At 29.2% G+C, this 57671-nt stretch carries 50 protein-coding genes and 1 pseudogene (1 of these 51 running past the window's edge); 44 read left to right on the forward strand and 7 right to left on the reverse strand.

The window, feature by feature from the left end; all coding sequences use genetic code 11:
• Positions 1-225 precede the first annotated feature (225 nt).
• Positions 226-654 (forward strand): N-acetyltransferase, encoded by a 429-nt coding sequence (locus KGF39_RS07240; protein WP_227821765.1) that lies wholly within the window; start codon positions 226-228, stop codon positions 652-654.
• A gap of 309 nt (positions 655-963) precedes the next feature.
• Positions 964-1881 carry a putative RNA methyltransferase gene (locus KGF39_RS07245; protein WP_227821766.1) on the forward strand — a complete coding sequence of 306 codons (918 nt, stop codon included), beginning with the start codon at positions 964-966 and terminating at the stop codon, positions 1879-1881.
• A 185-nt stretch (positions 1882-2066) separates the two neighbouring features.
• Here the strand turns inward: KGF39_RS07245 and KGF39_RS07250 are convergent, their stop codons facing one another.
• Positions 2067-2846, reverse strand: coding sequence for a hypothetical protein (locus KGF39_RS07250; protein ID WP_227821767.1), 780 nt, complete (start codon positions 2844-2846; stop codon positions 2067-2069).
• A 294-nt stretch (positions 2847-3140) separates the two neighbouring features.
• Between KGF39_RS07250 and KGF39_RS07255 the strand changes: the two genes are divergently transcribed.
• From KGF39_RS07255 to KGF39_RS07275, 5 genes are all read left to right on the forward strand, one after another.
• A complete protein-coding gene (locus KGF39_RS07255) occupies positions 3141-3686 on the forward strand; it encodes a biotin transporter BioY (protein ID WP_107595676.1) in 546 nt (181 codons plus the stop codon).
• A 19-nt stretch (positions 3687-3705) separates the two neighbouring features.
• Entirely contained in the window at positions 3706-4842 is a 1137-nt protein-coding gene (locus KGF39_RS07260; protein ID WP_227821768.1) for an acetyl-CoA C-acyltransferase, read from the forward strand.
• Between the two features lie 3 nt (positions 4843-4845).
• Complete coding sequence (locus tag KGF39_RS07265; RefSeq protein WP_227821769.1) at positions 4846-6237, forward strand: AMP-binding protein; 1392 nt, start codon at positions 4846-4848, stop codon at positions 6235-6237.
• A gap of 75 nt (positions 6238-6312) precedes the next feature.
• Positions 6313-7188, forward strand: coding sequence for a dipicolinate synthase subunit DpsA (gene dpsA / locus KGF39_RS07270; RefSeq protein WP_227821770.1), 876 nt, complete (start codon positions 6313-6315; stop codon positions 7186-7188).
• A 2-nt stretch (positions 7189-7190) separates the two neighbouring features.
• Positions 7191-7781 (forward strand): dipicolinate synthase subunit B, encoded by a 591-nt coding sequence (locus tag KGF39_RS07275; RefSeq protein ID WP_227821771.1) that lies wholly within the window; start codon positions 7191-7193, stop codon positions 7779-7781.
• A 34-nt stretch (positions 7782-7815) separates the two neighbouring features.
• Here KGF39_RS07275 and KGF39_RS07280 read toward each other — a convergent pair whose 3' ends face one another.
• Positions 7816-8019 (reverse strand): hypothetical protein, encoded by a 204-nt coding sequence (locus KGF39_RS07280; protein ID WP_227821772.1) that lies wholly within the window; start codon positions 8017-8019, stop codon positions 7816-7818.
• 553 nt (positions 8020-8572) lie between these two features.
• On the opposite strand from KGF39_RS07280, the gene adhE reads away from it, so the two are divergent.
• The 16 genes from adhE to KGF39_RS07360 all read left to right on the forward strand — a co-directional run bounded on the left by adhE (position 8573) and on the right by KGF39_RS07360 (position 29344).
• Complete coding sequence (adhE, locus tag KGF39_RS07285; protein WP_107595717.1) at positions 8573-11176, forward strand: bifunctional acetaldehyde-CoA/alcohol dehydrogenase; 2604 nt, start codon at positions 8573-8575, stop codon at positions 11174-11176.
• 199 nt (positions 11177-11375) lie between these two features.
• The gene (locus tag KGF39_RS07290) at positions 11376-13601 is read left to right on the forward strand and encodes an EAL domain-containing protein (protein ID WP_227821773.1); all 2226 of its coding nucleotides are present in this window, start codon (positions 11376-11378) and stop codon (positions 13599-13601) included.
• A 637-nt stretch (positions 13602-14238) separates the two neighbouring features.
• Positions 14239-15648, forward strand: a complete 1410-nt coding sequence (locus tag KGF39_RS07295; protein WP_227821774.1) for a L,D-transpeptidase family protein — start codon at positions 14239-14241, stop codon at positions 15646-15648.
• 85 nt (positions 15649-15733) lie between these two features.
• Entirely contained in the window at positions 15734-16000 is a 267-nt protein-coding gene (locus KGF39_RS07300; RefSeq protein WP_227821775.1) for a hypothetical protein, read from the forward strand.
• 618 nt (positions 16001-16618) lie between these two features.
• The gene (locus KGF39_RS07305; protein ID WP_227821776.1) at positions 16619-16930 is read left to right on the forward strand and encodes a hypothetical protein; all 312 of its coding nucleotides are present in this window, start codon (positions 16619-16621) and stop codon (positions 16928-16930) included.
• Position 16931: 1 nt separating this feature from the next.
• Positions 16932-18857, forward strand: a complete 1926-nt coding sequence (locus KGF39_RS07310; RefSeq protein WP_227821777.1) for a V-type ATP synthase subunit I — start codon at positions 16932-16934, stop codon at positions 18855-18857.
• Between the two features lie 2 nt (positions 18858-18859).
• Positions 18860-19351, forward strand: coding sequence for a V-type ATP synthase subunit K (locus KGF39_RS07315; protein ID WP_003422657.1), 492 nt, complete (start codon positions 18860-18862; stop codon positions 19349-19351).
• A 51-nt stretch (positions 19352-19402) separates the two neighbouring features.
• Positions 19403-19966: a V-type ATP synthase subunit E gene (locus KGF39_RS07320; protein ID WP_227821778.1), complete on the forward strand. Its 564-nt coding sequence runs from the start codon at positions 19403-19405 to the stop codon at positions 19964-19966.
• Positions 19967-19980: 14 nt separating this feature from the next.
• Entirely contained in the window at positions 19981-20958 is a 978-nt protein-coding gene (locus KGF39_RS07325) for a V-type ATP synthase subunit C (protein WP_227821779.1), read from the forward strand.
• Positions 20951-21268, forward strand: a complete 318-nt coding sequence (locus KGF39_RS07330; RefSeq protein ID WP_009893746.1) for a V-type ATP synthase subunit F — start codon at positions 20951-20953, stop codon at positions 21266-21268. Before KGF39_RS07325 ends, KGF39_RS07330 begins: the two co-directional genes overlap by 8 nt.
• 116 nt (positions 21269-21384) lie before the next feature.
• On the forward strand, positions 21385-23163 hold the full coding sequence (locus KGF39_RS07335; protein ID WP_227821780.1) for a V-type ATP synthase subunit A: 1779 nt from the start codon (positions 21385-21387) through the stop codon (positions 23161-23163).
• Entirely contained in the window at positions 23160-24533 is a 1374-nt protein-coding gene (locus KGF39_RS07340; protein ID WP_003422669.1) for a V-type ATP synthase subunit B, read from the forward strand. Before KGF39_RS07335 ends, KGF39_RS07340 begins: the two co-directional genes overlap by 4 nt.
• 5 nt (positions 24534-24538) lie before the next feature.
• Entirely contained in the window at positions 24539-25207 is a 669-nt protein-coding gene (locus KGF39_RS07345) for a V-type ATP synthase subunit D (RefSeq protein ID WP_009906174.1), read from the forward strand.
• 279 nt (positions 25208-25486) lie between these two features.
• Positions 25487-26536 carry a putative 2-aminoethylphosphonate ABC transporter substrate-binding protein gene (locus tag KGF39_RS07350; RefSeq protein WP_227821781.1) on the forward strand — a complete coding sequence of 350 codons (1050 nt, stop codon included), beginning with the start codon at positions 25487-25489 and terminating at the stop codon, positions 26534-26536.
• A gap of 95 nt (positions 26537-26631) precedes the next feature.
• Positions 26632-27621 (forward strand): ATP-binding cassette domain-containing protein, encoded by a 990-nt coding sequence (locus KGF39_RS07355; protein ID WP_227821782.1) that lies wholly within the window; start codon positions 26632-26634, stop codon positions 27619-27621.
• Positions 27622-27625: 4 nt separating this feature from the next.
• Positions 27626-29344, forward strand: coding sequence for a putative 2-aminoethylphosphonate ABC transporter permease subunit (locus KGF39_RS07360; protein WP_227821783.1), 1719 nt, complete (start codon positions 27626-27628; stop codon positions 29342-29344).
• A gap of 89 nt (positions 29345-29433) precedes the next feature.
• Here the strand turns inward: KGF39_RS07360 and KGF39_RS07365 are convergent, their stop codons facing one another.
• Positions 29434-29673 (reverse strand): GGDEF domain-containing protein, encoded by a 240-nt coding sequence (locus tag KGF39_RS07365; RefSeq protein WP_227821801.1) that lies wholly within the window; start codon positions 29671-29673, stop codon positions 29434-29436.
• Positions 29674-30221: 548 nt separating this feature from the next.
• Between KGF39_RS07365 and KGF39_RS07370 the strand changes: the two genes are divergently transcribed.
• The 7 genes from KGF39_RS07370 to KGF39_RS07400 all read left to right on the forward strand — a co-directional run bounded on the left by KGF39_RS07370 (position 30222) and on the right by KGF39_RS07400 (position 36700).
• Complete coding sequence (locus KGF39_RS07370; protein ID WP_054274865.1) at positions 30222-31583, forward strand: MATE family efflux transporter; 1362 nt, start codon at positions 30222-30224, stop codon at positions 31581-31583.
• A gap of 94 nt (positions 31584-31677) precedes the next feature.
• Positions 31678-32382 (forward strand): GntR family transcriptional regulator, encoded by a 705-nt coding sequence (locus KGF39_RS07375; protein ID WP_227821784.1) that lies wholly within the window; start codon positions 31678-31680, stop codon positions 32380-32382.
• Positions 32383-32581: 199 nt separating this feature from the next.
• Entirely contained in the window at positions 32582-32893 is a 312-nt protein-coding gene (locus KGF39_RS07380) for a PTS sugar transporter subunit IIB (protein WP_003422688.1), read from the forward strand.
• Positions 32894-32914: 21 nt separating this feature from the next.
• Positions 32915-34228, forward strand: coding sequence for a PTS sugar transporter subunit IIC (locus KGF39_RS07385; RefSeq protein ID WP_227821785.1), 1314 nt, complete (start codon positions 32915-32917; stop codon positions 34226-34228).
• A gap of 77 nt (positions 34229-34305) precedes the next feature.
• Positions 34306-35616 (forward strand): 6-phospho-beta-glucosidase, encoded by a 1311-nt coding sequence (locus KGF39_RS07390; protein ID WP_054274862.1) that lies wholly within the window; start codon positions 34306-34308, stop codon positions 35614-35616.
• Positions 35617-35638: 22 nt separating this feature from the next.
• On the forward strand, positions 35639-36370 hold the full coding sequence (gene chbG, locus KGF39_RS07395; RefSeq protein WP_054274861.1) for a chitin disaccharide deacetylase: 732 nt from the start codon (positions 35639-35641) through the stop codon (positions 36368-36370).
• A gap of 12 nt (positions 36371-36382) precedes the next feature.
• Positions 36383-36700, forward strand: a complete 318-nt coding sequence (locus KGF39_RS07400; RefSeq protein WP_003422696.1) for a PTS lactose/cellobiose transporter subunit IIA — start codon at positions 36383-36385, stop codon at positions 36698-36700.
• A 111-nt stretch (positions 36701-36811) separates the two neighbouring features.
• On the opposite strand, the gene KGF39_RS07405 is transcribed toward KGF39_RS07400, so the two are convergent.
• Positions 36812-37276 carry a hypothetical protein gene (locus tag KGF39_RS07405; RefSeq protein WP_107595660.1) on the reverse strand — a complete coding sequence of 155 codons (465 nt, stop codon included), beginning with the start codon at positions 37274-37276 and terminating at the stop codon, positions 36812-36814.
• A 271-nt stretch (positions 37277-37547) separates the two neighbouring features.
• Between KGF39_RS07405 and KGF39_RS07410 the strand changes: the two genes are divergently transcribed.
• From KGF39_RS07410 to KGF39_RS07430, 5 genes are all read left to right on the forward strand, one after another.
• On the forward strand, positions 37548-38486 hold the full coding sequence (locus tag KGF39_RS07410; RefSeq protein WP_227821786.1) for an iron-hydroxamate ABC transporter substrate-binding protein: 939 nt from the start codon (positions 37548-37550) through the stop codon (positions 38484-38486).
• A gap of 128 nt (positions 38487-38614) precedes the next feature.
• On the forward strand, positions 38615-39628 hold the full coding sequence (locus tag KGF39_RS07415) for an iron ABC transporter permease (RefSeq protein WP_227821787.1): 1014 nt from the start codon (positions 38615-38617) through the stop codon (positions 39626-39628).
• Positions 39629-39633: 5 nt separating this feature from the next.
• On the forward strand, positions 39634-40656 hold the full coding sequence (locus KGF39_RS07420) for an iron ABC transporter permease (RefSeq protein ID WP_227821788.1): 1023 nt from the start codon (positions 39634-39636) through the stop codon (positions 40654-40656).
• Positions 40657-40670: 14 nt separating this feature from the next.
• Positions 40671-41453, forward strand: coding sequence for an ABC transporter ATP-binding protein (locus KGF39_RS07425; RefSeq protein ID WP_227821789.1), 783 nt, complete (start codon positions 40671-40673; stop codon positions 41451-41453).
• Positions 41454-41464: 11 nt separating this feature from the next.
• Entirely contained in the window at positions 41465-42805 is a 1341-nt protein-coding gene (locus tag KGF39_RS07430) for an MATE family efflux transporter (protein WP_227821790.1), read from the forward strand.
• 72 nt (positions 42806-42877) lie between these two features.
• Here KGF39_RS07430 and KGF39_RS07435 read toward each other — a convergent pair whose 3' ends face one another.
• From KGF39_RS07435 to KGF39_RS07440, 3 genes and pseudogenes are all read right to left on the reverse strand, one after another.
• Positions 42878-45160: an EAL domain-containing protein gene (locus KGF39_RS07435; RefSeq protein WP_227821791.1), complete on the reverse strand. Its 2283-nt coding sequence runs from the start codon at positions 45158-45160 to the stop codon at positions 42878-42880.
• Positions 45161-45504: 344 nt separating this feature from the next.
• Entirely contained in the window at positions 45505-45879 is a 375-nt protein-coding gene (locus KGF39_RS20205) for a hypothetical protein (protein ID WP_413927073.1), read from the reverse strand.
• Positions 45871-46893 (reverse strand): annotated as a pseudogene (locus KGF39_RS07440) (PrpR N-terminal domain-containing protein); the annotation flags it as partial. The gene KGF39_RS20205 and the pseudogene KGF39_RS07440, both read right to left, overlap by 9 nt.
• Positions 46894-47206: 313 nt before the next feature.
• On the opposite strand from KGF39_RS07440, the gene KGF39_RS07445 reads away from it, so the two are divergent.
• The 9 genes from KGF39_RS07445 to KGF39_RS07485 all read left to right on the forward strand — a co-directional run.
• The gene (locus KGF39_RS07445; protein ID WP_227821793.1) at positions 47207-48589 is read left to right on the forward strand and encodes a TldD/PmbA family protein; all 1383 of its coding nucleotides are present in this window, start codon (positions 47207-47209) and stop codon (positions 48587-48589) included.
• 11 nt (positions 48590-48600) lie between these two features.
• Positions 48601-49950 carry a metallopeptidase TldD-related protein gene (locus KGF39_RS07450; protein ID WP_227821794.1) on the forward strand — a complete coding sequence of 450 codons (1350 nt, stop codon included), beginning with the start codon at positions 48601-48603 and terminating at the stop codon, positions 49948-49950.
• 58 nt (positions 49951-50008) lie between these two features.
• Positions 50009-50542: a ferritin-like domain-containing protein gene (locus tag KGF39_RS07455; RefSeq protein WP_227821795.1), complete on the forward strand. Its 534-nt coding sequence runs from the start codon at positions 50009-50011 to the stop codon at positions 50540-50542.
• Between the two features lie 83 nt (positions 50543-50625).
• Positions 50626-51435: an alpha/beta fold hydrolase gene (locus KGF39_RS07460; RefSeq protein WP_227821796.1), complete on the forward strand. Its 810-nt coding sequence runs from the start codon at positions 50626-50628 to the stop codon at positions 51433-51435.
• A gap of 410 nt (positions 51436-51845) precedes the next feature.
• Positions 51846-53891 carry a sigma 54-interacting transcriptional regulator gene (locus tag KGF39_RS07465; protein WP_227821797.1) on the forward strand — a complete coding sequence of 682 codons (2046 nt, stop codon included), beginning with the start codon at positions 51846-51848 and terminating at the stop codon, positions 53889-53891.
• A 261-nt stretch (positions 53892-54152) separates the two neighbouring features.
• Positions 54153-55352 carry a membrane dipeptidase gene (locus KGF39_RS07470; protein WP_227821798.1) on the forward strand — a complete coding sequence of 400 codons (1200 nt, stop codon included), beginning with the start codon at positions 54153-54155 and terminating at the stop codon, positions 55350-55352.
• Between the two features lie 51 nt (positions 55353-55403).
• On the forward strand, positions 55404-56099 hold the full coding sequence (locus KGF39_RS07475; protein WP_003426729.1) for a DUF5058 family protein: 696 nt from the start codon (positions 55404-55406) through the stop codon (positions 56097-56099).
• Positions 56100-56111: 12 nt separating this feature from the next.
• The gene (locus KGF39_RS07480) at positions 56112-56789 is read left to right on the forward strand and encodes a hypothetical protein (protein ID WP_227821799.1); all 678 of its coding nucleotides are present in this window, start codon (positions 56112-56114) and stop codon (positions 56787-56789) included.
• A gap of 104 nt (positions 56790-56893) precedes the next feature.
• A protein-coding gene (locus KGF39_RS07485; RefSeq protein WP_227821800.1) for an amidohydrolase family protein crosses the window boundary here: on the forward strand, positions 56894-57671 show its beginning. It continues 824 nt past the right edge of the window; 778 of the gene's 1602 nt are visible here — the first part of the coding sequence; it begins with the start codon at positions 56894-56896; its stop codon lies off the right edge, out of view.

The following is a 57671-nucleotide window of genomic DNA, read 5'->3' on the forward strand; positions in this document are numbered from 1 at the left end:
TTAAGTTTTATATTAACTAAGTGGTATGTAAAGGAAGGAACTCCAACCAAATCGTCAGCATTACCAGGAGTTTTATATTAACTAAGTGGTATGTAAATAATATAACTTCTCTTACATTATCAATATTAACCTTAGGTTTTATATTAACCAAATCATACCTAAAGAAAATACACTTACCTATAAATATGATAAAAATCAACACAAAAATGAGGTGAAACAAAATTTATGATAAGGAAATCAAACAACAAAGACATAAATAAAATCATGGAAATATGGGAAGAAAGCACAATAAAAGCACATGACTTTATAAGTAAAGAATACTGGAAAAATAACTATAATACTGTCAAAAACGAATATATACCTATATCAGATACATTTGTATATGATGATGAAGATGAAATAAAAGGATTTATAAGTATAATAGATAAAAGCTTTATAGGAGCTTTATTTATAAACCCCAAATACCAAAATCTAGGTATAGGAGGTAAACTTTTAGATTATGTAACTAAAAAATATAAAAAGCTAAGCTTAGCAGTGTACAAAGATAATAAAAAAGCAGTTATATTTTACAATAAAAAAGGTTTTAATATATTAAAAGAGCAAGTAAATGAAGACTCCGGATTTAAAGAATACATAATGGAATATAGTAAATAACATGAGTATATTCTATTAAAAAGATAATTAAGTATTTGTCATTTGAGTGTGAGTATTTTTATAAAATAATTTTTAAAATTATAAACTCAATGTGCTTAAAATATTGAAAAAGTGTAATGATAGGAGGAAAGAATTATGAATAAAAGAGCATTTATGTACTATATTAGAATAAGAAGATAGCGCACAAATTGTGGCTATTTTACAACAATTTATAACGCATTTTATATATTCTAGAAGAAGTTATCTTATACAAGTAGCCATAATTTCGTGCTATTTAAGTTAAATAGTAAATTTAAGGAGATTATGGAAATGAAACAGAATATAAGTAATGTAAATAAAAAAAATACTGAAAAGTTAAAAAAGATAGAAACAGCTAGACTTCTACTTAGCGAAAATATAGATGTATTTAAATGTCCCCTTTGTAAAGAGAATATGGTTATATTTGATAAAAATAGTGTCAAATGTGTGAATAAACATTGTTTTGATATATCTAAAAAAGGATATATTAATTTATTAAATAGTAATACAAAAACTATTTACGATAAAGGACTATTTGAGTCAAGACATGAAATATATAATTCTAAAGTGTATGATAATTTAATAGAAGAAATAAAATCTATAATTAAAAATTACACTTTAAATAAGTATAGTAACTATATCTTAGATGCAGGATGTGGTGAAGGATATTTCTTAAATAAATTATATGAAGATAAAGATATTTGTAATAAATGTAAGTTAATTGGAATTGATATAGCTAGAGAAGGAATTTCTATTGCTACAAGAGGGGAAAATAAGATTATATGGTGCATTTCAGATTTAGCAAATTTACCATTTAAAGATAATAGGTTCTATATAATATTAAATATATTTTCTCCTGCGAACTATAAGGAATTTGCAAGAGTTTTAAATAATTATGGAATGGTAATAAAGATTGTTCCAGAGTCAAATTATTTAAAAGAAATAAGGACAAGTATACAGAAAAATATAAAAAATAGTGATTATGATAATAAAAACATTGTAGATGTATTTAAGAAGCATCTTGATTTGATTTATGATAATAGAATTAATTATAAGACCAATATTAGTAAATTAAACTTGAGAAATTTAGTTAAAATGACACCTTTGACATCATCATTGGATGAAGAAGAGTTTCTAAGGTTGTTAGAATTAGATATATCCGATATAACAGTTGATTTAAGAGTGATGGTTGGTATTATAAGAAAATAAAAAATATTTATAAAAGTTTGTTAAAATTTGATAATTATTAGATTATAGAAAATTGCTATGAAATTAGTTTAGTAAGAACTAGTTTCATAGCAATTTTAATTATTATAAGAGTATTTATTTTTACATATTTTAAAAATTTATATAGTATCTGATAACATAATCTTATTATCTGGGCTTATAAATATTTAAATCTTAAAATGTTCTTTTTGAGATGAGTTTATTTCAGAGTCACAATTTCCACAACAGTAAGATGTTGAGACATCTTTAAATTCTTCAGTATTCTCATCAAAGTCCATTTTTTTCTTTGCAATAATTCCTACTTTAGTTAAATTAAAACCACAATTATTACAGTTTTGAATTTTACATAGGTTATATAATTTGTCAGGTGTAATATCTTCTAAAAATTTGTCACAATTGCAACATCTGATAGAAGAAACTTCACTAGATATTTCAATAAGTTCAGCTTTTTGAGAAGAAAATTTATATGTTATATCATTTGATACTTTATAACCTGTATCAAAAATATTAGAATTACAGCTTGGACACAAGTACTTTGGAATATATACCTCTTTTTTTTCAAAAGTATCACCACTAGTATTGCAATTCAAGTTATCTAAAGTCGAGCTTTCATCTAGAGTGTTATCTTTATTTAAGCTTAGAAGATAATTATAAATTTTTTTATCTTCATTCTGTTTTGCTGTATCTAAAAAATGACTCATTATATTAGGGTATTCTTTATTTTTGGATGGCATGTTTAAATCTATACAATTGTTTTCAATAGCAAAGGATAATATATGGAAATAGTTATATTTAACTGCAAAAAATAATAACATTTCATCAAATACTTTATCTATTATTTTGTCAGAAATGCTTATCCAAAAATCTGGTGAATCTAAATAAACTTTCCTACTAAGTTCATCCAACTCTTCATCTATATTATATAAATTATTTTCATTAACTTTCATATCATCACTTCCTTATTGTTTTTTATATGAAATAAAATCTCATATAAAAATATATCATATTATAATTTACAAGTATAGACTAAATAAACTTGTTTTTAAACAAAGTTTTATAAATAACCATTAAAATATAAAGTATTAATATAAAATTTATTTACGAATTAAATGTAAACCTATATATATAGAGTAGTTGACAAAAAAATTTCTTTATTTTATACTAAAACAAAGCTTTAATAGAAATTTTATATATGTACATATAAATTAAATTGAATAAGACATATGAAGGGAATTATAAAAATGGAAAATACTAAAGTAAATATTCAAGATTTAACTAAAATGTCAATATGTGTAGCATTATTATGTATATCATCTTACATATATATACCATTGCCATTTACTCCAGCAGGAGTAACAGCACAAACAATAATGATAAATTTGATAGCTTTGATTTTAACGCCGAGACAAGCATTTAGTACAGTTGGTGTATATATAATGATAGGTTTAATTGGAATACCCGTATTTGGTGGAGGAACATCTGGTATTGGGAAACTATTAAGCCCAACAGGAGGTTTTTATTTTGGATTTTTGTTTGCAGCACTAATTATTAGTTTATTAAAAGGACGAAATAATGATATTAAAAGATACATACTAATAACAATTTTTGTTGGTATGCCTATTATATATTTTATGGGAACAGTATTTATGTGCTATTTTAATCAAATGACAGTAGAAGCAGCACTTTTCGCAGCAGTAGTACCATTTTTAATTGGAGATACAATAAAATCAGTTATTGCATCTTTTTTAGGTACTAAACTGAATAATGTACTAAGAAGAAATCTATGATAAAGGAATGGTGTAATATATGGATGAGGTTTTTATATTAGGAGGATTGAGAAGTCATATAGGTCTAAAAAATGGGATTTTTCAATTTGTTCAACCCGAATCACTAGGAGCAAGTGTGTTAAAACATCTTATTGAAAAGTATGAAATTGGTAGAATTGATGAGATTATATGTGGAAATGCAGTTGGTACAGGAGGCAATATAGCTAGATTAATGGCTTTAACAGCAGGAGTGTCAAATGAAGTACCTGCTTTTACTGTGGATATGCAGTGTGCTTCTGCTATGATAAGTATAGACATAGCATTTTCAAAGATTAAATCTGGTCAGTGTGATTTAATTATTGCAGGAGGTTTTGAAAGTAGTTCTTTACAACCAATGTGCACATATCATAAAAATGATAAAAGATATGATATAAATAATCCAAATTATACAGTTGCTCAATTTTCACCTGATGATAATAGCAAAAATAGTATGTTAGAAGGAGCGGAAAGAGTAGCAAAGTTATATCAAATTGAGAAAACAGAATTGGATTTTTGGGTAAAAGAAAGTCATAAAAGAGCAAAAGAGGCAAGAGATGAGAAAATACTTGAAGATATTATATATCCTGTAGATAATAGTACTTATGATGAAGGTATACGTGATAAGATGAGTCAAAGGTTATTAGATAGAATACCACCGATTTTAGGAAAAGGAACTATTATAAATGCAGCAAATTCATGTCTTATTAATGATGGAGCTTCATTTATTATACTATGTTCTAAAAAATATCTAGAACGTGTAAAAAAGAACCCTAAAGCAAAAATTATTAATACATGTACAATAGGAACAGATGCCAATTTAAGTCCAACATCAGCGATAAAAGCAATGGATAAAATTTTAGAGATAGAAAAACTTAACTATTTGGATATATCTGCAGTTGAATTTAATGAGGCATTTGCAGTTATAGATGTGCTATTTCAAAGAAAGTATCCAGAATTAATCAATAGATATAATATATTTGGTGGAGCTTTAGCGTATGGTCATCCATATGGTGCTTCAGGTGCAATTATTGCATTACATCTTTTAAAAGCACTAGAAAAGATTAAGGGTAGATATGGAATTTGCTCTATAGCTGCAGCTGGTGGTCTAGGTTCAGCTTTATTGATTGAAAGGGTGTAGATTATGAACTACTATGAACTTCTAAAAATAAAAAAAAATATCCATAAAAATAAAGATTTTTTGATTATAGATGGAGAAAAGTATACTTATGAGAATGTATTAAGTGATAGTGAGGAATTAGGAAAACAAATTTCGATAGGTGAAAATATCCCTATTTTAATATATTCTAAAAATATAATGTTTCAGTTATTAAGTTTTTTTGCTATTAATTATTCAAAGAATATCCCTATTATTTGTCATTATAATCTTTCTAAAAAAGTATTGAATGATATTTTATTAAAAAACCATATTTCAATCATTATATCTGATGAGTCTATGGACACTATTGATTTATTTGGTAATAATGATGATGAAGGATTAAACGAAGTTAATTTTTCTGTGCTTAATCCTAAATTCAATATACATATGTATCAATATAAGAATCCTATGAACTATTTAGATAAAAGCATTTGTATGGGAGCTTTGTCTTCAGGCTCTACAAGTGTTCCAAAAGTATTGTATAGAACGTATGAGAGTTGGGCTGGATTTTTTCCTATACAAAATGGTATTTTTAATATTTCTGAGGAATCAATCTTGTTTATTAATGGAACACTTAGCTTTACAGGAAATCTAAATTCTATAATGTCTGTATTATATGAAGGTGGTAGTGTTGTAATAAGTTCAGGTCTGAATTGTAAGTCATGGATAAAGACAATAAAACAATATAATATAAGCAACATATATCTTATACCTACAAAGCTTCAACTTTTGGTCAAACACTTAAAAGAACCAATACACAAAATTGTAAGTATTTTCACAGGTTCTCAATTATTATTTGAAGATACTGCAAAAAATTTAAAAAAATATATGCCAGAGTCTGAAATTATTTTATACTATGGAGCGAGTGAATTAAATTATATTACATATTTATGCTATGATGAACTAATTGAAAAACCTCTAAGTGTAGGTAGAGCATTTCCAGGAATAGATGTATATATTAGAGAAGGAAAAATTTTTGTAAATACAGAATATGCAGTATATAATTCAACCAAGCCTTATTCTGTCAATGATGTTGGATATTTTGATGATGATGGATATTTAATATTTGAAGGAAGAAATGATGATATTGTAAATATTGGAGGATTTAAAGTTAGTTCTACTAAGATTGAAAATGAAGTCAAAAAAATTCCTCAAATTGAAGATGCAGTTGTACTGCCATATTCAGACTCTATAAGAGGAAAGCAAATTGTATTATTTGTGACAACTATAGATAAAATTACAAGGAAAGATTTATTGATTAAAATGAGAAATAATCTAATGAAAAATGAAATTCCAAGGAGAATTATTTTTTTAAATTCATTTCCATATACCTCTTCTGAAAAGATAGATAGATTAGCCTTATTAAAAATATTATAAGTATAATATTTAGTAATTTTAGTGAACCAATGTATTGATAAAAACATATTGTATATAGTAAAGGAGGCTTACAATATGTCAAATCAATACGATATAACTGTTATTGGGGGAGACCTGCGACAAGTATACATGGTAAAAAAACTAGTTAATAAAGGGTATTCTGTAATCACTTATGGAATATCAAATGAAATTATAAATGGAATCGTTGGAAAATCAACTTCACTAGCTGAAGCACTATCCAAAAGTTCCATTATTTTATGTCCAATTCCATTTACAAAAAATCAAGTTAACATTGAAAATACTGATGCTTGTCTTGATGCTACTATTGATAATTTGCTAATTAATTTATCTCCTAATCAAATATTATTTGGAGGTAACATACCAACTAAAGTTTGTAATTTTTGTGAGCAACACTCTATTCAGATTTATGATTTTATGAAAATGAATGATGTTGCTATTTTAAATGCAGTTGCTACAGCTGAAGGGGCTATAGCAGAAGCTATTAAAAGAAGTATAATAAATATACATCAAAGTAACTGTTTAGTATTAGGTTATGGAAGATGTGCACAAATACTTGCAAAAAAATTATATGCTTTAGATGCAAATGTATGTGTTGGTGCAAGAAATAATGATGCAAGAAGTACGGCTAATGCATTTGGGTATTCCAGTATTCCTTTGAATCAACTTGATGAAAAGCTTTTACAGTTTGATTATATTTTTAACACTATACCAGAGTGTATTTTAACAAAAGAAAGACTAGAAAAAGTATCACAAGAAGTAACTATTATTGATATAGCTTCTTCTCCTGGAGGAGTAGATTATTCTGTTACGAAAGAAGCAGGTATTAATGCGACTCTTTGCCTTGGGCTTCCTGGTAAATACTCACCAAAAACATCTGGTGAAATTCTTGTTAACGCTATAGAAAATATTATAAATGAAAGAAGGGATTAGAAATGAGACTTGAAGGACTTACAATTGGAGTAGGATTTACTGGTTCATTTTGTACTTATGATAAAATATTTATAGAGTTAGAGAATTTGGTTAAAGAAGGAGCAAATGTACACACTATATTTTCAGATGTATCACAAAATATCGATTGTAGATTTGGAAATTCTGAAGAGTTTATGAAAAAAGCATATGAAGTTACAGGAAATAAACCTATAGTTACGATTGAAGAGGCAGAGCCATTTGGACCTAAAGGAATTGCTGATATTATAATAATAGCTCCTTGTACTGGAAATACTGCTGCAAAATTAGCAAATGGGATTACAGATTCACCAGTATTAATGGCAGCAAAAGGTCATCTTCGTAATGATAAACCACTGGTAATATCAATATCAACGAATGATGCTTTAAGTTTTAATTTCAAAAATATTGGTATTCTTCTTAATTCTAAAAATATATATTTTGTACCTTTTGGTCAAGATAATTGTAAGGCAAAACCTAATTCTATGATTGCACACACTGAGCTAATAATTCCAACTATAGAGCTTGCTCTAGAGAATAAACAGTTACAGCCTGTTATAAAAAGTCCGCATCAATAGGTTAGTGCTACAATATTATGTATAACATGTAATATTAACAAAGAGGCTGTCTCAAAATAGAGATAAGCCCCTTTGTCATTGTCGTTGATACAAAAGAAGAAGACATAATTAAAATAAATACTGATAGTCCTCTAATAAACAAATTATCTACATAATAAGTTACTACTCCAATACCTCCAATAGTTAAAATTACACTTATAATTAAAGAAAAAATGCTAATTATTTTTAATTTTTTCATACTTATCCTCCTTCCTTATAAACTTCAAATTTATCTATATCGTATTAAATATATTTTATTTAGCAGTATGTAAAAATTGTGAATATATTTTTTTAATTATACTACATATTATAACTGTTTGTATATTTAACTATATTTACTTTAACTTAGCAATCAAGTTATTATTTTCATTTTAGAATCTTTTTATTTTTCAACTTGAGATAGTACTACATTAAAAAGCATTCTTATAAAATTTTATTTGTAAAAAATACAAAAATACAAATGTTAAAATAATAACGTTATCCTTAAGTTTTTAGACGATTTTATCAGTAATTTATATAAAAAATAAAGTAATGTATAGTTAAACTAAGTATTTATAAAGCTAGATATTAATACTGTAGATGGTGTTATACTAGATAAAAAATAAAATGTTAAAAAAATAACTTGAAAATAGAAAAAACAGATGCTATAATGTTAATAAATTAACATATAAATAAAAAAACTATCTCAGGAGGTTGTTAAAATGGCTCATAAAGAACAAATAATAATAGAAAATAAAAGAGGAGATGGAGTTATGACAGTTAGTTCAGAAGTGGTAAATAATGTTGAAAGTTTAGTTAAAAAATTAGCAAAAATTAGAGAAGCTCAAAAAATATTTGCCACATATACTCAAGAGCAAGTAGATAAGATTTTTTTAGCAGCATCTTTAGCAGCTAATAAGCAGAGAGTTCCTCTAGCTATAATGGCACAAAAAGAAACTGGTATGGGAATTGCTGAAGATAAGGTTATAAAGAATCATTATGCCTCAGAGTATATATATAATGCATATAAAGAAACTAAAACTTGTGGTGTTATAGAGAGAGACGAAGCATTTGGTATGACTAAAATTGCTGAGCCAATAGGTGTTATTGCAGCAGTTGTACCTACAACTAATCCAACTTCTACTGCTATATTTAAAGCACTTTTAGCTTTAAAAACTAGAAATGGAATAATTTTCTCTCCACATCCAAGAGCAAAAAACTCGACTATAGAGGCTGCAAAAGTGGTTCTTGAGGCTGCTATTTTAGCTGGAGCTCCTGAAGGTATAATAGGATGGATAGATGAGCCATCTTTAGAATTAACTACAACTGTTATGAAAGAAGTGGATTTAACTCTTGCTACAGGAGGTCCTGGGATGGTTAAATCAGCGTATTCATCTGGAAAACCAGCTATTGGAGTTGGTGCAGGTAATACGCCAGCAATAATTGATGATAGTGCAGATATAAAAACTGCTGTAAACTCAATTCTTGTATCTAAGACTTTTGATAATGGTATGATATGTGCCTCTGAACAATCAGTTATAGTATTAGAAAATATATATAATGAAGTTAAAAAAGAATTTAAAGAGCGTGGTGCTTATTTATTAGATAAAGATGAAACAGAAAAAATAAGAAATATAATTTTAGTAAATGGAGGATTGAATTCTAAAATAGTTGGACAAACAGCTTCTAAAATAGCAAAACTTGCAGGTTTTGAAGTTCCAGTTGATACTAAAGTTTTAATAGGTGAAGTAGAGTCAGTTGAAATAGAAGAGGCTTTTGCTCATGAGAAACTTTCACCAGTACTTGCAATGTACAAAGCAAGTGACTTTGATGATGCAGTTAGAAAAGCAGAAAAATTAGTAGAAGATGGAGGATTTGGTCACACATCTTCATTATATATTGATGATGTAAATCAAAGAGAAAAACTTGAAAAGTTTACTTCAGCCATGAAAACTTGTAGAATTTTAATTAATACTCCTTCTTCTCAAGGCGGTATAGGTGATTTATATAATTTTAAACTAGCTCCTTCTCTTACCTTAGGATGTGGGTCTTGGGGTGGCAATTCAGTATCTGAAAATGTAGGAGTTAAGCATTTACTTAATATTAAGACAGTAGCTGAGAGGAGAGAAAATATGCTTTGGTTTAGAGCACCAGAAAAAGTTTATTTCAAAAAGGGTTGTTTAGGAGTGGCATTAAAAGAACTTAAAGATGTAATGAATAAAAAGAGAGCTTTTATTGTGACAGATACATTCCTTTACAATAATGGATATACTAAAGCAGTTACTGACTTATTAGATGAAATGAATATTAAGCATACTACATTCTTTGAAGTAGAACCAGACCCAACCTTGGAATGTGCTAAGATAGGTGCTAAAGCTATGAGAGAATTTAATCCAGATGTAATAATATCTATAGGTGGAGGAAGTGCAATGGATGCAGGAAAAATAATGTGGACATTGTATGAGCATCCAGATGTAGATTTCCAAGACCTAGCTATGAGATTTATGGATATAAGAAAAAGAGTATATACATTCCCTAAAATGGGTGAAAAAGCTAATTTTGTAGCAATACCAACATCAGCAGGTACTGGTTCAGAAGTAACACCATTTGCTGTTATAACTGACCAAGATACAGGTGTAAAATATCCATTAGCTGACTATGAACTAATGCCAAATATGGCTATAATTGATTCTGACATGATGATGAATATGCCAAAAAGCTTAACTTCTGCTTCTGGTATAGATGCTTTAACTCATGCATTAGAAGCGTATGTATCTATGCTTGCAACTGATTATACAAATGGTCTAGCTTTACAAGCTATTAAGAGTATATTTGAATATCTTCCACGTGCATATGACAATGGAGCAAAAGACCCAGAAGCTAGAGAAAAAATGGCAAATGCTTCTACAATGGCAGGGATGGCTTTTGCAAATGCGTTTTTAGGTGTTTGTCACTCTATGGCTCATAAGTTAGGTGCCTTCCATCATGTACCACATGGTGTTGCAAATGCTCTTTTAATAACAGAAGTTATGAAATTTAATTCTTCAGATGCACCAAAGAAAATGGGAGCATTCTCTCAATATAAATATCCAGAAGCATTAAAGAGATATGCTGAAATAGCTTCATTCTTAGGGTTAAAAGGAGATTCTGATAAAGAGAAATTCCAAAGCTTGCTGGTAGCTATTGAAGATTTAAAACATAAAGTTGGTATTCCTAAAACTATAAAAGAATTTGGTGTTGAAGAATCTAAGTTTATAGATTCAATAGATGAAATGGTAATTCAAGCATTTGATGACCAGTGTACAGGAGCAAATCCAAGGTACCCTCTTATGAATGAAATAAAAGATATGTATTTAAATTCATATTATGGAAAATAAAGTTACTATAAAATAGATAAAATAAAATCTCTTATACATAAAATAAAATTTTATTGTGTAAGAGATTTTTTTATTTGGAAAAATGAACAGTTTTTATTCTTTAATTTAAAATTCAATTAAATAGTGTTATTATAATAACTAAAGAATATTTTTATGATGATTAGATTGGATTTATGTGTAATATTGGGGGAGGGGTCGAATGACAAAAAGAAATAAAGGTTTTACATTAATTATAATTATTTTTTTAACATCATTATTTTTAACAATGGGGTATATTTATATAGAAGATACAAGAAATCTTCTTATATCAGAGGCAAAAGTACATATAAAAGAAGTTGCAGTACAAGGTTCTCAATTAGCACAAAGACAAATTGAAAAAGATTTAGATGTTTTAAATATTTTTTCTAGATACTATACTTCAAATCCAAATATATCTAACGAAGAAAAAATAAAAAATCTTTTGGATGAGATTGGAAATCAAAAATTTTATACTATGGCAATAGTTGACATAAATGGTAATGCAGAAAATACTAAAGGTGATAGGTTTTCAGTGAAGGATAAAGAATTTTTCAAAAATTCAATTAAAGGTAAAAAATATGTTTCAAGCCCATATGTTGATGAGGTAAATAAATCTATAAAAAAGATTACTATTTCAGTACCAATATCAAATAACGATAAAGTAGTTGGAGTTTTATATTGTACTTATAATATCAATACTATAATGAAACTTATAAATGTATCTTTTTATGAAAATAATAGCATATCTTATGTTATAAAAAATAATGGTACAGTTATACTTCATCCTCAAGAGGATAGATTATCAAAAAATATTTATGGACTGTTAAAACAGGATAATGATATCCAAGAAGTAAATAAATTAAAAAAAGAATTACAAGAAAATAAAACAGGTGCAACCATATTAAATATGTCGGGTGAAAGAAGATATCTAGGGTATGCTACTATGGATAATGGGAAGAGTGAAAATAATTATATAAAGGATTGGAATTTGATTTTTTCAATTCCAGAAGATGTTATATTTAGTAATTCAGAACAAATTATCAAGAGAGCTATATATGCAGTGTTATTGATTATATTGATATTTATTGCAATTATTTTCTATATAATGTACATAAAAAAATCCAATGAAAAAGAAATATTAAGTTTGGCTTATGAAGATAAGGTTACCCATATAGGAAATCAAAATAAATTTTATAGAGAGTGTAGTAAATATCTTTTAAATAGAGCATCTTTAAATTACATTATAGTATATTTTGATATTGATAATTTTAAGATGATTAATGATACCTTTGGATATGAATTTGGTGACAATTTATTAATTACAATAGCAAAAGCTTTAAAAAAAGAATTAACAGAGGGTGAAGTATATGCACGACTTTCAAGTGATTATTTTGCAATCTTCTGTGATTATGAAAATGGAAGAAATAAAATTATAAGAAAACTTGATAGTATACGAGATAATATTGAAAGTAATTTGAATATAGTCTTTGAAATTTCTTTGTGTGTGGGTATTTACTTTGTTGAAGAAGGTGAAGTAGATATTCAAAAGGCTGTAAATAAAGCAAATATGGCTAGGTCTGTTGCTAAAGGTAAAAATATAAATTATGCTATTTATAATGAGGATGTTAGGAATAAGCTTAGTGAAGAGTCGATGATTTTAGATGATATAAAAACAGCACTGGTAAAAAATCAGTTTGAAGTGTACTATCAACCTAAATTTTCGCTTGTAAATGGTGAAATGGTAGGCAGTGAGGCACTAATAAGATGGAATCATCCAACACATAAATTTATAAGCCCAGCAGTATTTATCCCAATAGCGGAGAAAAGTCAGTTGATTTTAAAAATTGGAAGATTTGTATTTGAAAGAGTCTGTATTGATTTATCTGAGTGGAAAAAGCAAGGTAAAAAGATAGTTCCAGTTTCAGTAAATTTATCTAGAGTTGAGTTGTACCAACCAGATATTGTAAAGTTTATCAATAACACTATAAAAATGTATAATATAAATTCAGATTTAATTGAGCTAGAGATAACAGAAACTGTGGCTATGAATGAGCTAAATATTTTAAAGAATGTTTTAAATGAGTTAAGAAAGTATGGTTTTTCTATTTCTATGGATGATTTTGGTACAGGATATTCTTCTATTAGTTGTTTGAGAGATATGCCAATTGACATATTGAAACTAGATAAGTCATTTCTTGATGGTATTGAAAATGATGAGAGAAGCCGTAATATAGCAAAATCAATAGTATCTCTAGCAAAATCATTAGATTTAATTGTAATTATAGAAGGTGTTGAGAATAAAGAGCAAGCTGAGTTAATGAAGCAATTTGGATGTGATTTAGTTCAAGGGTTTTATTTTGCAAGACCAACGCCAGCTAAAAATTTTGTAAATTTACTTCAAAAATAAAATTTAACTTTTATATAAAACACTATTATGGAGGCTTTAGTTTAATAAATTACTGCTAGATAATTAGTGTTTTTAAATTTTGGTTATATATTGTCTATGTATAAAGTAAAAATAATTGTATTTTATAAAAATTATATTAAAAATAAATTATTTTGCCGATAAACATGTTATTAATAAAAAAATAGTACTATAATGTATAGATGATAAAAACTTTAATAAAAATTTAGTGTATGGGAGTTGTTTAAGTATGATAGATAGATGAAGAATGTATATAACAACGTTATGTTAAGCTGAAATTCAATGTTAAAAAAATAAGTTAAGATAAAGAAATTAACAAAGGATAAGTTTCTTTTTTAAAAAAAATAATTTAATATTACAAAAATATATAGATACCCCCACGAGTATTAAAAGTATGGTAATATATTAATATAGCAGAGATTGGGTTTAAGGGATTTTAAAAGGAGTGATTTATAATAATCATTTTGTCTGAAAGATAAAATGGTATCATGGAAATAACTCTATATTTAAAAATATAAATAATAATACAATAATTTGGGTATATAAAATAAGACAACTATGGTTTTGTTTAAAACCAAACAAGTACATAGGTAATTACAATGTAAGGAAGGATTTAATTATGATTGATGAAAAAGAGGTAAAACAAGAAAATGCACAAAAAAATCTAAAAGTTAAGATAGCTATAGTAGTAGGTGTTTTGGTTGTAGCTTATGTAGGAATGGCAATCTTTTTTAGAAGTCATTTTTACCTTGGAACGACTATTAATGGAGTAAAAGTCTCAGGAAAAACAGTTGAACAAGTAAATGATTTGTTAACATCTAGTACCAATTCTTATACTTTAAATTTAGAGGAAAGAAACAATAAGAAAGAACAAATAAAAGCAAAAGATATAAATTTAAAGTTTACGCCAGATGGTAAAGTTCAAAAGATAAAAGATACCCAGAGTGCTTTTGGATGGATTGGTGGGATATTTAAATCTAAAGAGTATAACAATATGGTAACTCTTTCATATGATAAAGATTTACTAGAAAAAAGATTTAATGCTCTATCTTGCTTTGACAGTAAAAATGTTGTAAAACCTAAGAGTGCTTATCCTAAGTATGATAATGCTAAAAACGCTTATGTCATAGTACCAGAGGTACTTGGAAACAAAGTGAAAAAAGATGATTTTTATAAGTTAGTACAAAAATCAATTAACTCTGGCAACACTTCTATTTATTTAGATGAAAGTAAAATATATGAAGCACCAAACAATACAAAGGACTCAGAAAAGTTAAAAAAAGCTATTAAGACACTGGATAAGTATGTCGGTGTAGTTGTTACATATGATTTTAGTGACCGTAAGGAAACTTTAGATGGTTCTGAGATTAATAAATGGTTAAAGGTAGACTCAGAAAAGAATTATGACATAACTTTCGATAATGATGCTATGGTAGAATATACGAGAGGCTTAAGTAAAAAATATAGTACTTTTGGAGATTCAAGACCATTTAAAACTGCAACTGGTAGAGAGATTACTATTTCAGGTGGTATTTATGGATGGTTGATAGATAAAAAGAAAGAAGCTGAAGCATTAGTTGATGTTGTAAAAGCTGGAAAAAATGTTACAAGAGAACCTATCTATATACAAAAAGCTGTGTCTCGTAATAAAGATGATATTGGTAATACATATGTAGAGATTAGTCTTTCTGACCAACATATGTGGTTCTTTAAAAATGGAGAAATGCTTGTATCAACAGACGTTGTAACAGGTGATTTAGCTAGAGGATTTGCTACACCATCAGGTGTATACCCTCTTAATTATAAAGCTAGAAATGTTTCATTAACTGGTCAAGGTTACAGCTCACCTGTAAGTTATTGGCTTCCGTTTAATGGAAATATAGGAATTCATGATGCTACTTGGAGAAATTCTTTTGGTGGAGGTATATATAGGTCTTCAGGTTCACATGGATGTGTAAATACACCTTTCTCTAAAGCAAAGAAGATATATGAAAATATAGAACCAGGGGCACCAGTTATTTTATATTAGTAAATGTACTGTTAAGTGAAGTCATCTTAGTTTATTTAAGATGACTTCCTTTTTATATATAGATTATTTAAAAGGAGAAATTATAATGAATGAAAAGCTGATTAAGATTTTAGAGGAAGCTAAGAAAGATGATAAATTTAGAAACGAACTTATAAAAACAAGAGAACAACGTGATGTTATGGATTCATTTTGTAAGGTTGTTACCTCTAGAAGTTATGATATAACAGTAGGGGAGCTTTTTTCTATAGGGGAAGAATATACCTCAAATCTATTGAAAAGTGTAAACGGAGGAGCAGCATATCCTATTGAAGATTGGAGTGATTGGTACGAGGATTTTTTTATAATGTTGTAGAATGTATTAGAGTAACTGATGATATTATCTATTTAAGATTAATGAATTGATATTAAAATAAAAATATTAGAGATAAGTGTAAATTTTATCAATCTTAGAAAATATTAATTTATTTCTAACTAAATATAAAAAATTAGGTTAAAAATAAGATGACAAAAATCGATATAGAGTAATGATTTATAAAAGTTGGATGAAATAGTGTGAGATATTTCTAAAAATTCAAAAAAGACAATAAGTTTCAATGATTTGAGTGTTGAAAAATAATAATTAAAATTATAACTAGAAAAAAATTTAAATAAAAATTTTAAATGTCGATAAGACGTTAATTTTAAGACAAAATAACGCTATTGACAAACCCTATCGCTTTAAATTATAATTATTGAAAATAATGGTATTTAAAAATCATACTCATGTCATAGTCTAAAAGTAAGTCAAAAAAGGATGTAAATCTAAGTAAGTACTATTCTAAAATATGTTTTATTAAAAAATAAACGTTGAAAAATATTAATTATTATATAAAAATGCTGTTTATACTTTAACAATGGGGTAGTAATCTAATTAGAATAAAAAAATCTAATTGGTTATATACATAGTAAAAAGGTAAGAGAGGTGATTTGGATGGCTTTTGAAATAATAAAAAGCATTGTTGAGGCAGAGCAGACAGCAGACAGTATCAAAGTAAAAGCTGTTACTGATGCAGAGTCTATCAGAGCTGATGCTGTAAACAAATGTGAAAGCATATTTGCTGATGTAAAAAAACAAGCAAAGCTTATGGAAGAAACTCTTATTGAGAAGGCAGTCACCGACAGTAAAGCAGAGGTTGATAAAATCTTAGCTGATGCTAAAAGTGGATGTCTGAAAATTGAAAAAACTGCTAAAGAAAGAAAGAGTAAGGCGATTGAAGCGGTTATTGGAAAGGTAGTGAGATAATATGGCAATAGTTAATATGAACAAAATATCTATTGTTGGCTTAGAAGTTCAAAAAAGCCAGATTTTAAAGCTACTTATGAACCGTGGGTTTGTTCAGATTGATGATAGTGCCTTTCTTACTGAGGAGGAAGAATTAAAAAATTATCTTGTAAAAGATAGTGAAGAATCAGAAGTTATAATGCTAGAGCAGAAGATGTCTCATGTAAATCAAGCGATTAATATCGTTTCTTCACTAGTGAAACAAAAGAAATCCATGTTTGCACCAAAAAGAGAGTTTAACAAAATTGATAATGAAAAAGAAGAACAAATTTATGCTGAAGCTTTAGAGTTAAACAATCTACATAAGGAGATAGGTACAATAAGGTCTAATATAAACTTACTTAACAACAATAAAAGTATGTTAGAGCCATGGATTAACTTTGACATTCCTCTTGAAAATATGGAAACTAAGTATACAAAAACTATACTTGGAACTGTACCTATAAGCGCAAATATTGATGCTTTAAGAGTAAAATTAGAGGATGAAGTACCAGAAAGTGTTCTTGGGATTATAAATTCCGATAAATTAATGAACTATGTTTATTTAATTACTTTGAAAGAAACTTTTGATAATGTTTTAGAGGTTTTAAAAGAATTTAATTTTTCAGTGGTTTCATTACCAAATGAAGAAGGTACACCATCACAAGCTATCAAGAAATATAATGAAATGATAATTAGACAGGAAAACGTTTCTAAAACCAAGACAGAAGAAATTAAAAGTCATGGAGATAATATACACCTGCTTGAGAATCTATATGATTTTTACACTATAGAAAGAGACCAGAAAAAGATTATAGAGAGACTTGTCAAAACAAAAACAACATTCTGTCTTAACGGTTGGTTACCAAGCAAAAGGGCAGATGAGTTAATTAAAGAAATTACAGAAAAGTTTGATTGTTGTGTTCAGACAGAGGCAGGAAGTAAAGAAGAAGGCTTCCCAATTTTACTTGAAAACAATAAGCTTGTAACACCTTTTGAAAGTGTAACGAACATGTATAGTTGTCCTAGTACAAAGGATATTGACCCAAATACAATTATGACTTTCTTTTATATTGTATTCTTTGGAATGATGCTAAGTGACGCTGCATATGGGCTAATAATTGCACTAGTATGTGGATTTGTTGTATACAAAGCCAAGATGCAAAAAGGTGAAGGAAATTTAATTAAACTTATTGGCATGTGTGGAGTTTCAACTACTATATGGGGTCTTATATTCGGGGGTATTTTGGGGGATTTAATTCCTATAAAAGCATTAATCAATCCTTTAGAGGATGTTATGATACTTATGGGAATGTCGTTACTGTTCGGTATTATCCATATATATGTAGGTTTGGGAATAAAAGCATATACATTAATAAGGGATGGAAAGGTAATAGATGCAGTTTTTGACATAGGTTTTTGGTATTTATGTATAACAGGTGTATGTTTACTTATAATACCTTTTGTTGCAGGTGATATAGGTGTATTTTCTGAAGTAGGAAAATATTTAGCAATTATAGGTGCTATAGGTCTTGTACTTACTCAAGGAAGAAGTTTTAAAGGTGTTCCTGTTAAGCTTTTTAAAGGGTTTTCAAGTCTTTATGGTATAACAAGCTATTTTGCTGATATATTATCTTATACAAGAATTATGGCACTTTGTTTAACAACAGGAGTTATAGGGCAGGTTATCAATCTTTTAGGGGCTATAGCTGGTCCAATATTTGCAGTTGTAATTGGTGTTGTGGGACACACAATAAACCTTCTTATAAATGCACTAGGTGCATATGTTCATACAAGTAGATTACAGTATGTAGAATTTTTCAACAAGTTTTATGAAGGCGGAGGAGTTCCTTTTGTTCCGTTTAAGTATAAAACAAAATATACAAGCATTAATAAAAAGGAGATGTAAATATGGAATTTTTAAACGCATTAGGAAATGGTCAATTTTTGGCAATATCAGGAGCTGCTATAGCAGCATTATTTGCAGGTATGGGTTCTGCTAAAGGTACTTCAATCGCAGGTCAAGCAGCAGCAGGTGTTGTAACAGAAGACCCTAGTAAATTCGGTCAACTTCTAGTTTTACAACTTCTTCCTGGTACACAAGGTCTGTATGGATTTATCATAGCTTTCCTTATTTTATCAAAAGCAGGAATTATTGGTGGAGATGCAATACCAACATCAGCTCAAGGTTTACAACTTCTTATGGCAGGACTTCCAATTGGTTTAGTTGGTTTAGTATCAGGTATAGCACAAGGTAAAGCAGCAGCAGCAGGGGTTGGAATAGTTGCAAAAAGACCTGAAGAACTTGGTAAAGCTATAACATTTGCAGCAATAGTTGAAACATATGCTCTTTTAGGACTACTTGTTTCTTTCTTAGCTTACAATGGAATTGCAATTGGTTAATTATAGATTATAATTCATAAGTAAAAAAAATGAAAAGGAGGAAGCACTCCTATGGGTAATGAACAAAAAATGATTGACAGAATTATAGCTGATGCCAAACAAGAAGCACAAGAAATATTGGATAAAGCTAAAAGTGAGGCAGATTCAAAAATAAATTCAGCTAATGAAAAAGCTGAAAAGGAAATGGCTTCCTATACAAAGCTTGCAGAGGCAGAAGCAGAAAAAGCAGCTTCTAAGGAAATATCAGGAGCTTATATGGAGGCTAAAAAACAAATATTATCAAAAAAGCAAGAGCTTTTAGAAGAAGTAATTTTAGAAGCTAAAAATAAACTTCTAAATCTTAAAGATAATGAATATGAAGAGATTATACTAAATATGATTGAAAAATCAAATTGCACAGATGATTCAGAGATAGTCTTATCTAAAAAAGACAAGAAAACATTAAAAGATGTATTATTAAAAAAAGGTATTAAAGTGTCTAATGAGACTAGAGATATTACTGGAGGTTTCATAGTTAAAAAAGGTGACATTGAGTACAATTATTCATTTGAAGCCATAATTGCAGTAGAACATGAATATATTGAGCAAATTGCAGCAGAAATTTTGTTTAATTAAGGAGGGGTTAAAAAATGGCAGAAGAAAAAACTTATCCCTATGCCGTGGCACGAATAAGAGTGCTTGAAAAACAGCTTCTTAACAGACAAATGTTTATTCAAATGGCAGAAGCCAAAAGCCCTGAAGACTCTTTAAGAATTATAGCTGAGGCAGGTTATGTTGATACATCAAATAATAATATACATAATTTTGAGAATATTTTGACTCAAGAATTGTCAAAGACATATGAAATTCTTAAAGGTCTAGCTCCTGAAGAAAAATTTGTTGATGTATTTCTTTATAAAAATGACTATCATAACTTAAAAGTGCTGATTAAAGAAGAAATTTCTGGTGTAGATGGTGAAAAATATTTAATTGATGGAGGTACAATTCCTCTTATTAAGCTTAGGGAATCTTTAGCAAATCGTAGCTTTAGTGATTTACCTAAGATAATGGCATCAGCTATATTAGAGGCATTTGATGTTTATAGCAAGACACAAAATGGTCAGATGGTTGATATTGTTTTAGATAGAGCAACTTTTTCTAGTATGAAAGAAACTGCTAAAGAAAGTCAAAACAAATTTGTAATGGATTATGTTATGAAAGTTTGTGATTTAACAAATCTAAAGAGTTTTATAAGAGTCAAAAATATGAAGAAAGATTTTGATATATTTATGAACGTGTTTGTTTCAGGTGGCTCACTTGATAAGGAAAAATTCTTAGAAGCTTTTTCTTCAGACACTCCAGCATCATGTTTTAAATCTACTTCTTACTCTGATGTCTGTAAAAATGGCATGGATAGTGGTTTTACTGTCTTTGAAAAACTTTGTGATGACTATCTGATGGAATATGTTAGGGAAGCAAAATTTAAACCTCTTACATTAGAGCCACTAATTGCATATTTATATGCTAAAGAATCAGAAATAAAAACAATTAGAATTATTTTGACTAGTAAGCTTAATAATATAGACGCAGATACTATAAAAGAAAGGCTAAGGGATGCTTATGTATAAGGTAGGAGTAGTTGGAGATAAAGATAGCATTATGGGATTTTTAGCTCTCGGAATAGATATCTTCCCAGCCTATGATAGTGACGAAATCAAAAAAAGTATACATAAGTTGGTTGAAGATGAATATGCGATAATTTATATTACAGAACAGGCATCATTGCTTGCAAAAGAATCAATAGCAAAATACAAAGACTACCAACTTCCTGCTATTATAGTTATTCCAGGTATTGGAGGAAGTATGGGATTGGGTATGAATGAAGTAAGAGAATCTAGTAAACGTGCCATAGGTGCAGATATATTATTTAAAGAATAGATGAAAGTTGAATAAAAGACAATCTCAAATTTTATTAGTGCTAAAGATATGTATTGATAAAATATAGGAGGGAATATTTAAATTTTGATAAAGTATATGATTGCAGGTGAGAGAATATGAAAACAGGCACAATTGTAAAGGTGTCAGGACCGCTTGTTGTAGCGGAGGGCATGAGAGATGCGAATATGTTTGACGTCGTAAGAGTTTCAGATAAACATCTTATAGGCGAGATTATAGAAATGCATGGAGATAAAGCTTCTATACAGGTTTATGAGGAAACTTCTGGTCTAGGTCCAGGGGAGGAAGTAGTTTCTCTTGGAATGCCTATGAGTGTTGAACTTGGACCAGGTCTTATTTCAACTATTTATGATGGTATTCAACGTCCACTTGAAAAAATGTATGAGATTTCAGGTACTAATATAACTAAAGGTGTTGAAGTATCTTCACTTGATAGAACAATTAAGTGGGAATTTAAACCTAAAAAATCTGTTGGTGATAAAGTTGTAGCAGGAGATATAATTGGTGGAGTTCAAGAAACAGCTGTAGTGGAATGTAAAATTATGGTTCCTTATGGAGTTAAAGGTACTATAAAAGAAATCTATTCTGGTGAATTTACTGTCGAAGATACAGTTTGTGTTATTACAGATGAAAAAGGTAATGATATACCTGTGACTATGATGCAAAAATGGCCAGTTAGAAAAGAAAGACCATATAAAGAAAAGAAAACACCAGATTCACTTCTTGTTACAGGTCAAAGAGTTATAGATACATTTTTCCCAATTACAAAAGGTGGGGTAGCAGCTATACCGGGACCTTTTGGAAGTGGAAAAACTGTTACACAGCATCAGCTTGCTAAATGGGCAGATGCAGATATAGTTGTGTATATAGGGTGTGGCGAGCGTGGAAATGAAATGACGGATGTTCTTCTTGAATTCCCAGAATTAAAAGACCCAAGAACAGGCGAGTCACTTATGCAAAGAACTGTGCTTATAGCAAATACATCAGATATGCCAGTTGCTGCACGTGAAGCTTCTATATACACTGGTATTACAATAGCTGAATATTTTAGAGATATGGGATATAGTGTTGCACTTATGGCAGATTCTACATCAAGATGGGCTGAGGCTCTTAGAGAGATGAGTGGTCGTCTAGAGGAGATGCCTGGTGAAGAAGGTTATCCTGCATACTTAGGTTCACGTCTTGCTCAATTCTATGAAAGAGCAGGAAAGGTAAATTGTCTAGGTATGGATGGAAGAGAAGGGACACTTACAGCAATTGGTGCAGTTTCTCCTCCTGGTGGTGATACATCAGAACCTGTCAGCCAAGCAACGCTTCGTATAGTAAAAGTATTCTGGGGTCTTGATGCATCTTTAGCATATAAGCGTCATTTCCCAGCAATTAACTGGTTGACTAGTTATTCGTTATATCAGGAAAAGGTCGATGTATGGGCAGATAAAAATGTAAATGATAATTTCTCAGCTCAAAGAGCTCAAGCTATGAAACTTTTGCAAGTTGAATCTGAACTTCAAGAAATAGTTCAATTGGTTGGTGTTGATTCACTTTCAGATGGAGATAGATTGATATTAGAAGTTACTCGTTCTATAAGAGAAGACTTCCTTCATCAAAACTCTTTCCATGAAGTTGATACTTATACATCACTTCATAAGCAATATAGAATGATGGGACTTATATTAAAATTCTATAAGTCAGCACAAGATGCTATAAAGCAAAATGTTACTATAAACGATATTATCAAGCTTTCAGTTCTTGAAAAAATTGGTCGTGCTAAGTATGTAGAAGAAGACAATATAAATGCTGCTTACGATTCAATTGAAGATGAAATAGACAACGAGCTTGCAGACCTTATTAAAAAGAGGGGGGCTGAAGAACTATGATAAAGGAATATAAGTCAATACAAGAGGTAGCCGGTCCTCTTATGCTAATAAACGGCGTAGAAGGTGTAAAATTTGATGAACTTGGAGAGATTGAGCTTTCAAATGGAGAGATTCGTCGCTGTAAAGTTCTAGAGGTAAATGGAGATACTGCACTTGTTCAGCTTTTCGAAAGTTCAACAGGTATAAACCTTGCTGAAAGTAAAGTTCGTTTTTTAGGAAAGAGTCTTGACTTTGGAGTTTCACCAGATATATTAGGTCGTGTTTTTAGTGGAATGGGTAGACCTATTGATGGAGGTCCAGAAATTATACCAGATAAAAGACTTGATATAAATGGAGCTCCAATAAATCCAGCAGCACGTGACTATCCAGCCGAATTTATACAGACTGGTGTCTCTGCTATAGATGGGCTTAATACACTAGTTAGAGGGCAAAAACTTCCTATATTCTCAGGGTCTGGTTTACCACATGCCAATCTTGCAGTTCAGATTGCAAGACAAGCAAAAGTACGTGGAACTGATTCTAAATTTGCCGTTGTATTTGCTGCAGTTGGTATAACTTTTGAGGATGCTGAATTCTTTATAAGTGATTTTAAAGCAACTGGTGCAATCGACCGTTCTGTAGTATTTGTAAACCTTGCAAATGACCCAGCTGTAGAGCGTGTATCTACACCTAGAATGGCACTTACAGCAGCAGAATACCTTGCCTTTGAGCAAGATATGCATGTACTTGTTATCATAACAGATATTACAAACTATGCAGAGGCATTGCGTGAAGTTTCAGCAGCTAAAAAAGAAGTTCCAGGACGTCGTGGATATCCAGGATATCTTTATACTGACCTTGCTACGATGTATGAAAGAGCAGGAAAAATGAAAGGGCATGAAGGTTCTATAACTATGATTCCAATACTTACAATGCCTGAGGATGATAAGACACATCCAATTCCTGACCTTACAGGATACATTACAGAGGGACAAATTATACTTAGCCGTGAACTTTATAAAAAAGATATACAGCCTCCTATAGATGTTTTACCATCACTTTCTCGTCTAAAAGATAAGGGGATTGGTAAAGGGAAGACTCGTGAGGACCATGCAGACACAATGAACCAGCTTTTCGCAGCCTATTCAAGAGGTAAGGATGCAAAAGAGCTTATGGCTATACTTGGTGAATCTGCACTTTCTGAGATTGACTTAATGTATGCTAAGTTTGCAGATGAGTTTGAAAAAGAATATGTTTCACAGGGATTTAGAACTGATAGAACTATTGAGCAGACATTAGAAATCGGATGGAAGCTTCTTAGTATGTTACCAAAAAGTGAACTTAAACGTATTCGTGATGAATATTTTGAAAAATATATGCCTAAGGAGTGATATCTGTGGCTAGATTAAATATAAATCCAACACGTATGGAAATGACTAGACTTAAGAAACTCCTTAAAACTGCTACAAGAGGTCATAAGCTTCTTAAAGATAAACTTGATGAACTTATGAAACAATTTCTTGAGATTGTAAGAGAAAATAAGCGATTACGTGAAGAAGCAGAAAATGCTCTTGATGCTGCTTATAAAAATTTTATAATCGCAAGAGCAGTTATGAGTCAGGAGTATCTGGGGTCAGCACTTATGATGCCAAAGCAATCTGTTTCAGTGGATGTTTCTACAAGAAATATAATGAGTGTTGATGTTCCTGTGTTTGACTTTAAAACTGAAAACAATCAAAGTGATATTTATCCTTATGGTCTTGCTTTTACATCAGGGGAATTAGATTCTGCTATGGAAGCTTTCTCAGCTGCTATGCAACCACTTTTAAGACTTGCAGAAAGTGAAAAAAGTGCACAGCTTCTTGCTCAAGAGATAGAAAAAACACGTAGACGTGTTAATGCTCTTGAAAATGTAATGATACCAAATTACATTGAGACTATTAAGTATATAGCTATGAAGCTTGAAGAAAATGAGAGAGCAAGTACTACTAGACTTATGAAGGTTAAGGATATGGTGCTTAAAAAAGCACTTGAAGAAAAGAAAAAAAATGATTTGGTTGTATAATTAAATACTATAAAAAATAAGTCTAACATTCTAATTTATAGAGGTTAGACTTATTTTTTATGTTCAAATTAGAAATATAGATACTATAAAAATTAATATATTGTTTAAAAACATACTGTATTTAATTAAAAATAATATATTTAACAAAAACTTCTAAAAATTAACGAACTGTTAATTTACACTTAACTTTATATTAACAAATTAGGTGTATTATATAAACATAAGCAAAAACAACAAAAAACAAATGAAAAAAGATAAAAACACAATAAGGGGGAAGATATGAAAGAATTTATATTTACTTGTCTGTGTATTGTAGTGATTACATTTATGACAAGTTGCATATCAACAACACCACAAACTACTCAAGGAAAAGGAAATAATAAACTTACAATATATGCAGCATTAGAGGAAGAACAAATAGCTTACTATATGGAAGGGTTTAGAGAAGAGCATCCAAATATAGATGTAGAAATAGTTATGGATTCTCATGGTGTAATAGCTTCAAAGTTATTAGCAGAAAAAGATAATCCACAAGCAGATGTTATATGGGGATTATCAGCAATGAACATGATAGAGCTAAAAGAAGATGGAGCACTTGAAGCATATAAGCCTAAAAATTATGATAAGGTAGATAAAAAATTCAAAGATATTGACAAAGATGTATCTTGGGTGGGTATGAGTGTACCAGAAACAGCTATAGTAGTTAATTATAAGGAGCTTGAGAAATTGGGTATAGATATTCCAAAAAGTTATGAAGATTTAATAAAACCAGAATATAAAGGACTTATAACAATGCCAAATCCAGCATCATCTGGAACAGGATACCTTACAGTATCAGGACTTATTCAAATGATGGGTGAAAAAGATGCTTACAATTATATGGATAAATTACATAAAAATATAGCTACATATACACATTCAGGTTCAAAACCCGCGAAACTAGCTGGTTCTGGAGAATATCCAATAGGTATTACACTTGGATATAGAGCTACACAACAATTATCCAGTGGAGAACCTATAGAAGTTGTATTTCCAAAAGAAGGTTCAGGTTGGGACTTAGAGGCAAATGCCCTAGTTAAAAAAGATAATATAAAAAAAGAAGCAAAGTTATTTTTAGACTGGGCAATAAGCGATTCAGCTATGGATAAATATGCACACGAAGTAGCAGTTACTTCTATAAAGACAGATAATCCAGTTCCGAAAGGTTATTCTAAACAACCATTTGAACAGCTAATAAAAGAAGTTGATTTAAGCTCTGCTGCCAAAAACAGAAGTACAGTACTTAAAACTTGGGAATCAAAGTATGGTTCAAAATCTGAAAGTAAGTAAAGTTTAACTTAATAATTTAGATGAAATAATTTTAGAAGAAAGGGTAAAGTGTAGAATTTAAAATAAAAATATAACTATATAAGGGGAGATAAGATATGAGTTACTTAAAAATAAATAATGTGTTTAAAAATTATGACCAAAAAAGGGTTTTAAATAATATTAGTTTGGATATTGAAGAAGGGGAATTTCTATGTTTACTTGGGCCTAGTGGATGTGGTAAAACTACATTACTTAGGATAATAGCAGGTCTTGAAGATGTAAATAGTGGAGCTATAATTCTTCAGGATAAAGATATTACAAATTTAGAACCATCAAAGAGAGGTTTTGGAATAGTATTTCAATCATACGCATTATTTCCAAATATGACTGCATATAATAACATAGCTTTTCCACTTAAAGAGAGAAAAATTTCAAAAGAAAAAATAGATAGCAAAGTTAAGGAAGTGCTTGAAATAGTCGGCTTGACTAATGAAGCTCATAAATATCCCAAAGCATTATCGGGTGGACAACAACAGAGAGTTGCAATAGCAAGAGCATTAGCACTTGAACCAAAGTTTTTACTTTTAGATGAACCAATGTCTGCACTAGATGCAAAGGTTAGACACAAGCTTAGAATGGACATTAAAAAGTTACAAAAAGAACTTAATATAACAACAATAATGGTAACACATGACCAAGAAGAAGCTATAACTATGGCAGATAAAATTGCAATTTTAAATGGAGGAGATATAATGCAAATAGGAACTCCAGAAGAAATATACCAAAATCCTCAAAACTTATTTACAGCCCAATTTATAGGAGATACAAACTGTTTTGATAATGGAGATTCTATACTAACTGTAAGACCGGAATATGTTCAAATAGAGAAATCAACAAAAGAAAATTACCAAGGGATAATATCAAATATAGAGTTTAGAGGGAATTTATTAAGAGTTGAAATAAAGGATAAATTAAATGAAAATTTCATAATAAGTGATGTTTCTATAAAAGAGTGGGTTAATTTAAATTTAGTAGAAGGTGACCTTGTAAAGATAAGTATAGACGAAAAATACTATTTAAAGTACCCAAAAGTTAAAGGAGCATAAGTGTATGAATAATAATGCTATAAGTTCTAAAAGTATAAGTTTTAAATCAAAAATGAATTTGGACATAAAAAAATGTATGCTTACAGTATTAGTTATGTCTTTAGTAATGTTTTTATTGGTACCTATAATATATCTATTTGTACAGGCATTTTTAGATAAAGATGGAGTTTTTGTAGGATTACAGAACTTTCAAGAGTATTTGGCTTCTGAAGCTCTATTGAATTCTCTAAAAAATACAATATTTGTATCTATTATATCAACTGTAATATCGTTAACACTTGCATTAGTATATGCGTATGCATTAACTAGAACAAAGATTAAATTTAAAGGATTTTTTAAGTCATTAGCAATGTTTCCTATGTTTGCTCCAACAATGATGCATGCAATAGGTCTAGTATATTTATTTGGGAATCAAGGATTGGTGACTAATTTACTTGGAATACATGTTCCAATTTACGGAGAAGTGGGAATAATACTGGCACAAATTATATATGTATTCCCTCAATCATTTCAAATACTTTATATATCATTAAACTCAACTGATTATAGATTATATGAAGCTAGTAACACTATGGGAATAAGTAAGATAAGGGAATTTATAAGTATAACAATCCCAAGTATAAAATATTCTTTAATAAGTTCTGCATTCGTATCATTTACATTATGCTTTACAGATTTTGGAGCTCCAAAGGTAATTGGAGGAGAGTTTAATGTATTATCAATAGATGTATATAAACAAATTATAGGACAACAAAATATGCCAATGGGAGCAACTGTATCAATATTACTTTTAATACCTGCAATAATATCATTTATAGTAACTAAAAAAATTGAAAAAAATCAAAATTCGTACATAACTTCAAAGTCAATTCCATATAAAGTTAAATCTAATAAGTTAAGAGATGGGATTTTAGGAGGGATTGTAGGAGTTATTGCATTTGGTATAATAGCTGTAATGTTAACTGTAATCTTATCATCATTAATCTCAGTTTGGCCATATGATTTAAGACTTACACTTGAACACTTTTCTATGAAAAATAGTATTGATGGAATTAAACCATTTGTAAATTCAATAAAAATGTCACTATTGACAGCTATTCTAGGAACAAGCTTTGTTTTCTTATTTGCATATCTAAATGAAAAAACAGAAAAAGCTCCATATTTAAAATCATTTGGATATTTTCTAAGTACGTTACCTATGGCATTGCCAGGTTTAGTGTTAGGTATAGCTTATGTACTATTTTTTAATAAATTAGAGTTTAATTTTATGGATACAATATATATTAAGAATTTATTTAATGGATTATATGGAACATTACTTATAATGGTTATATGTAATATAGTTCACTTCTTTTCAGTAGCATTTATAACAGCTACCACTGCTATTAAGAAAGTAGATAAAGAGTTGGATATGGTAGCTAAATCAATGGGAATAAATAGTGCATCAATTCTTAAGAATGTAACTATACCACTTTGTTTGCCAGCAGTTTTAGAGAACTTTATGTACTTTTTCTTAAACTCTATGGTGACAATATCAGCACTAGTTTTTATATATACTGCAAGTTCAAAAGTAGCTGCAATATCAATTGTACAACTAGATGATAAGGGGAGTACTGCACAGGCAGCAGCATTAGCTGTATTAATACTACTTACAAATATATTGGTTAAAATAATACATGAATTTATAAAGAATCGTTTAGAAAAAAGAACAAACATTAATTAAAAAAATTATCCTAAAAAATTACAAGTTTAAAAAGTCTATTCTTATAATTTATTATTTACAGAATAGACTTTTTAAATTTATTATTAATATTAATTGCTTTTATTAATTTTCCTTTTAATATTATCTATAATACTGTTTATTTCTTTGTGAGATGAATTTTTCAGAATAATTATATATTCATCACCTCCAATACGATAAACTATATATTTTTTGTTTATTACAGATTGTATAATTTTACTTGCTTGTTTAATATATAAATCTCCTGTCTGATGACCAAATTTATCATTAATCTTTTTCAAACCATCTAAATCTATTGATATGATAGATATTAGATTCTTTAGATTTGAATTGAATTATTTATTTTCATAGCTTAAATGTTTTGTGAAAAGAGCCTCCCACAATCTCCCCATAATTAATATATATCTATAAATTTCACCATAATATATTTATATATTATCAAATTTATCTATAGATTACAATGTGTAAACACGCCTAAAGTATTCAAATATAGGTTTTTTTAAAAATTATAGTATACTATTTATGAATATATAAAATTGTAGATAAATCATTTATATTTGCTATTTCTCAATGGAAGATACAGTATAAAATATTCTGATTAATTGCAATATGTATACTTAATTGAAGTTAAGTTAAGAGTTATAAATAGGTATTGATGAAATAGCTAGATTTATATTCATAAGTATTAATTTTATCAAAGATAGGCGAAATACTTTATCCTAAACGTAAGTATTGTTGAGATGCAATCTTGAGATATGATAATATAAATTGAAAGATAGTGAACTTAATCAAATAAAATGATTAATCTAGCTGTATAAGCAAATAAATTTTAAATTTTATAATATAAAAGAGGTGGAAAATGAAAGATAGACTTGATTTAACAGAAGGAAGAATTACAGAAAAATTACTTAAGCTATCACTTCCAATAATGGGGACTTCATTTATACAAATGGGGTACAACATGATAGATATGATATGGGTTGGTAAAGCTGGAAGTAAAGCAGTAGCTGCAGTTGGAACAGCTGGATTTTTCCCATGGCTTGCAATGGCATTTATTATGATTTCAAAAGTAGGTGGAGAGGTAAAAGTAGCACAAAGTATTGGAGAAAATAATATAAGCACTACTAAATCATATATGAAGTCAGCAATAGAAATAAATATTATGCTAGCAATAATATATACAATGTTTTTAATAGTATTTAATAAGCAGTTGATAGGTTTTTTTAAATTAGGAGACTTAGAAGTTATAACCATGTCCAGACAGTATTTGATAATAGTAGCTCTAGGTATGGTATTTTATTTTATTAATCCAGTATTTACTGCAATTTTCAATGGACTTGGAAATAGTAAGACTCCTTTTCGCATTAATACAATAGGATTAGTAACTAATATTATACTTGACCCTATATTAATTTTTGGATGGGGATTTGCTCCAAAACTTGGTGTTGCAGGAGCTGCTATTGCAACTGTATTTGCTCAGATAGTAGTTACTACATGTTTTATATATATAGTACTTAAAAGTAAAGAAGAATATTTTAAATTAAGACTATTTAAAGAAATAGAGACTAAATATTATAAAGTGCTGTATAAATTAGGATTACCTGTAGCAATACAAAGTGGTATGTTTACAGTATTCTCAATGTTACTAGGAGTAATAGTAGCATCATGGGGACCTGTAGCTGTTGCAGTGCAAAAAGTAGGCTCACAAATAGAGGCAATTTCCTGGATGACAGCTGAAGGACTATCGGTTGCATTAGGAAGTTTTGTTGGACAAAATTATGGTGCCAAGAAGTATTCTAGAATAAATAAAGGTTGTAAAATAGCTATAATTGTATCTTCTGTACTTGGAATAATAACTACTTTGGTATTAGTATTTGCAGGGGAGAGTATCTTTTCTATTTTTATAGATGAAAGCGAGGCAATAGAAAAGGGAGCAATTTATCTTAAAATATTAGGATATTCTCAATTTTTTATGTGCTTAGAAATAATAACAACAGGAGCTTTCAAAGGATTAGGTAGAACCTATATACCTTCTACTATAGTTACTATACTGACTGGTGCAAGAGTACCATTAGCTTACTTTATATCTAGACCAGAAATATTGGGTCTAAATGGTGTATGGTGGAGTATAACCTTATCAAGTATATTAAAAGGGATATTAATGATAAGTCTATTTATATCTTTATTAAAACTTGGAAAGTTGTATAAGATGTCTGAATAAAATTTAATTTATCTTAAATGTATAGACATTTTCTTTGTTTGTATATAAAATTATCTTATTATGTAAAAGATTTGATTAATGAGGAGTGAATTAAATGAAAGAGCCAATTTATAAAGTTATAGAAAATCATGTAAGAGAATTAATAAATTCAGACAGTTTGAAAAAAGGGGATTTAATCCCCTCTGAAAAACAGTTGAGTGAAGAGTTTAATGTGACTAGAATGACTGTAAGGTCTGCATTAAATAACCTAGTTAAAGAAGGATATATAGCCAGACAAAGAGGGGTAGGTAGTATAGTTCTTGCAAATAATATATATGATAATATATCATCTGTAAGTGGGTTTACTAAGGAGATGGAAAGTAAAGGATATAAAGTATCTAATATATTGGTATCTCTTGAAATAGTTCAAGCAGATGAAGAATTATCAAGTAAATTAAATATAAGCTTAGAAGAAAATGTATGGGAAATCAAGAGAGTAAGATTAGCAAATGATGCAAGAGTTTCATATATGATTACTTATATGCCAGTTAAGCTATTTCCAAATTTAAATAAGACACACTGTGAAAATTCTCTTTATAATTTTGTTGAAGAAGTATGTGGATATAAGATAGCCATGTCAGAGAGAGAAGTACAAGCTGTAATATCAAATGAAGAGTGCATGGATAATTTAAATCTAGAAGAGCCAGAGTCACTTTTATATATAAGTCAAATATGTAAGTTACAAAATAGTGAGATTTTTGAATACTCACACACATATCACCATGGATATACATTAACTTTGAATGCTGTTGTCGAATAAAATTTAAATAAAATGAAAAAGTTTTCTTGAAATGTATATACATTTGAGATATAATAATATCAAGAATTAAATGTATATACATTTAAAAATAAGATATATACATTAAGATAATAATTAATAGAAAAGCATACTTTAAATGTATAGTTTAAAGAACTTATGACTTAAAAAATATTTAATGAATCTAATTTGGAGGGAAAAAATGATAAAAATAATGTTAGCTTGTTCAGCAGGAATGTCAACTAGTTTATTGGTTACAAAAATGGAGGATGCAGCAAAGGAAAACGGTATAGAAGCAAAAATATGGGCTATATCAGAGGTGAACTTAAAAAATGAAATAGAAAATTGTGATGTCTTACTTTTAGGACCTCAAGTTAGATATGTATTAGGAAAAGCAACTGAAATGGCAAAACCATATAATATTCCAGTTGAAGTTATAAATATGATGGATTATGGAAGATGTAATGGAAAAGCTGTGTTAGATAGAGCTGTAGAATTAAATAGTTCAAAATAAAGTTGTACTGGAGGATGTAAAATGGAAAAATTCATGTCATTTATGGATAAATATATAGTGCCTGTAGCTGCCAAAATAGGAGCTCAAAGGCATTTAGTAGCAGTAAGAGATGCATTTATAGCAATGATACCTATAACTATGGTAGGTGCATTAGGAACATTGATAAATAACTTACCGTTAGAAGCATACAAAAATTTGATGGCAAATATATTTGGAGAAAATTGGACTACGTTTGGAAGCGACCTTTGGTGGGGAGCAATAGGTACAATGGCAGTATTCTTAGTAATAGGTGTTGCTTATTTCCTAGCAAAATCCTATGAAAGTGATGGGTTACAAGCTGGACTTATAGCATTATCTATCTTTTTTATAATGGCTCCACAAATCGGTAAAATAGTTCCTGAGGGGGGAACTACAGCAGTTGAAGGATGGGGGATGATACAACAAACTTACTTAGGTACAGCAGCCTTATTCTCTTCTATATTAATAGGATTATTATCAACTGAGATATTTGTAAGGTTATCTAAAGTAAAGAAATTAACTATAAAAATGCCAGATGGAGTTCCACCAGCAGTTTCAAGGTCATTTGCAAAGTTAATACCAGGAATGTTAACTATAATGATATTTACTGTAATAGGAATATTTATAAAGATGCTTTCAAATGGAAATTTCTTAACAGATATTTTAAATACTTATTTAGGAGCACCACTATCAAATGTAGCTGATAGCCTAGGTTCTACAATGCTTATTGCATTTATAATTCATATACTTTGGACTGTTGGGCTTCATGGTGCAAATATAGCACTTCCTTTTACAGAAACTATACTTATGAAATTAGGTGGAGAAAATGCTGCGTTGGCTCAAGCAGGAGCAACAGAAGGATACCATGTACTTGCAGGTTCATTCTTTGATGCATTTGTGTATTTAGGTGGTTCTGGAATGGTATTAGGATTAATTGTAGCTTTATTAATAGCTGGAAGAAGACGTAAAGAGATGATAGTATTAGGTGGACCACCAGCAATATTTAATATAGGAGAACCATTGATATTTGGACTTCCAATAGTTTTAAATCCTATATTTATGATTCCATTTGTACTTGCACCAGTAATATGTAGTGCTGTATCATACTTAGCAATAGATTTTGGATTAGTAGCACCAGTAATTTTGCCTAAAATACCTTGGGTAACACCTCCTATATTAGGTGGAGCAATGGCTACAGGTGATTGGACTGGCGGAGCTTTAGCACTATTTAATTTAATATTATCAATATTAATGTATATTCCATTTGTCATAGCATCTGAAAAAATGGAGGCTAATAAATTGAAAATTAACAACTAGGTGGTTTTTATTAAGGTTAATAAATGTATAGGGTTTTGTAGAGTGTATTAAATTATAGGTAAGGATGGTATAATGAGATGAAAAATGGACTAAAAATAGTTACAATCGGAGGAGGTTCAAGTTATACTCCTGAGCTTGTAGAGGGTTTTATAAATAGATATGAAGAGTTACCTGTAAAGGAATTATGGCTTGTAGATATAGAGGATGGAAAAGAAAAACTAGAGATAGTCGGAAATCTAGCTAAAAGAATGGTAAAAAAAGCTGGAATAGATATGAAAATAAATCTTACTTTAGATAGAAGAGAAGCTCTAAAAGATGCAGATTTTGTGACAACACAACTTAGAGTAGGTCTTTTAGATGCAAGAATTAAAGATGAAACTATTCCTTTATCTCATGGAGTTATGGGGCAGGAAACTAATGGTGCTGGAGGATTATTTAAAGCCCTTCGTACAATACCAGTTATATTTGATATAATAAAAGATGTGGAAGAATTATGTCCAAATGCATGGATGGTGAATTTTACAAATCCAACAGGGATAATAACAGAAGCTGTATTCAAATATACTAATTTTAAAAGATATATAGGTCTATGCAATGTGCCAATTCATTTAAAAAATGATGTTGCCAAACTATTTAATGTAGAAAGTGACAGAATAAGTATGGATTTTGCAGGTCTTAATCATATGGTTTATGGTCTAAATGTATCTTTGGATGGAGAAGATGTTACAAAAGAAGCAATTGATAAGTTTGTCAAAGCAGATATAAGTATGCAAAATATAAAGGCAATTGATTTTAATGCGGAATTTATAAAATCTTTAGGTGTAATACCTTGCCCATATCATAGATACTACTATAAAACTAAAGACATGCTTGAAGATGAGTTGAGAGAGTTTAAAGAGGGAAAAGCTAGAGGTCAAGTAGTTAAAGAGTTGGAAGAACAATTATTTGAATTATATAAGGATGAAAAATTAGATATAAAACCACCTCAACTTGAAAAAAGAGGAGGAGCTTACTATAGTGATGCTGCTTGTAACTTAATAAGTTCTATATACAATGATAAAAAAGACATCCAAGTAGTTAATACATTAAATAATGGTTCTATAAGAGATTTTAAAGATGAACAAGCTGTAGAAGTGAGCAGTGTAATAACAAAAAATGGTCCAAAACCATTAAGTATAGGATATTTACCAGATTCTGTACATGGATTGGTAAGTCAAATTAAGTCATTTGAAGTCTTAGCAGCCAAAGCAGCTGTATATGGCGATTATGAATCTGCTCTTTTGGCACTTTGCATAAATCCATTGATTCCATCAGATGATTTAGCAAAAACTATATTAGATGAAATGTTGGAAGCTCATAAAAATTATCTTCCTAGATTTAATAGATAGTCTATAGAAAGTAGGTTATGGTATGACTAAAATTATAATAAATGCAGATGACTTTGGATATTGCGAAGCCGTGAATTATGGTATAATATCAGCTCATAATAATGGAATCGTCAAGTCCACTTCTATGATGGCAAATATGCCTGGGGTAGAACATGGGGTGAAGTTACTTAAAGAAAATAAGACTTTAAACTGTGGAGTTCATATGACTTTAAGTTGTGGTAGACCATTATTATCTAACTTAAAAACTATTGTTGACAAAGACGGTTTTTTTATTAGGAGGATTACAGACGAAATTATTAAAAAAATGGATTGTGATGAGATTTATAGAGAACTTTGTGCTCAAATAGAGAGAGTAGAAGGGCTTGGAATAGATATATCTCATTTAGACAGTCACCATCATATCCATACTTTAGTAAGTTTAAAGCCAGTAATAGAGAAGATTGTGAATAAGTATAATCTTCCAATAAGGGGCGGATTTGAATATAATTTAGAGTATTCTAAAATAGTTCCTTTAATAGATAGTTTTTATAAGGAAAATGTAAGTGAAGAATATTTTATAAAAAATATAGATGAAATAACAAAGTATGATGTAGTGGATATTATGTCTCACCCAGCTTTTTTAGATGATTATATTTTAAATTCTACATCTTATGCTATTGATAGAACGAAAGAGCACAAGATACTTACATCTAAAAAAGTAAAAGAATTTTTAGAAAAGAATGGATTAGTCATATCAAGCTATAGAGATATTTAGGAGGTAGAATAAATGGATGAAAAGATGATAGAGATATCTTTTGGAATAATTGGATTTGCAGGTGATGCGAAAGGGCTAGCATTTGAAGCAATAAAAGAAGCAAAGAGCGGGAATATAGATAAAGCTAGAGAATGTATTGAAAAGTCGAAAGAATCAATTCATAAAGCTCATAAATTTCAAACAGAATTGATACAAAATGAAGCTAATGGTAATAAAACTGAAATAAGTGTTATACTTATTCATGCACAAGACCATTTAATGACAGCTATGAATTTTCAGCAATTAGCAGAAGAATTTATAGATGTATATGAAAGATTAGAAAGTAAGTAATTTAAAATTATTATTAAGAAAGAGTGACCAAAAATAATTTTTATAATTATTAAAGGCACTCTTTTTTTATTTAAGTAGAGTTTATCAATATAGTATTATGATATTGATACTTTAAAATTTAGATTTCTCGTAATTGTAAGGTATACTAGTGCCAACAACTACATCTTCAATTTTTTCAACAATAAGCCAATCATCCATATTTCCTTGATGGTCAAAATCAAGAGGTGTTATTTCTTCAACATTTTCAAACTCAACTAAGCATAAACATTTTTTATGCCAACGAACTTTTTGTTTTTCAGATAAATTCAATTTTGGTTGATTTTCATTCAAAATCTTAGAAATTTCATCTTCTGTTAACTTAATGTAGTTTTCTACTTTTTTAACAGTGGCTTTTGCAGATATCTTTGCAGTTCCTTTTTCCATAAAATAAAGTAACTCATCTTCAAATACTCTGCTATGTGGTATTTTTCTACCAGCAGCGCCTCTAATAACCATTGTTTTTGTTCCAGCTAAAATTTTATCTAAGACCTTTTCTCCTTTTTTTCCTGCATTATCACAATATACTAAGTGTACCATGTCTCAAATCCTCCTTGCTAAATTCCTTATCTATAAATTGTATTTTATCATTCTTTAAATGAAAAGTCATTCTATTTATATCCAACTTAAAATAAAAAAATACTACTTAATGCAAGAAAACCTTATCTGAGTTATATATAATTAAGATTAATTAGGAATTTTTATCCTTTTACAAAATAATATTGACTAAAAATAGAAAAATGCTATAATAAATATGTGCTTATGATAATCAATATCATGTAAGTATAATAAACAGGTAGGAGAAGTAATCATGAAAAAAATAAAATCACTTGCAATATTTATATCTATTATAACTACGCTAGTACTTGTTACAGCATGTTCAGATAAGAATACAGAGGATAAAAATAAATCAGAGACAAGAGTTGTACAATCTGTTAAAGGAGAGGTTAAGATACCATCAAATCCTAAAAAAATAGTTGATATATCAGGAAGTAGTGAAGAACTATTATTAGCAGGTCATAAGCCTGTTGCAACAGCAAATGTAGACTCATATGAAACTGATAAATTACCAAGTTACATAAGAGAAGAACTTAAAGATGTAAAGATAGTTGGACACTCAATGATGGATACTATGGATATGGAAGCTATATTAGAAGTAAATCCTGATTTAATAATAATGAGTCAAAGACAAGAGAAAATATATGACCAATTAAAAGAAATAGCTCCTGTAGTTATGATGAAAGATTATGCAAATGACTGGAGAAGTAAGTTAACTGATGTTTCAAAATTATTTGACAAAGAAGAAGAAGCTAAAAGTTGGATACAGAAGTATGATGAAAAAGCTACAAAGTTAGGTAAAGAAGTTATAGAAAAAAATGGAGAAAAAACTTATTTACCAGTGTTGGCAAGTTCAGGTCAATTTATGGTATTTAGCGATGGTGGAATAGGAACTTTAATCAATGATGATATGAAATTAGCTAGACCCAAAAACATGCCAAAGCAAGATGGAATAACATTACCAATGGTAAGTATGGAAGGTTTAACAGATATAGATGCAGACCATATAGTTGTAATTGCTACAGAATCAGATAAAAAAGATTTAGAAAATAGTGCTATCTGGGCTCAAATAAGAGCAGTAAAAGATGGGAATGTAACAATACTTGATGCAGCTCCATTTTTCAGTCAATCATATAATCCAATTGGAAAAGAGTTATTATTAGAATCAGTTAAAAATGAATTAACAAAGTAATTCTTAACTTAGTAGGTGTGAGATAATGATATTCATTTTTCACACCTATTTTTAATAAAACTTAAAATTAAAAATATTTAATAGATTATATTATACTGACGATTAAAAGGGAAAAGGAGGTAGGTTAATTGACTAAGCTGAGTAAAAAAAATCTAACTTACTTGTTGATATTAGTAAGTATAGTTGTACTTGTACTTGGAATTGTATTATCCATAGCTATTGGAGCAAAAGATATGAATCTATCAACTGTTGTAGATAGTTTGATAAAAATGGAAGATGGAATAAATATGAGAATAGTAAAAGATGTTAGACTTCCAAGGGCAATAGCAGCTGCACTTGTTGGAGGGTTTTTAGCAGTTTCTGGGGCAATAATGCAAGGAATAACAAGAAATCCTATAGCTGAACCATCTGTTATAGGAATTACACAAGGTGCTACGTTTGCAATTGCAATATCATTAGTACTTCAAAAAAGACTTCCTCAACTTATACATGGGAGTTTTAGCACAATGATGTTTGCATTTACTGGGGCAAGTATAAGTGGATTATTTATATATTTTATAAGTTCTAAATCAAGAGGAAGAGTTAATAATGTAAAGCTAGCTCTTGCAGGAGTAGCTCTTGGCACATTGTTAATTTCTTTGGCATCAGCAATATCCATGTATTTTAACCTATCTCAACAGTTGAGTTTCTGGATATCAGGAGGTCTTGTAGGGGTGAAGTGGGAAGGTATAAAGCTGTTGTTTATAGCTGGAGGTATTGGATTTATTTTAGCTATGGTTATGGCTCCAAGAATAACTATATTAAGTCTTGGAGAAGAAGTGGCAATAGGATTAGGGCAAAAAACTAACACTGTTAGATTTATATGTATAGTACTCATAATATTAATGACTGGAGCATCTGTTTCAGTGTCTGGTAATATTATTTTTATAGGTCTTATAGTTCCTCAAATAGCTAAAGGAATAGTAGGTTCAGATTATAAGTATATAATACCGAGTTCTTTAGTATTAGGAGCTGTATTACTTGTATATACAGATATATTAAGCAGAATGATAAATCCTCCATATGAGACACCAGTAGGTTCTATAACAGCACTTATAGGAGTACCAATATTTATATACCTTGTTAGAAAGGGGGAGAAATAAGTACTATGAAAAATATTATGAAAATAAATTCTAAAACATTGCTTGTTATATCAATTTTAGTGGTACTTATTCTTATCACTTTTCTAGTGAGTTTAAATATGGGCTCATTTTCTATAGAACCAGTAGATGTTATAAAAACTTTTTTAGGTCAGGGTCAGCGTAATCATGAAATTGCGATATTTAAATTGAGATTACCGAGAATAATAATAGCACTTTTGGTTGGTTCTGCATTATCAACAGCAGGTGTAATACTTCAAGGAGTTACAAAGAATGATTTAGCTGATTCTGGGATTTTGGGAATAAATTCAGGTGCAGCATTATTTGTAGTAGTTTATATATACCTTATGAATGGTAATGTCTATGAAGGTATGAGTAATCTAACTGTATTTACAATGCCAATTGTTGCACTTGTAGGAGCTTTATTTGGAGCATTTCTTATATATTCTCTTGCATGGAAAGGTGGTATAAATTCGTCAAGATTACTGCTTATTGGTATAGGTGTAAACATAGCTTTTACTTCAATTTTGACTATATTTCAATTGAAATTTACAACACAAGAATTTAATAGGGTTATGGCATGGACATCAGGTAGTATCTGGGGAACTAGTTGGAAATATGTAATAGCTGTACTTCCATTTATAGTGATTTTTATGGGGATAACTATTTATAAATCTAAGTATATAGATGTTTTAAACTTGGGTGATGAAGTATCTACGAGTCTTGGTGTAGATGTAGAAAAACAAAGAAGAAGACTTATAATATATGCAGTAATTTTATCTGGTGTATCGACAGCAGTAGCAGGTAGTATTTCATTTTTGGGTTTAATAGCTCCACATATAGGTAGAAAAATAATAGGGCCAAAGCATAAAAGATTAATACCAGTATCAGCATTGATAGGGACATTATTACTTTTAGTAGCAGATACTATCTCAAGAAATCTTCTAGCACCTATAGAAATACCAGTAGGCATAGTGGTTTCTATAATAGGAGTGCCGTATTTTATTTATTTAATGTTGGCAAATGATTAGGAAAGGATGTTGTTATGAACTGTATAAATACTAAGAATCTAAATGTATCATATGGAAATACAGATATTATAAAAAATCTAAATTTAAGTATACCAAAAGGAAAAATAACTACTATAATAGGGGCTAATGGCTGTGGAAAATCGACAATACTTAAAACTATAGGAAGAATTGTTAGTCCTAAGAGTGGAAAAATATATATAAATGGAGAGGACATATATAAGAAGAAATCCAAAGAAATAGCAAAGGATATGGCAGTACTACCACAAAGCCCTCAAGCTCCTAGTGGTCTTACTGTTTCAGAATTAATTTCTTATGGAAGGTTTCCTCATAAAAGTGGATTTGGTAATTCTAGTAAAGAAGATAGAGACATTGTAAATTGGAGTTTAGAAGTTACTGGAATTTCAGAATTTAAAGATAGAAATATGGAAGACTTATCAGGAGGGCAAAGACAAAGGGCATGGATAGCAATGGCTTTAGCACAAGAGACTGATATATTACTATTAGATGAGCCTACAACATATTTAGATTTAGCCCATCAATTAGAGATACTAAAATTATTAGATGAATTAAATAAAAAACAAGGAAGAACTATTGTCATGGTGATACATGAACTTAATAACGCAGCGAGATTTGCTGACCACATGATAGGTATTAAGAAAGGAAAGATAGTTTGTGAGGGTGATGCATACGATGTTATGACGAAAGATAATCTCAAAGAACTATTTAATATTGATGCAGAAATAGCAACAGACCCAAGAACAAATAAACCAATTTGTATAACTTATGACATGGTATAAATGGTGACAACATGGAAAATCAAGAAGCATTAAGACATGAAAAAATATGGATTTTATTATTTAGATATTCTATACCTGCAATAATAGCAATGATGGTAACTTCACTTTATAATGTAGTAGATAGAGCTTTTATTGGTTCTATGGAGGGCATTGGTTCTATAGCTATTGCAGGTCTTGGTGTAACTATGCCAGTATTTACCATAATAATAGCTTTTGGAATGTTGGTATCAGTAGGTGCTAGCACAAGATTGTCTATAAAGTTAGGTGAAAGAAATAAAGAAGAAGCAGAGAAGATATTAGGTAATGCTTTAACGTTATCTATAATTATCTCTTTAATTATAACTATATTAGGATTAGTTTTCTTAGAAGATATACTTTTTATTTTGGGTGCAAGTAAAGATTCAATATTTTATGCAAAAGACTATATGAGTGTCATATTGGTTGGAAGTATATTTAATTTAGTTGCATTTTCTCTTAATAATGCAATTAGGGCAGAAGGTAATCCAAAATTAGCAGCAAGGACAATGATTGTAGGATGTGTATTAAACTTGATACTGGACCCTATATTCATATTTGTGTTTAATTTAGGTATAAAAGGAGCAGCTATAGCAACAGTACTCTGTCAAATAGTGGTATTCGTTTGGGTAACACATTATTTTATAAGAGGGAAGTCCAATTTAAAGCTAAAAAAATGTAACTTAAAATTGGATAAAGATATAGTAAAAAAGGTATTTGCAATAGGTATGACACCTTTTGCTATGGAGCTAGCTATAAGTATAACTCACATGTTTACAAATAATTCTCTAAAGGTTTATGGCGGAGATTTGGCTATTGGAGCTATGACAGCACTTACATCTATTTTATTGATGTTTATGATGCCTGTGTTTGGTTTGAATCAAGGTATGCAAACTATAATATCATACAATTATGGTGCAAAACAATATGAGCGTGCAAAGAAAACTTTAATAATATCTATCATAGTGTCAATTGTTATATTGTCATTTGGATTTTTAGTAGTACAAGTCTTCCCAGAAGCATTTGTAGGCATCTTTAATAAAGATTCAGATTTAATGGAGATAGCTGTAAGAGGTATAAACATAAATCTAATTACACTGCCTATAATGGGAATTTCTATTGTTGGACCTGTATATTTCCAATGTATAAGTAAAGTTAAACATTCTATGTTTTTAACTCTTTTAAGACAATTTATTTTATTTATACCATTAATCATTGTACTTCCAATTCAATTTAATTTAGATGGAGTTTGGTTGGCACAGCCAATTGCAGATTTCATTGCTATGATAATCGTATTATTATTCTTAAAAAGGGAGTTTAAAACAAGTCAAGTATAAGGAAATTAGAAAATAAAAAAACTTGTCTTCATAAAATGTTTAAACTTATTTTATAGAGACAAGTTTTTTATTTTATTTAACGAAACTATCCATACTGACTTCTTCTAATGTTTTTCCAAAAGTCATTTTCTCAAATATTTCTTGAGGTAGAGGTTTTGAAAAAACATATCCTTGTATCATATCACAATTAATTTTTTTAAGATAATCCATTTGCAAGATTGTTTCAACACCTTCTGAGATACTATTCATATTTAATTTTTTTGTCAAATTAACTATAGACTCTATTACATGATTTTCAGCAATATTATCTGCATTAGGTGAGCTAAAAAAAGCACGGTCAAGTTTTAATGTATCAACTTTTATTTCTTTTAACATATTTAGTGAAGAATATCCACTTCCAAAATCATCTAGTGAACATTGAAAACCTTCTTCATGGATTTGGTCTATTATATTAATTAATTTTTGGAGATTTTCAAATACAAGTGTTTCAGTTAATTCAATTTCTAAGAGTTTAGCAGGAATATCGTATTTATTACGAATCATTCTGTATTTTTCTAAAAAATCTATATTATTTAAGTTTGCACGTGAAAAATTAACTGAAACAGGTATTGGAGTTTCTCCATTATCTATCCATTTTCGTATCATGTTACATACTTTTTCAAAAACATAGTAGTCAAGTTTTGTGATAAAACCATTTTTTTCAAAGAAAGGGATAAACTCATCTGGTGGGATAAGACCTTTATTTGGGTCTTGCCATCTTACTAATGCTTCAGCACCTACAATAGTATTATCTTTAAGACTTATTTTAGGCTGAAGATATACTATAAATTCGTTATTACTCAGGGCTTCTTCCATTCTATTTTCCATTTCTTTTTCTTTAATCATTTTTAAACGTTCTAAGTCGCTATAAAAAACACATGTATAAAGTGGATGATTTCCAATATTTCCTTTATTATTTTTTCTTGCAACATTTGCACGGTCTTGAATTGAAACTAAAGGTAGATTTGGGTCATCAATTTTATATACACCTATAGATAAAGCTATAAAATATTTACATTCTTCATTTTTATTGAAATTATTAATATCATTTGTAATCTTTTCTATGTACTTAAGAATTTCTTTTTGAGGAATAGTTTTAATAAGTACATTAAACTGGTCATTAGAAACTCGACAAAGTAATTCTTCTGGTTTTAGATAATTACTAATAACATCATGTATGTATTTTAATGTTTTATCTCCTGCTTTACTACCAAAAGAATCATTAATAAGTTTGAATTTCTGAATATTTATAGATATTAATGAATATGTTTCTGGTGAAGATGACTGTATAATTTTTTTAGCTTCCATATCAAAACGTGCTTTACTATAGCCTTTAGTTACAGAGTCTACATAGGCAATTTTTGTAAGTTGTTCTTTATTTTTTTGATTTATAAACATAATCATTATAATAAGCAGTAAAAATAATATAATAATTAAAATATTGATAAAGATTGCTTTTTTTAGAAGTAAATCAAATTGTGCACTTGCTATTTTTGTTGGAACAACTGAAAGGAGGTATAAGTTTTCTTCTTGTAATGGAAGATAGTGTATTGCTTTAGAAATACCATCATTTAATGTAAAATACATAGAACCAGTTTTGTTCTTTTTTAAGTTTGTTTTCATTTCTTCAAGTTTATTTTTATCAACCTGTTTTCCTTGATATTTAATCATGTCAAAAAAATTTATCACATTCTTTGGTGCATTTTTGTTTGCTGAACTTACAATAAAATTTCCATTTTGGTCGATAATTTGGGAAAAACCTTCACCATTAAAGCTTTCTACACTTAATAAGTTTCTCATAGTATCAATATTATTCCAAGCAGCAACAACTCCAACAATTTTATCCCCTTTGTATAGTGGTACAGAATATAAAATTCCATACCTACCAAATGGTGATTTAACATGAGTAATTGTTTCTTTACCTTGAAGGGCTTTTCTATAAAAGTCTTGTTCTTTAACATTACCTGTATCTTGAAGGTTACTTATGAAATTCCCATTAGAATCAATAATACCTAACCAATCAAATTCAAATAATTTTAATTTTTTGGATAAGTATTTATTAACTTCTTTGTCATTATCATTAATCTCAAAATAAGTATCTCCAACAGAATATAGTGTCCTAAATATACTTTTACATTTCACATCAATTGTAGTAGAGATGCTTTGTGAAACTTCTATAAGATACCTTTCTGTTTCATTATGTGTTACTTTATTTAGAGTCATAATAAAAGTGACACATGCTAAGGACACAATTATAAGGAGTGTTAATAGTAAGCTGGCTATTATTTTTTTACTTTTTATGTTTTCAAAGTTCATTCTTTTGTTTCATCCTCCATCCTTTATTTGTTTACAAATAAGAGTTCTCTCAGACATATTATACCAAATATCTTTTCATACAAAGACATTAAATTTTATTTATTTGACTTTATATTTAACTTTATTTAAGCTTTTTAGAGAGTAGATAAGATATGTTTATAGTTTTAAATCGTATTTTATGATGTTTTAATTAAAAGAGGCTAAAAAAGGAACTGTTCTCAAAATAACTTTGACACAGTTCCTTTTCAGTATTGTAAATTTTTATAAGATTAGAAAGGATTTTTAGTTTATACATCTATTATAAGTATTATATTTATAAAAAATGTTTTATTGTCTATTGCAATCTAAAATGTAGATGAAATTCTGTAAATACCAAATTCTCTATGACCAAGACTTTCAGCTTTGGTATGCTTACCATTACAGACTTCTACTATTTCATTAAATATTTCTTGACCTATATCTGCTATTTTAGCACCATCTGTTACAATTCTACCTGCATTTATATCAATATTGTCTGGCATTTTGTTGTATGTATCACTGTTTCCAGTGATTTTAATAACTGGTGAAATTGGGCTTCCTGTTGGAGTACCTCTACCAGTTGAAAAGATTACAATTTGTGCACCACCTGCTACCATACCAGTGATAGAATCTATATCCTGACCTGGAGTATCCATAAAATATAATCCTTTTTTATCAGGAGGTACAATATCAATTTCTATACAATCTTTTGTCTTTTTACTAGCATGGATTATATCATCAAAAGTGTATTTAGCAGATAGCCCTTTATTTAGTAAACTCCTTCTTATCGTATGCTCAAAAGAACTTATCTCCTTACTATCTTGAAATGTAGAAACAGCTCCTTGAATTTGCCCATCAACAATAATTGGAACTCTGTTTGTAATGATTTTTGTACTACCTATGTTTTGTATCTCACCAATTTGAGGTTCCATAGTTTCAACTACTTGTGGAAGAACTGTGTTTGGAATAACATCTATAACATTATGATAAAGTGCATTTTCTTTTTTTATACCAAATATTTTTTCAGCACTTTTATTAAATAATGTTATTTTAAAATTTTTATCGACTGTTATTATTCCATCATGTACGAAATCTGTCATAGCTTCTATCTGTAATCTTCTTTTTTGTTCATCTTTGGTTGCTTCAAGTATTTGTTCTGCTTGTTGAATAGCTCTAAGTATGTTTTCTTCTCTAGATTCGATTAATATTCCATTACAATTAAGTCTCTTGACAATATGTGCAACAGTAGTATCTCCTATATATGTGTTGATACCCTTTTTTCTGTACTTTTCTATAGCATCATAAATTTCTTCTTCTTTTTCAATTTCAATCATAGTTATTTTCTTATTCAATATCTCTTCTATAATATCGAAGCCATAGATGACATTATTAAATCCAATTATTCCAAATGGTTCATCGGAATTTTTTACTTCTTTATAGCTTTTTATAATATCATAAGCATCTACTTTAATTTCAACTATGGGTATGCTGTAAGTAGCTTTTAACATGTTGTAAGTTCCACCTCGGCTTATGATAATTCTAGTACCATGATTAATACTTTTTTCAGCAAGAGGGATACCTTCTTTTAGATTGCCAAATACAACATCAATATTTGTATATTTGCTTTTTTTAACTATGTGAAGTGATTTTTCATAGGTTCCTTTAGTGGGAGCAATAACGAGTATTTCTTTCATAATAATTCCTCCATATTTCATCAAATAAACTTAAATATTATCTCATGACTAAATTTTATAAGTTATATTTTAATATTTTACTTTATATTTAATTGTAAATAAAGTATTTTTAAAAAGAACATTATATTGTCCAATATAGAAAATGATGTTATATATTTTAATTATATAGATATATGGGTATGTATAAATAAACATGTGATAACATTTTAGTGTAAAACATATGTATAATATATTCATAAGTATCTTATTTTAAGTAATATAGTATATAATGTTTGTTAACAAGTAAAAAGATTGAATAAAAGTTAATTAAAAATTTAAAGTAGGAGGTAAATTTATGCTTTCAAAAGATATAGCTTCAAAGGTATTAGAAAAGTGTCTAATTACTGGAGGAGACTTTGCTGAGATTTTTGAAGAAGACACTATAAATAACTCTATTAGTTTAATAGATAATAAAGTAGAAAATGCAATAGGTGGAAGAAATTATGGTATAGGAATAAGAATATTTAAAGGATTAAAGAGTATATATGCTTATACAAGTGACAATTCATTAAATAGTTTGTTGGATGTAGCATACAAAGCTGCTGTTGCTTTAGGTAAATTGGAAGATGGAAAAAGTGTAATATTAAATTACAGTATTAAAATAAATAATATACATAATATAAAAATTTATCCAAATTCAATAGCTAATAGAGATAAAGTAAATGTTATGAAGGTTGCATATAGGAGTGCAAAAGAATTTAGTAGTGATATATCTCAAGTAAGTGTTAGCTATTTGGATAAAGACCAAAAAATATTAATTGCAAATACTGAAGGGATATATGTTGAAGATAGAAGAATAAGAACTAGACTGGGAATAAGTTCAATTGCATCCAAAGGTAATGAAAATCAAACTGGATTTGAAGGACCTGGAGGCTGTAAAGGCTTTGAAATATTTGAAGATATAGACCCAGAATACTATGCAAAAGAATCAGCTAGAGTAGCACATACTATGCTGCATGCTAAAAATTGTCCAGCAGGTAATATGATGGTGGCAATAGATAATGGGTTTGGTGGAGTAATATTTCATGAAGCTTGTGGACATTCTTTGGAAGCTACATCAGTTGCAAAGGGCAACTCTGTATTTGCAGATAAATTAGGTCAACAGATTGCCTCTACAAAGGTTACAGCTATAGATGATGGTACAATACCAAATTACTGGGGTTCTATGAATATAGATGATGAAGGGAATCCAGCTCAAAAAAATATACTGATTGAAAATGGAATTTTGAAGTCTTATATGATAGATAAGCTTAATGGTAGACGAATGGGAATGAATCCTACAGGAAGTTCTCGTAGACAAAACTACAAATTTGCTCCAACTTCAAGAATGACTAACACTTATATTGCTGCTGGAGAAGATAAACCAGAAGACATTATAAAGTCGATACCAGATGGACTTTATGCTAAAAAAATGGGTGGTGGCTCTGTAAATCCTGTAACAGGAGAGTTTAATTTTGCAGTTTCAGAAGGTTACTTGATAAAAAATGGAGAAATACAAGAGCCAGTTAGAAGTGCTAGTTTAATTGGAAAAGGTAGCGATGTACTTATGAATATAGATATGGTTGGTGATAACTTAGAACAAGCTCAAGGGATGTGTGGTTCCTCATCAGGAAGTATACCAACTAATGTAGGGCAACCTATGATAAGGGTAAAAGAAATTACTGTAGGTGGAAGATAGGAGGGATAAGTGTGGAACTTAAAAGTTTTAAGGATATATTATTTAAAAAAGCTCTAAGTGAAGGTTTTGAAGAGTGTGAAATATATTATTATACAGGAGAAAATTTAAGTATAAATATATATGAAGGAGAAGTTGAGAAATACAATCTTGATAAATCTTTTGGTTTATCTTTTAGAGGGAAGGTAAATGGAAAGATAGGTTATTCTTATACAGAAATTTTAGATGATAAAGCTGTTGATATGTTGATAAAAAATGTAAAAGATGGAGTAGGTACTATTGAAAGTGACGATGCACAATTTATATATGAAGGTGATAAGCACTATAATGATGTAAAGACTTACTCTAAAGAGTTAGAAAATTTAGAAGCAGATAAGTTGATTGATTTAGCTCTAGAAATGGAAAGAGAAACTAAAGCTTATTCAGATAAGGTAGTAAATTTATCTAAGTGTACTATATCTTATTCTGTATCAAGTAATGGTATATACAATACTAAAGGTCTTGATTTAAGTAATAAAACTAATGTGCTTATAGGATTTGTAGTTCCCATAATACAAGACAATGGACAAAAATATGATGGAGTAGGGTACAATATAGGAAATTCTATTGAGGAAATAAAGCCTTGTGAGATAGCAAAACTTGGTGTTGATAATGCTTTGTCTAAAGTAGGAGGTAAGAGTATACCATCAGGTAAATATAAAACTATATTGTTTAATGAAGCTATGGTATCTTTACTTAGCACATTCTCTGGAATATTTAATGCAGATTCAGCTCAAAAAGGATTATCTTTATTAAAAGGCAGAGAAGGAGAGATGATAGCATCTCCTATAGTTACAATAGTTGATGACCCACTTTTAGAAAATGGCATGGCATCTACTCCTTTTGATGATGAGGGAGTAGCTACATTTAGAAAAGAAGTTGTTTCAAATGGAGAGCTTATAACTTTACTTCATAACTTAAAAACGGCTAATAAGGCAAATGTAAAGACTACAGGAAATGGAATAAAATCTTCATATTCATCACCTATAAGCATATATCCAACTAATTTTTATATAGATAAAGGAGAGAAATCTCTAGATGAAATTATGAAGGATATAGGCGAAGGATTGATGGTTACTAGTTTTGCAGGTCTTCATTCAGGTGCAAATTCAGTAACAGGAGACTTTTCTTTAGCAGCTAAAGGCTTTTATATCAAAGAAGGGAAAAAAGAATTTCCAGTAGAGCAAATTACAGTAGCAGGAAACTATTTTGATTTATTGAAAGATATTGAAGTTATAGGGGATGATTTAGAGTTTCCAATGAGTAGCATAGGTTCACCTTCAGTTGTTATTAAGGAGTTATCAGTAGCTGGAAAAGATGAATAATAAAAAGTCGTGATGCATACAATTAATATCATACGTTAAATTTAAAGGAGGGGATATTATGAGTGATGCACATTACGACATGCACAAGAGAAAGGGATACTCAAGTGATGAGCCATACCCAGAAATAAAGGTTTTAGGGCAAAATAAGTATTATGCAGAATTATTGATGGATGACTATGCTGGAGTATCAAGTGAATTTACGAGTGTAAATCAATATCTATACCACAATTTTGATTTAGATGAAAAGCATAGAGAATTAAATGAAATGTGGGTAAATATATCTATAACAGAAATGTTACATATGGAGATATTAGCAAAGACTATAAGATTATTGGGTGGAAATCCTGTATATAGAGGCTCTACAAGTTCTTGTGGTGCATATTGGAATGGTGGTTTTGTATGCTATGGAGATTCTATTTGTAACAGATTAAAACTAGATTTGCATTTGGAACATGTGGCTATTGACAATTATTATAAAGATAGAAGTCTTATTGAAGACCCTTATATAAAAGCCATATTAAATAGAATAATCCTAGATGAAAAACTTCATGTAAGTTTATTTGAAAAAGCAATAGAGAAGTATTGCAAATAAACTCAAAAGTTTAGTTATTCATCATTTTATTCATATATATAAAATAACCATCATACATTTTCTTGAAGGGAGTTGCTATTGATATGTATTATGTATATGTGAATGATATAAATATAGCCGTATATGATTTAAATCCGAGTGCTAAAAAAACAGTACTTTTTATACATGGATGGCCATTAGGACATAAGATATTTGAATATCAAACAAATATATTACCAAAACTCGGATATAGAACAGTTTCAATTGATTTAAGGGGGTTTGGTAAATCTGATGCAACCTCAGGAGGATATACTTATAGCCAGTTAGCAGATGATATTTATAAGGTGGTACATGCTATTGGCTTAAAAGACTTTACCCTTGTTGGTTTTTCAATGGGAGGGGCAATTGTACTTAGGTATATGAGTTTGTTTAATGGATATGGGGTATCAAAATTGGCATTAGCTGCAGCTGCTGCACCATCATTTGTACAAAGACCTCCAGAGTTTCCATATGGTATGACACGTGAAGATGTCAATAAATTGATAGCACAAGCATGTACTGATAGACCAGGAATGGTAACCAATTTTGGAAAAAAAGTGTTTGCATCAAATCCCTCAGAAAGTTTTAGAAGGTGGTTTGATGATATTGGTTTTAGTGCATCAGGTATTGGAACTATTGGAACAGCTATATCTTTAAGAGATGAAGAATTGTTTAATGATTTAAAATGTGTGAGAGTGCCTACTGGTATATTTCATGGGAAATTAGACGAAGTATGCCCATATGAATTTGCAGTTTTTATGAATGAAAAAATAGAAGATTCAACTTTATATACTTTTGAGTATAGTGGTCATGCTATATTCTATGATGAGCTTAAACTATTTAATCAGGAATTTTTACAGTTTTTAGAGGAATAGAGATATTTTATTACCACTTAGAAAAAGAGTAATATTATGTGAAATGATTTAAAATAAATTTTATAATGTCTTGTACACTAAACAAATAGGGTCTTAGAACTTGTCATTAAGTTCTGAGACCCTATTATTATATATTCCTAAATTTTGTTATGATTTATTCTTTATTCTTACTCAAAATTGTTGATATATTAACAATTTTATATTAAATTTTTGTTTCTATTTCAATAATGTTAAAATAATCGTTTTAGAAATTAAATTATAGGTGAAAAAAGATAGCTTACATTATTTTACTTATAGAAAATAATGGTAAATGATACAAAATGTGATTTTTAAGATTTAAAACTTTTTCAAAAAGTGCTACAATAGACCAAATTATTACTTTCTATACTCGTTAAACAGGAGGTGGTGCTATGAAAAAACATAATATTTTATTTGTATCAACTGATGACAAAATAAATATAGACATATCAAAACAATTGGAAAATATGTTTGGAGAATTTTGTAATATAGATAACTTGGTCTATGTAAATAGAATAAGTATTGAACTGTCGAAATATGAGCTTGTAGTATGTTCAGACAATGATATAAAAGAGCATATACATAATAATATTGATAAAAATATACCTATTGTAATAATACATCGTACTATAAACATTGAAAATATAAATCAGATAATAAGTATAGAAAATGATTCTGACGTTATGGTTATAGATGCTTACAAAGAGTCAGCAGATGAAACTGCCAAGATAATTAGAAAACTAGGATTAATTCACATTAATCTAATACCATATTATTCAGATTGTGATAAGTCTAAATGTGAGATTGGAATTATTACGGGAAGCAGAAACAGCATACCACAAAACATAAAGCAAATAATTGACATAGGTGATAAAGTAATTGATATAAATACAGTTATAGAAATCTTTACAAAACTAAATATATCTATAGATAAGTTACATATTATTAAAGAAAAATATAATGAAGATACAGTAAGTGGATATAGGTATTACACAACTATGAATAAAACCATGAAGAGTTTTTTGGAGATTATAGATGAAGGTATTGCTTCTATTGATAAGTTAGGAAAATTTATATATTGCAACAAAGTATTCTCTAATCTAGTTGGAATAGACCAAAATGAAATTATATCTAATAATTTTATGGACTTATTTAGTGATAAGGTTGTCAAAAAAATATTTTTTCAAGAGGATGAAGTTAATGATGAAGTAGTAAATTTAAATAACAAAAAACTGATAATTAATAAAGTAAATGTTTATGAAAATAATGAACGAATAAAGAGTATTATAAGCCTTAAAGATATAAGTGCAATCCAAGTACTTGAGGACAAGATTCAAAATAAATTTCAAGCAAAAGGTTTTGTATCAAAGTATACGTTTGAAAATGTTGTAGGTGAGAGTAAAATAATAAAAGAAAAGATTAATATTGCAAGAAAAATAGCAGCTACAGATTTTTCTGTGTTGATACTTGGAGAAAATGGAACAGGAAAAGAAATATTTGCCCAGGCAATACATAATGAATCTCTAAGAAAAGACAAGCCATTTGTTGCAGTCAACCTATCTTCTTTGTCAGATACACTTATTGAAAGTGAGCTTTTTGGTTATGAAGAAGGAAGTTTTACAGGAGCAATAAAAGGTGGGAAAATGGGTATATTTGAAAGAGCACATGCAGGAACAATTTTTTTAGATGAGATAGGTGATATATCGCTAGATGTACAGAAACGATTGTTGAGAGTTTTACAAGAAAAAGAAGTTATGAGAATGGGTGGAAGTAAAATTATACCAATAGATGTTAGAATTATAGCTGCAACGAATAAAGATTTGAAGAAAAAAATCAAAGAAGGTTCTTTTAGAGAAGATTTGTATTATAGGATTAATGTATTACATATAGAGGTACCTAGACTTAGAGAGCGTAAAGAAGATATACCTCTTATAAGTAAGTATTTTTTAGATGAAATAAATAGCAACAAATGTTTTACAGAAGAATCAATGCAAGCTTTAAGGATGTATGAATGGCCAGGGAATGTAAGAGAGCTTAAAAATTTAATTTATTATATTGACACTATAGTGGAAGAAGATAGAGTAGATTACGAGCATTTGCCAGAACAATTTAGGTTTGAAAAAAACAATACTTTAGTTAATGAAAACTTTGATTCAATTATTCTAGATTTCAAACAATCGAACTTTTTTGATGAGAGTATATGTATATTGACTAGTATAGAAAATTGGAATAATAAAAATATGTTTTTAGGAAGAAATAAACTACAAGAAATTTTAAAAGAAAAAGGTATTGTTTTAAGTGTAGACCAAATCAGAAAAAGAATAGATAAATTAAAGAGTCATGGTTTACTTTTATCTGGAGTAAAAAAACAAGGTAGTTTTATAACTGCTGAAGGAAAGAACTTTATATCATATGTAAAATTTAAGGGGGAGATATAGGGGACTAAAAAGGAAAAATCCCCTAAAAAACGACCTATAATAGACAGGAATAAATAAGATTATTTTTAAAATTAAGACAGTTCAAAAGTGTTAAATTAATAATATAAAAAGATTATTTCTAATAAAACAGTAGTAAGTCTCAATTTTACTACCGTTTTTATTTTTTGAAAAGTTTATTATACAATTAAAATTTGTATTTTGGCATATCAATTGCTACATAGAAAAAATATAGAAAATTGTAGAACTTGGAGGATTGTTGTTATGAAGTCAGCTTATAAAGGATATGAAGCCTATAGTTATTTAGAAAAAGGAAAAGATATTTCATCCATTGAGATGTGTAAAGGAGATAAGAGAGTAAAAGAGTATCTTATTGAGTTAGATGATGCTCAAGAAGCTAAGGTTAAAAGTATAGTGGATGAAAAAATATTTATATCATTACATGAACATCCAGTCTTATTTCCAGAACACCTAGAAAGAGATATATTTGAATACAATAGAGAAGGTAAACAAAGATGTGCTTATGAAGCATTATCAAGAGGATATTATGATGCTATATTTGATAATTTAATGGATGGTGTATGTACGATAACATCAAATTCAGGCTGGAAATGGGATGATATATTAATAGACTTAGGCATGAGATTGTGTGATTTAGCCCATCAAGATTTTGTTATAAAGTGTGAAAAAGTAGAAGATATATACAGGGCTAAAAGTGAAGGGAAAGTGGCATTGATACCAACGCTAGAAGGGGCAGCACCAATAGAAAATGAACTTGATAGAATAGATATACTATATGGATTTGGTATAAGATTAATGGGTATCACATACAGCGAATCCAATGCATTAGGTTCAGGATTAAAAGAAGAAAAAGATGGGGGTCTTACAAATTTTGGGAAAAAAGCTGTTGAAAGAATGAATAAGATTGGAATGGCAATTGATTGTTCACATGTTGGAGTGCAAACTACACTTGATGTTATAGAATATAGTAAGGACCCAATAATATTAAGCCATGTTGGCGCAAGAAGTTTATGGAATACAAAAAGACTAACTCCAGATGAAGTGTTAATAGCATGTGCTAAAAAAGGAGGGGTTATAGGTGTAGAAGCAGCACCTCATACCACAATAACGGAGAAGAACAAAGAACATTCAATAGAGTCATTTATGGAACATTTTGAGTATATTAAAAATTTAGTAGGAATAGACCATGTAGCTTTTGGACCAGATACAGTATATGGCGACCATGTAAAATTACACTCAGTACTAGCTGCTAAATTTGATATAAAAAAAATAACAGGTACAAAAGAACATCCTAAAGTAGAATATGTAAAAGGTCTTGAGAATCCAACCGAAACTTCAAAAAATATTGTTAGATATTTAGTAAAACATGGATATAGTGATGAGGAAATAGAAAAGGTACTAGGTGGAAATATACTTAGAGTATTAAAGCAGGTTTGGAAATAGATATATTAGAAATATTAATAAAATTTGAGGATTTATAGGGAGGTTTTATAAATGGATTATTTAAAATTAGCTAATCATCCACTTTTGTGGATAGCAAGTACAGTAGCAGTATCAATAGTAGTGGTACAATCCCTTATATTTGCTATAAAATCTTGTAAAGTCGGTAAAACAATGGGAATAACAGATAAACAAATAAAATCAGCTGTTAAGAGTAGTGCTATTTCAGCTATAGGACCTTCAATGACTATATTTGCTGGAATGGTATCGCTTATAGTAACTATGGGTGGACCTATAGCATGGATGAGATTATCATTTATAGGTTCTGTAATTTTTGAATCAATGTCAGCTGGGTTTGGGACAGATGCGTTAGGCATAACTTTAGGTTCTCCAGAAATGACAAAACTTGCATTTACAAATGCAGTTTGGACTATGATACTGGGTTCTTTAGGATGGATAATATTTACACTACTATTTGGACATAAACTAGATAAGATAACTAATGTTATATCTAGTGGTAAGAAATCATTTATACCAATAATATCTCTAGGAGCAATGTTAGGCTCATTTGCATATCTAAATGCTGATAGGGTGTTACGTTTTGATAATGGAACAATTGCATGTATAAGTGGAATGGCTATAATGGTAATATTGTGTATGCTTGAAAAGAAGAAGAACATAAAATGGCTAAGAGAGTGGGGGCTTACAATATCAATGTTTAGTGGAATGATAATAGCTTCAGTAATATAAGGGGGTAGTTTTATGAGTAAAGTAAAATCTGTATACAATGAAGAATATTTACCTTTTATGATAAAGTATGGAAGATTGACATTATCTTTAGGTATTATAGCAGCATTAGTTCCTGGAATAATTTTGAGCTTTGGATTTGGTATTATGCCTCCAATATCAGCATTATTAGCAAGTACGATGGCGATTGTTAGTATGAGTGCTCCAAACTACATAATAGAACCAGTTTCTTATTCGCCAATCTTAGGTATACCAGGAACTTATATGAGTTTTCTTTCTGGTAATATATCTAATATGAGGCTACCATGTTCAATAGCAGCTCAAAAGGCAGCAGAAGTTGAATCAGGTACAGAAGAAGGTTCAATAATATCTACAATAGGAATAGCTGTATCTATTTTAGTGAATATAAGTATACTAACTATAGGAGTAATTTTAGGAGGAAGTGTATTATCTAAAATTCCAGCTGAAGTGGTAGAAAAATTAAATTTAATTTTACCAGCTCTATTTGGGTCAGTTTTTGGACAAGTATTTTTACAGGATAAAAAATTAGGTCTAGTAGCAATTGTAATATCTGTATTGACTATTATACTGTCAAAGCAGGGTATAATACCTCAGTCTTTAGTAGTTCTTATATGTGTATTTGGCACTATATTAATTGCAAGAGCTATGTATAAAGATAAGCTTAGTGACTAATTACAATGAAATAATAATGAGTTTTAAAATATAAAAATTGGTTTTTAAAGTATAAAAAATTGTATTAAAACTACTTAAAAATTGGGTTTTAAGGAGGGAATATTTTGATATATGATTTAATCTTAAAAAATGGATTTATAGTAGATGGCACAGGTAATACTGGTTTTTATGGAGATATAGCAATTAAAGACAATTTAATAGCAAAAATAGATTCTAAGGTAAATGGTAATACAAATAAAGAAATTGATTGTTGTGGAAAAGTTATAACACCTGGATTTATTGACCCTCATGTTCATGAAGAGATAGTAGCAATACTAGATGGCAAATTTGAAAAGTTCTTAAAACAAGGAGTCACAACAACTATAAATGGTAATTGTGGACATTCTATAACACCATATTCTTCTGAAAATGTATATGAATATATGTATAAAAATGGTCTATTACTTGAAGAAGAAAAAAAATATCTTATAGATAAAAATAAATGTTGGAATAATTTTACAGAATATTGTGACCTTATATCTAAAAGTGGTATTTCTATCAATATGGGATTTTTGTTGGGGCATGGTACTATAAGATGGAGTGTTATGGGAGGGTCTAAGGATAGACCTCCTACAGAAGAGGAAAAAAATGAAATTACAGATATAATAAGTGATGGCATGAAAAGTGGTGCTTTTGGAATATCTACTGGATTGGCATATATACCAAGTAAGTATGCTGATATTGATGAACTTGTTGATATTGCAAAGCTGATAAAAGAACATGATGGTATATATACATCTCATATTAGAGATTACATAGGAAGATATAATGCGGTGAAAGAAGCTATAGAGGTTGGACAAAAAAGTGGCGCTAGGGTTCAAGTATCTCACTTAAGTCCAGTTG

It is taken from the genome of Clostridioides sp. ZZV14-6345 (genome assembly GCF_020657775.1).
Taxonomy (GTDB): Bacteria; Bacillota; Clostridia; order Peptostreptococcales; family Peptostreptococcaceae; genus Clostridioides; species Clostridioides difficile_D.

Bases quoted from the DNA above. Each gene is read 5' to 3' on its own strand.
- KGF39_RS07240 (WP_227821765.1), top strand. From the start codon at position 226: ATGATAAGGAAATCAAACAACAAAGACATAAATAAAATCATGGAAATA.
- KGF39_RS07245 (WP_227821766.1), top strand. From the start codon at position 964: ATGAAACAGAATATAAGTAATGTAAATAAAAAAAATACTGAAAAGTTA.
- KGF39_RS07250 (WP_227821767.1), bottom strand. From the start codon at position 2,846: ATGAAAGTTAATGAAAATAATTTATATAATATAGATGAAGAGTTGGAT.
- KGF39_RS07255 (WP_107595676.1), top strand. From the start codon at position 3,141: ATGGAAAATACTAAAGTAAATATTCAAGATTTAACTAAAATGTCAATA.
- KGF39_RS07260 (WP_227821768.1), top strand. From the start codon at position 3,706: ATGGATGAGGTTTTTATATTAGGAGGATTGAGAAGTCATATAGGTCTA.
- KGF39_RS07265 (WP_227821769.1), top strand. From the start codon at position 4,846: ATGAACTACTATGAACTTCTAAAAATAAAAAAAAATATCCATAAAAAT.
- dpsA (WP_227821770.1), top strand. From the start codon at position 6,313: ATGTCAAATCAATACGATATAACTGTTATTGGGGGAGACCTGCGACAA.
- KGF39_RS07275 (WP_227821771.1), top strand. From the start codon at position 7,191: ATGAGACTTGAAGGACTTACAATTGGAGTAGGATTTACTGGTTCATTT.
- KGF39_RS07280 (WP_227821772.1), bottom strand. From the start codon at position 8,019: ATGAAAAAATTAAAAATAATTAGCATTTTTTCTTTAATTATAAGTGTA.
- adhE (WP_107595717.1), top strand. From the start codon at position 8,573: ATGACAGTTAGTTCAGAAGTGGTAAATAATGTTGAAAGTTTAGTTAAA.
- KGF39_RS07290 (WP_227821773.1), top strand. From the start codon at position 11,376: ATGACAAAAAGAAATAAAGGTTTTACATTAATTATAATTATTTTTTTA.
- KGF39_RS07295 (WP_227821774.1), top strand. From the start codon at position 14,239: ATGATTGATGAAAAAGAGGTAAAACAAGAAAATGCACAAAAAAATCTA.
- KGF39_RS07300 (WP_227821775.1), top strand. From the start codon at position 15,734: ATGAATGAAAAGCTGATTAAGATTTTAGAGGAAGCTAAGAAAGATGAT.
- KGF39_RS07305 (WP_227821776.1), top strand. From the start codon at position 16,619: ATGGCTTTTGAAATAATAAAAAGCATTGTTGAGGCAGAGCAGACAGCA.
- KGF39_RS07310 (WP_227821777.1), top strand. From the start codon at position 16,932: ATGGCAATAGTTAATATGAACAAAATATCTATTGTTGGCTTAGAAGTT.
- KGF39_RS07315 (WP_003422657.1), top strand. From the start codon at position 18,860: ATGGAATTTTTAAACGCATTAGGAAATGGTCAATTTTTGGCAATATCA.
- KGF39_RS07320 (WP_227821778.1), top strand. From the start codon at position 19,403: ATGGGTAATGAACAAAAAATGATTGACAGAATTATAGCTGATGCCAAA.
- KGF39_RS07325 (WP_227821779.1), top strand. From the start codon at position 19,981: ATGGCAGAAGAAAAAACTTATCCCTATGCCGTGGCACGAATAAGAGTG.
- KGF39_RS07330 (WP_009893746.1), top strand. From the start codon at position 20,951: ATGTATAAGGTAGGAGTAGTTGGAGATAAAGATAGCATTATGGGATTT.
- KGF39_RS07335 (WP_227821780.1), top strand. From the start codon at position 21,385: ATGAAAACAGGCACAATTGTAAAGGTGTCAGGACCGCTTGTTGTAGCG.
- KGF39_RS07340 (WP_003422669.1), top strand. From the start codon at position 23,160: ATGATAAAGGAATATAAGTCAATACAAGAGGTAGCCGGTCCTCTTATG.
- KGF39_RS07350 (WP_227821781.1), top strand. From the start codon at position 25,487: ATGAAAGAATTTATATTTACTTGTCTGTGTATTGTAGTGATTACATTT.
- KGF39_RS07355 (WP_227821782.1), top strand. From the start codon at position 26,632: ATGAGTTACTTAAAAATAAATAATGTGTTTAAAAATTATGACCAAAAA.
- KGF39_RS07360 (WP_227821783.1), top strand. From the start codon at position 27,626: ATGAATAATAATGCTATAAGTTCTAAAAGTATAAGTTTTAAATCAAAA.
- KGF39_RS07370 (WP_054274865.1), top strand. From the start codon at position 30,222: ATGAAAGATAGACTTGATTTAACAGAAGGAAGAATTACAGAAAAATTA.
- KGF39_RS07375 (WP_227821784.1), top strand. From the start codon at position 31,678: ATGAAAGAGCCAATTTATAAAGTTATAGAAAATCATGTAAGAGAATTA.
- KGF39_RS07380 (WP_003422688.1), top strand. From the start codon at position 32,582: ATGATAAAAATAATGTTAGCTTGTTCAGCAGGAATGTCAACTAGTTTA.
- KGF39_RS07385 (WP_227821785.1), top strand. From the start codon at position 32,915: ATGGAAAAATTCATGTCATTTATGGATAAATATATAGTGCCTGTAGCT.
- KGF39_RS07390 (WP_054274862.1), top strand. From the start codon at position 34,306: ATGAAAAATGGACTAAAAATAGTTACAATCGGAGGAGGTTCAAGTTAT.
- chbG (WP_054274861.1), top strand. From the start codon at position 35,639: ATGACTAAAATTATAATAAATGCAGATGACTTTGGATATTGCGAAGCC.
- KGF39_RS07400 (WP_003422696.1), top strand. From the start codon at position 36,383: ATGGATGAAAAGATGATAGAGATATCTTTTGGAATAATTGGATTTGCA.
- KGF39_RS07405 (WP_107595660.1), bottom strand. From the start codon at position 37,276: ATGGTACACTTAGTATATTGTGATAATGCAGGAAAAAAAGGAGAAAAG.
- KGF39_RS07410 (WP_227821786.1), top strand. From the start codon at position 37,548: ATGAAAAAAATAAAATCACTTGCAATATTTATATCTATTATAACTACG.
- KGF39_RS07420 (WP_227821788.1), top strand. From the start codon at position 39,634: ATGAAAAATATTATGAAAATAAATTCTAAAACATTGCTTGTTATATCA.
- KGF39_RS07425 (WP_227821789.1), top strand. From the start codon at position 40,671: ATGAACTGTATAAATACTAAGAATCTAAATGTATCATATGGAAATACA.
- KGF39_RS07430 (WP_227821790.1), top strand. From the start codon at position 41,465: ATGGAAAATCAAGAAGCATTAAGACATGAAAAAATATGGATTTTATTA.
- KGF39_RS07435 (WP_227821791.1), bottom strand. From the start codon at position 45,160: ATGAACTTTGAAAACATAAAAAGTAAAAAAATAATAGCCAGCTTACTA.
- KGF39_RS07445 (WP_227821793.1), top strand. From the start codon at position 47,207: ATGCTTTCAAAAGATATAGCTTCAAAGGTATTAGAAAAGTGTCTAATT.
- KGF39_RS07455 (WP_227821795.1), top strand. From the start codon at position 50,009: ATGAGTGATGCACATTACGACATGCACAAGAGAAAGGGATACTCAAGT.
- KGF39_RS07460 (WP_227821796.1), top strand. From the start codon at position 50,626: ATGTATTATGTATATGTGAATGATATAAATATAGCCGTATATGATTTA.
- KGF39_RS07465 (WP_227821797.1), top strand. From the start codon at position 51,846: ATGAAAAAACATAATATTTTATTTGTATCAACTGATGACAAAATAAAT.
- KGF39_RS07470 (WP_227821798.1), top strand. From the start codon at position 54,153: ATGAAGTCAGCTTATAAAGGATATGAAGCCTATAGTTATTTAGAAAAA.
- KGF39_RS07475 (WP_003426729.1), top strand. From the start codon at position 55,404: ATGGATTATTTAAAATTAGCTAATCATCCACTTTTGTGGATAGCAAGT.
- KGF39_RS07480 (WP_227821799.1), top strand. From the start codon at position 56,112: ATGAGTAAAGTAAAATCTGTATACAATGAAGAATATTTACCTTTTATG.